The sequence below is a fragment of the Granulicatella sp. zg-ZJ genome (assembly GCF_010892355.1).
Classification (GTDB): domain Bacteria; phylum Bacillota; class Bacilli; order Lactobacillales; family Aerococcaceae; genus WM01.
The window spans coordinates 1-57,671 of sequence record NZ_WNJY01000006.1; the positions used below are offsets into that span (position 1 = coordinate 1).

The window sequence follows — 57,671 nt, forward strand, 5'->3', positions numbered from 1 at the left end:
GAGTATTAAGAACTTTCAAAGGGTATTTACCCTATATTAAAAACACCTTTATCTACCATCATTTGACTAACGGTGCACTTGAAGGTATCAATCATAAAATTAAAGTACTTAAGAGAAATGCCTATGGTTATCGTAACTTTTCACATTTTAGAAATCGTATTTTATTCATGTGTAAGTTATATGTACCATATACCGTACCATCTACTTCACTAGTTGCTTAATAGTTTAAGTCAAAAGTGATATACGAATAGCTCCTCCCCCGCACAACGTAGGGAAAGAGACATGTATCGTATACATTTCGGTGAGCCGTACATCACTTTGTGACTTAAAATGAAAAGATAGTGACTTAACATCTGTTAAATCACTACCTTTATAAGCTATCAACCCTATTTGACATAGAGCCACAAAAAAATTGGCATCCCGTACGGGATGCCAATTTTGATACGTCATTAAAATTATTTTAATGTTACAGTTGCGCCAACTTCTTCTAATTGAGCTTTTAACGCTTCTGCTTCTTCTTTAGATACGCCTTCTTTAACAACAGATGGAGCACCGTCAACTAATTCTTTAGCTTCTTTCAAGCCTAATCCAGTTGCTTCACGAACAACTTTGATTACTTTGATTTTGCCGTCGCCAGCGCTTGTTAATTCTACGTCAAATTCTGTTTTTTCTTCAGCTGCTGCTGCAGGTCCTGCTGCGATTGCTACTGGAGCTGCTGCTGTTACGCCAAATTCTTCTTCGATAGCTTTTACTAAGTCGTTTAATTCTAAAATTGTTGCTTCTTTAATATCTGCAATAATTTGTTCAATGTTTAATGCCATTATAATTTCCTCCGATTTATACATGTTTTTATTTTTGTTACACTAGGCAACTTTTTGTGTGGTTAATAAAATTAAGCCACTTCTTCTTTTTGTTCTGCAACAGCTTTGAAAGCCAATGCTGTATTGCGAACTGGTGCTTGTAATACTGATAAAAGCATTGAAAGCATTCCATCGCGGTTTGGTAAAGAAGCCAATGCTTCGATTTCTGCTTTTGAAGATACTTTACCTTCAACGATACCAGCTTTGATTTCTAACGCATCTGATTTTTTAGCAAACTCAGCAATAATTTTTGCTGGTGCTACTGCATCATCATTTGAGAATGCAACAGCTGTAGGTCCAACTAAAGCTTCGTCTAATCCTTCTAAGTTGTTTTGAGCAACTGCACGACGTACAATACCGTTTTTCAACACTTTAAATTCAACGTTTGCTTCACGTAATTGAACACGCAATCTTGTTACTTCATCAACAGTTAATCCTAAGTAGTCAACAATAACAACTGAAGATGCTTCTTCAATTTTTTTAGCAACTTCTTGAACTAACTCTGCTTTTTTAGCAATAGCTGCTTCGCTCATTCATTTCACCTCCATTAGATTTGGGGTAGCACTTTTTAAATAAAAAAGCCCTACATCACCCAAGACATAGAGAACCACAGAAATTTATATTAAATATCTATCTTCCTCGGTAGGATATTAAGGATTTCTCCACCCACTGTCTTTGGTAGCTTTTCACTTTCTTTATCTTACCCTTTTTACTTTTTTATGTCAACTATTTTATTAAAAAATCTTGATTTAGTAAATTATATAATTAAGTTAGCCAGTAGTACAAAAAAAGCATCTCATAGGATATACTTTTAGTAACAACAAAAAAAGGATACCAAGAGATGCAAGAATACTATAACACCAAAGGCAAACATATAACAGAAAAAGAACGTTACTTCATCGAAAAATGGAAAAAAGAAGGAAAAAGCAATAGAGAAATCGGTAGATTATTAGGAAAAAATCACCAAACCATCAATAATGAAATCAAACGTGGACTTATCGATTTATCTTTTCATGGCGGCACTAAAGAATACTTTGCTCAAAAGGCACAAAACGATTATCGTCGTTTACGTTTAGCCGTAGGTAGAACAGATACGTGGACGGTAGAAAAAGAAGCCCTCATCAGAGAAAAAATCATGGATAAATATTCCCCTGAAATGATTAGTCAACTACCTGATATGTCCTCTTGTACAACGATTTACACATGGGTATACAAAGGATGGATTACAGGTATTTCGCGTAAACATTTACTTTATCCTAGAAAACATAAACCGATAACATCAACTGAAAAACGACCACCAAGAAAGACTAATGCCCTCTCTATCGAACAGCGACCACAAAACATTAACAAGAGAAAAGAAATTGGGCATTTTGAAATAGATTTAGTGATTTTAAACAAGAAACGTGGTCAACAATTATTGACATTAACAGACAGAAAAACACGCTATGAAATCATTCGTCTGATTCCTGATAAAATGGCTCAAAGTGTGAATACCGCTTTGACGTCTATTCAACAAGACTATTTAATCCGCTTTTTAACAGCTGATAATGGTTCTGAATTTTTAAGATTAGACGAAGCCATCACTTGTCCTATTTATGATGCACATCCATTCTCTTCTTATGAACGAGGTAGTAACAAAAATACAAATCGATTGATTAGACGATGGTTCCCAAAAGGCACAACAACCGTTACTCCTAACGAAGTAACGGCTGTTGAACAATGGATAAATCATTATCCTCGTAAATTATTTCATTATTTGTGTCCTTATAATTTGCCTGAGATGGCTAACTTACTATTGTAATTTGTGAATCTTGATTTTCAAATATTAAAATTTTTTAAACGTTGTTTACTTTTGAAGTAATGTTTTATAGACTATATCATGAGTTTACTATCATAGGAGTTTATTATGAATATAACTAAAAAGAAAACAGCAATGGGAACAGCAAGTGGTAAAATTATTTTAATTGGTGAACACGCCGCTGTTTATGGACATCCTGCTATCGCCATTCCTTGTACAGCTGTCCAAACACATGTAAATATTTCTCCAGCAAAGAACGGCTTATATTTATATTGTGATTTATATGAAGGACTAATTGATGATATGCCAGAATTACTAACTGGTTTGAAAACAATTATTAACGCCACTTTATACTACTTAAACCAAGAACATACACCTCTACACATTCGTATAGAAAGCTCTATTCCATCAGAGCGAGGTATGGGGTCTAGCGCTGCTGTTTCTTGCGCAATTGTCCGTAGTTTATGTCAATATTTCAATAAATCGATTACAACAAAGGAACTAATACATCTTGTTCAAATTGCTGAAAAAATCGTTCATGGTAATCCAAGCGGCTTAGATGCCACCATTATTTCAACGGAAACACCTTTATTTTTTGAAAAAGGCAAACCCTTTAAAAAAATCAGCATAAATACGACTGGTTATCTCGTCATTGCAGATACAGGATTAACAGGACAAACAAAACAAGCCATTGAAAAAGTAGCAACCTTAAAAAAAGTAGCGCCAAAAACACATACATCTATCATGACCACATTATCAAATATGACACATCGTGTCACACATTATTTGGCAACCAATCAATTACATGCTTTAGGACAGACCATGACACATGCTCATCACGCTTTACAAAAATTAGGCGTATCGCATCCGTTATTGGATCAACTTGTATCCTTATCCTTAGAGCACGGTGCACTTGGCGCTAAACTTACTGGTGGTGGTTTAGGCGGCTGTATGATTGCTTTAGCAAAAACAAAACAAGATGCAGATGCTTTAAGATGTATATTACTATCAAAAGGGGCTAAACAAGCCTTTGTTCAACCTCTATAACCATAGTTTTGACTATGGTTTTTCTTTTATTTTTGATACACTGTATATAAAGGAGATTAACATGACGACGATAAAAATGAACACAGTACAAATAGAACAATTAAAAAATTTTTACCAAGATTACTTAAAACCAACATGCCCACCATACAGTTTATTTTCTGCTGTTAAAGACGGAACGACTATTACCGCTTATGAATCTGGCAAAGTACTTTTTCAAGGCTCTAATGCACAAGCAGAAGCACAACAGTGGGGGACTTTTGATATAAATGAAAAAAAGCAAGACAATAACTTACCTCCTAATTTCCAAACATGGTCTGTTATTGGTAGTGACGAAACAGGCACCGGTAGTTATTTTGGATCAGTTGTCGTATGTGCTACATATGTCAAAAAAGAACAATTAGCGTCTTTAAAGCAACTTGGTGTACAAGACTCAAAAAATTTATCCGATTCTCGCATTGCTGTTTTGGCAACACAATTAAAAGAAATAGTACCTTATAGCTTGCTTGTCGTTGAACCACCAAAATACAATGACATTCAACCAACCATGTCCCAAGGGAAAATGAAAGCTATTTTGCACAATTATGCACTCGAAAAATTATTAAAAAAAATATCCCCCGAGGTCCCTGACGGTTTGCTTATTGACCAATTCGAATTACCTCAAACCTATTTTTCACACATAAAAGATGAACCCGTTCAAATTAAAAAAGATGTGTACTTCGCCACAAAAGGAGAAAGTCATCATTTAGCTGTTGCATGTGCAAGCATTATCGCAAGATATGAATTTATTGAAAATTTAAAAAAACTCTCAAAACAAGCGGGTATAAACTTGCCATCTGGTGCAGGTCATTCTGTTGATGTTGTGGCAAGTCAATTACTCAAAAAAGATAAAAACGCACTATCTTATTATGCTAAATTACATTTTGCCAATACAGAAAAAGCTAAAAAATTAAAATAACCATATTAAAACCGGGATAATCATTTATCCCGGTTTAGTTATATGTCGATTTGGAATCCATTTTAGAAATATCTCTACTATTACATTGTTAATTGAATAATCATATTATATAACACACTACCAACGATACCACCAAGGATTGGACCTACAATAGGAATCCAAGCGTATCCCCAGTCTGAATCACCTTTATGTTTTAAAGGTAAAATGGCATGCATCAATCTTGGTCCTAAGTCACGTGCTGGGTTAATCGCATAACCAGTTGTAGACCCTAATGAAAATCCTATAGTTAAAATAATTAAACCAACAATCATTGGTGACATACCGTCACTTAATTTATTTTGTCCCATAGCTAAAATACCAACCATTAAAACAGCTGTTCCTAGCATTTCTCCAAAAACATTTGACCATGTGTGACGAATAGCTGGTGCTGTTGAAAAACAGCCTAAAACTGTGCCAGTGTCTTCTGTTTCTTGGAAGTGAGGATAAAAATGTAAATATAACAAAACAGATGCTGCCATGGCACCAATCATTTGTGCAATGATAAATGGTACCACTTGTGCCCAAGGAAAACTACCAATCACAGCAAGTGAAATTGTCACGGCAGGGTTTAAATGGGCAGGACATAAAAATCCAGATGCGTAAACAGCAATAGTTACTGCCACAGCCCAACCTAAAGTTACCATGAGCCAACCGGTATTCTGTGCTTTTGTTTTATTTAATGCAATACTGCATACAACACCGTTCCCTAATAATACTAAAATAAACGTTCCTAGCAATTCTCCAATGAATTGTGTCATTTCCGAACTCATACTATCTCTCCTTATTTCTCTATTTTTATGAATACCACATCGACAATATAACTTGGTTTATTCATTATTTTTCTATAAAAATCACTTTTTATATATCACTATTATACAGAATGCGTTTACAATTTTTAAGGGACAAAAACCATATTTTGTCACATTTTTTCTTTTTATCATGTATAATAGTTATAAAAGGAGAGATTGTCTATGAAAAAATCTATGGTCACTAAAAAGAAAATTGCAGATGCTTTTAAAGAACTGATGGTCAAAAATGATTTTGAAAAGCTAACCACAACAGATATTACAACATACGCCAACATACGACGACAAACTTTTTACAATCACTTTAAAGATAAGTACGACTTAATTATTTGGATTTTTGAAAATGAATTAGAACAACAAATAACACATCATTTGCATAACTACACTTGGAAAATCATACTCACACAACTACTCAAATATATTGACACACGTCAAGAGTTTTATAGTAAAGTTTTTCTCATTCTAGGACAAAATAATTTTGACGATTTTTTCACAGAACAATGCCATTATCTTCTTGAAATGGCTATTAAAGAAAAAAAGGTTGACATAACACCTTATTTAAAACAATCTTTTATTATGTACAATGCATCTGCATTAAGTAAATTTATTAAATCTTATTGTTTAATCAAAGAACCTTTAGCCTATCATGCAGATGAACTCATCATATTTATTAGTAGTCAATTAAATGACTTAAAACATACATATAACAAAAGCCATTAAACGCGTTTAATGGCTTCTATCATATCTTGTACATTTTGAATAGGAATAATTTTATCATAAATAGCATCATCACGGTGCTTTGTTTCATCAAAAGCAAAAATAATTTTATGCTTTTCTTTTGCTTTCTCGACAACATTATCTACTTCACCTAAATAATTGATATCTAAATAAATATCACATTCTTCTAATAGTCTATCTCTTGTTAAAGATAAAATATTAGGATATAAAAAGACGTTTCGATATTTACTTAAAGCAACTACTTTGGATGAAAAATAGGTTGGTGCTGCAATACAAAATTGACTATTGGGTAAAGCAATCACTAACTCTTCTATGTGAGCGATATTTTGTGTGTTTGTTAAAATAAATAGTTTTTTGTTCCCATAGTGTAGAAACATCTCTGTATTATAGTTGAAAATTTTCCATTTTCCAATGATGTCCGTCCAAGTTAACGCATAATAAAACCACCATGTTTCTCGCAAACGAATGGAACTGAATTGCCCCCAAGGCTTTTCTGCTGTGATGTAATGCACAATAATTGGTAGCGGATGGATAGTTTCAATGAAATCCTGTTTGTTTTCTATTTCCAACACCTTATCAAACCCAATCATTGTATTATAGCGTCTAGGTAAAGATAACCAATTATCTTTAAATGCCATATTTAAAATACTTTGATCGCCATTATTCACTGTATGAATAAATTCTTCTGTTAAACGTATCAGTTTTTCAGATATATTTTCTTCTTTCCAAAGAGCATTATTGATAAGCATGACACCCGCATTAAATTGATTGACATGATGCGGTTCATTTACAGCTCCAATATAATAATGTCCTAGGTCAATATCAAATAGGTGTGTAATATCTCCTGTCACAACAATATCTGTATCCAAATACAATACTTTTTCTTCTTCAACTAAATCACCAATTAAATATCTAAAATAGGTGGCTTGACTAATATGTGCATGTTGTGATTGATAATGACAATCTTTATCAACCATGTTCATATTGACAATCGAACAATTTACTTGTGTCAACACACTTTCTATATAAATAAACCATTCTTTAGGAATATCTTCATGAAGAAGATAAAATTTAATATATTGGTTATTGGCACAAATAGATTTAATCAATACATCTACTTTATCCAAATATTGATTATCCGCCGCTAATACAACTGCGTACATATGTATGACACTCCTATTCATTTAATATGACTACCCCATAAAAATTATAACACGCTCTATCTTTCCGTCAAGAAAATCATTCCCTACTTTTCATCATAAAAAAGTAGTGTCTTGTATAAAAATATTTATAATACATCTTTCAAAATACCAGTATTTTATATAATCTTAAGCACTGTTTCGTCACACCGTTTTCGTCAAAAACAAATACAAAACAAACAGAAATTGTACACTATGTTTTAATAAAAATGTTGTTGTTATGAGGAAAATATGGTATAACTAAATAGTATTTAATTAGTTAAGGAGAGAACAAATGATTAACGTAAGTGATTTAAAAGCCGGTATGACTTATGTGGCTGATGGAAAATTATGGAAAGTACTTGAAATCAGTCATCACAAACCAGGTAAAGGAAATACTGTCATGCGTATGAAAATCCGTGACGTAAGAAACGGTTCAACAGTCGACACAACAATGCGTCCAGATGAAAAAGTAGAAAAAGCACATATCGAGAAAAAAGAAGTGCAATACTTATACAACATGGACGGTACAGCCGTATTCATGGATTTAGAAACATACGAACAATATGAAATCCCTCAAGATAGCATTGAAGAAGAATTAAAATATATTTTAGAAAACATGAATGTAAAAATTGAATTCTTCGGTGATGAAGTGGTTGGCGTAACATTACCAACAACTGTTGTATTACAAGTTTCAGAAACACAACCATCTATCAAAGGTGCTACTGTTTCAGGTTCAGGTAAACCTGCTACAATGGAAACAGGTTTAGTTGTAAACGTACCTGACTTTATCGAAGCAGGTGAATACTTAGAAGTAAACACAGCAGAAGGTACATACGTAAGACGTGCTACAAAATAACACCTAAAAAGTAACTATAAGTTGAAACAACATTTTTAGACGTTGTTTCAACTTTTTGTTTATATGCTCTTTATTATAAAAAAGTAGTGAATGGCACAGCCATTCACTACCAAAAAACTTTCTCATTCTCTTTACCAACATAATTGATGAAGAGTCTTTATTCTTCTTCTGCTAAAAATGTGTTTAATACTTCTTCAACCATATCCCATTCTTCGTCTGTTTCGATTGGTAGCAAATCTCCTGCTCCACCTTCTTCATTTTCTTTAAATGCGTATGCTTGAATTTCTACTTCATCATCTTCGCTTGTCCCTGCAGGATATAATAATACATAAGATTTACCAAAATCGTCTGAGTCGAATGTAAATAAAATTTGATATAATTCTTCATTTCCATCTTCATCAACAATTGTGATAAATTCTTCATCGTGCTCGTGATTATGTTCAGTCATAAAACTTTCTCCTTACTTTTGTCTATCTAAATAATTTTGCAACAAAATAACTGCAGCTAATTTATCGATGACTTTTTTTCTTTTTTTTCTTGATACATTCCCCTCATCAATTAACATACGCTCCGCTTGAACTGTCGTTAAGCGTTCATCTTGGAAATCAACTGGTAAATGTGTTAACTCTGCTAATAAAGCAGCATAATGTCGAGAGGCTTCTGCTCTAAACCCTTCTGAGTTGTCCATATTTTTAGGTAAACCTATGACTATTTTTTCAACTTTGTATTCTTGAATAATTTTTTGAATATCATCTAATCCAAATTGTTGTTTTTCCTCATCAATTGATAAAATACCAATTCCTTGAGCTGTCCAACCAAAAGGATCGCTCACAGCCATACCAACTGTTTTTGAGCCAACGTCTAAACCTAAAATTCTCACTTGTCCTCTCTCCCATGCGATGCTAAGTAGGCTTTTAATAATTCTTCCAGAATTTCATCACGCTCGTAATGTCGAATGACATTACGTGCATTGTTATGTCTTGGAATATATGCCGGATCTCCTGACATTAAGTATCCAACAATTTGATTAACCGGTTGATACCCTTTTTCTTTTAAAGCATCATACACACATAAAATCGCACGTTCCAGTTCTTTTCCTTCAAAATCTTCTTTATTGAATAACATTGTTTCATCAACAAATTCCATACATAACACCTCTTTTCGCTTTGTTTCTATTCTACATCAAAACAATAAAAACAACAACTTATATTACTTTATGTTTAATCGGCTTTTCTTGCATCATTGTGACTGAAGTAAACAACATTTGGTAACACTTGTCCGTCTTGATATAATTCTGAGAATGTTACAAATTCAAAGCCGCGTTCTCTTAACCCCAAAATTAAACTCTCAACAGATTGTGCAGATTCTTCATGAATATCATGCACTAAAATAATAGAGCCTCCAATCGTTGTATCTAATACTTGATGTTGGATAGAATTTACATTACGTGATTTCCAGTCTTCACTATCAATATTCCATAAAGCAATCGGTAACTTAGCCAATTCTGCGACTTTTTGATTATACGCTCCATACGGAGGTCTTAATGATTTTGGTTTCACCCCTGTAATATCTTCAATCATTTTTTGTGTTTTACCAATTTCTTCTTTAACTTCATCGTCCGTTAAAGTTGGTAAACTTCTATGCGTAAATGTATGATTACCTAACTCATGACCTTCTTGTACTTCTCGTTTTAATAAGTTTTCATTTCCCGCAATATTTTGTCCTAAAATAAAGAATGTCGCTTTAACATCGTATTGTTTCAACACGTCTAAAATTCTTGGTGTTGTATCCGCTCTTGGACCATCATCAAATGTCAAAGCAACTTTGTTCGTTGCTCCATTATTTCTAATCGTCGCAATAATCTCATCAAGACGACTAGCAATTAGTTTTTCACGTTTTTCTTTAATTCCTGCGATACGTGATTGATAAATTGATTTATGTGCATCTGATAATAATAAATGCTCTTTAAAATAAGGTACGAGAGCATCTATATTCAAAGCTACCGGACTCAACATACCGTCTTCTTGTTTCACAAGAACACTAAATCCATCTGGATTATAGATATAACCTAATGTTTTTAATGTATCTACAGAAAGAGAAGCTTGTAATAGTTGTTTTTCTTTTTCATTTGTTACTTGATTGATTGTAGACATTAAAGCAGATAAAATATCATCTTTTTCTAAAGAAAATGATTCAAATAATCCTTCAAATGTTAAATTTCTACCACCGTAATAATATTGTGTTGCTAATAAAGAGGATGTGTCTTTTTTGTAGTTACCAAACCCATATTTATAGACATCTTTATATAAGTCATAACTCATATACCCATTTCCTCTATCCGTTTTTTTATAGTAAAAAGATACTACATCATGATCGGATTGCTTCACAATTTGATTATCCATAAATGTATTCACTAAATCAGATAATCCTTCCACTTGTTTTCCTGTATTATCTACTGGAAAATAACCAAGAGCGGTTGTGTCATTTAATGTTTTATCTGCATACTCAACATTCCCCGCTTCATTTTGTGCGATTTGCCCTGCTTCATTCAACACTCTTTGATACGCACCTGGTAAAGCTTGTTCATTATAAAATATATAGCCAGCAAGTACCAATAAAAGCAACAACACCACTGTCATCATATATAGTGTTAGTTTCATAGTTTTAGATTTCATTATTCATAACTCCCTTACATTCTTTACAATAGCCAAATACTTCTAGTCTTGGAGATACAGGGTCAAAACCATATGTTTTTTCTAATTTTTGACACATATCTTCAAGTGCTGAATACTCAAAATCAATCACATTCCCACATTGCAAACAAATGGCATGATAATGCACTTCATCATCTTCTTTATAATCATATCTCGTTGCTGCATCACCATACGTTAGTTCCATAGCATAACCTAATTTAATTAAAGCATTCAAATTATTATATACAGTAGACAAACTCAACGTATCAAACTTATCCTTAATTTGCTGGTAAATATCCTGTGCCGTTGGATGCGTCTTGGATTCATAGATATACTCCAAAACAGCCATACGTTGAGGGGTTAGCCTCATTCCATTCTTTCTTAATCTTTCTTTTAATAAATCCATTTTTCTTTTCCATTCTATGATATAAAAAATCTTTAGTGCTTTAATCGACTAAAGATTTTTCCATTTATCGCCTACGAGATAATTGACGATATCGTTCATACCACAAGTTAACGTATACAGGAGAAAAAGGACCTTTCTCATTGTTAATCCAATCAACAAGAATACGTACATTTTCTTTCAGAATATGATCTATCTCTTTTGGATAATGCATTTTTCTTCGATGCAATTCATATTCATCTACATCTAACAAGCGTTTTTCTCCATCGGGAAAGACTTTGACATCTAAGTCATAGTCAATATATTTTAATCCCTCTGAATCAATCACATACGGCGAGGCAATATTGCAATAATAAGAAATACCTTTTGGTCGTATCATTGTAACCACATTAAACCAATAATGTTTATGATAATACAATAACGCTGGTTCTCTTGTTACCCACCTTCTACCGTCTGATTCTGTGACAAGCGTGTGATCATTGCATCCAATGATTGATTGCTCACTTGTTTTTAATACCATTGTATCACGCCATGTTCGATGCAAACTGCCATCATGCTTGTAGCTCTTAATCGTAATAAACTCTCCTTCACGCGGATGTTGCATCTATGCGCCAACTTTCTATCTAAATTTTGATTATATAATCAACTACACTCTAAGTATATCACAACTCTAAAGAAAAAAACGTAAAAAAAGAAAAATCACTGTAAAAAATTTTTAAGACATTTTGCATGATAATAAAACGCTAAAAAAACAGAACAATTTAACTTCTTTGTTCGTCTTTGTACTGATTTCCAATCTAAAGACACTAATTTTAAAGATTTCATCTTTGATCACAATTCATCTAAAGTAAAAATGAGCGAGTCCACATGAACTCACTCATTTTCAAAAATATATTTAACGTTTACGAGCTGATTTTTTAGATAAGCCAATTGCACTTAAAATAGCACTTAACCCAAATAATATAGTAGACACGCCTGATACATCTCCTGTATGTGGTAGAGTTGATTGAGTTGGTTTTTCTTTTTCAGTCATTGTCATTGTCGTTGTACTTGTCGTTGTTTGTTTTGACGGAATAATAGGTTTTGGTTTTTGTGTGATAGTTGTCGTAGTGGTTGTTTCGTCTTTTATTGGTGTAAATACCCACTCTCCAACAAATACAAGATTCTCTTTGTTAAATGCCGCTTTCTCTTTATCCCAAGCAATAAATGTCCATGTGCCAGATTGATCTGTATAACTTGAGGTATCAATCGCTGATACATTCACCTCTTGTCCATCTACACCAAGCACATTTGTATTAGCCAAACGATCTTTCAATACTTGTGGTAAATCTTTTCCTGTTTTTTCTTTAAAGACATAGGTTGCCGTGCGTATTTCTAAAATCGGTTTATCTGGTGTTTCCGGGTCCCCCAATTCATATTTATGTAATTTGAAGTCCCATGTACCCTTAAATACAACATCTGCATTCGTCACTGTCGCTTTCTCTTTATCCCAAGATACAAATGTCCACACCCCTTTATTGTCTTTATCTTCATACTCACTTGTATCAATACCTTGTGTGTCTACTTCACTACCTATTAAGACATCTGTTTTATTTTTATCAGCTAATCTATCTTGAATCGCTTGTGGCAACTCTAGAGTAACACCTTGTTGTTTTTCAAAGTTATATGTCACATTAAAACCTTGAGACCATATCGCATAGACCGTTTTATTTTCTGTAATAACTGCTGTTTCAGGGTCAAAATCTGCTGTTTTAGAATCTTTATTCTCACTCCACCCAACAAATATATAACCATCTCGTGTTGGATTAGCAGGTACATTTTGGTCTGTCAATGTATCATTTGGAATCGTTTTGTTGTAATCCACATACACACTAGCAATTTTATCTTTTGTTACATCTGTTTCAATATTTTTCATAAAGGTCACTTCTGGATTAGCAAAAGTAACGGCCACTCCAGCTGGCGGCAAAATATTGTTTACATCTGCTGGGAGTATAAGCCGTCCCACTCCCCCCCATACTTTCCCACCAATTTCTCCAGTTACGAAAATATTGTATTTTCTTAATGTTTCAATTTCAGTTGGCGTTAATTTATTAGCAGCCATATTTAAATCTTTTTCTACAATACGTTTTTCTTCTGTTTTTTCGTCATCGGTCATCATACGACGATTCGCAGCAATCGCATTGGCATCTTGTGCACTTACTTTAAAATTATTAGTGCCCTCTGTATCAAAACCAAATGACATCGGTGTATCTTGTTGTGCTGCCGAAAAAGTCTTATTAGCAATAGGGACAACACGAATAATAAATTCCTTAACATGATGTGTTGGAATATCAAATTCTTTACGTGCGACATTCTCAACATATGTATCCTTAACATCTGCTAATTGATTGTATTGTGAATCAAATATATATACTGGTCGCCATGTTTCTGATGTGAAATACGCTTTTTGAATTAAACCATTTGCATCTGTATAAGATAAACGATCATCCAGCGTTACTTTTAAGTCAACATAAGATGTTGCTCCTCCCGGTTGAGCTTTAGCTAGTTCAGCAAGCGTTGCTGCATCCGATAAATCTGGTTTAAGTAAAGCTCCCCAAAGAGTCGCAATAATAAGACTTTGCGATTGTTTCATTTGAAATGTCGAATTAAATTTAAACAAGCTATCTTCAGTAGTTGGTGACGTTACAAGTACTTGTTTTGTTTTATTCTCTGTTTCAAAATTATGGTGTTCTAAAATTGGTGAACCACTAATTGTGTCACTAGCAGATTTCTCTTGATTGATATTAATCGTTGCAGGTATGTCCAAACTCCCAATGAGTGGTATACCAGTAATTTTTAAGTTACCATTAACCGCATATGCATTTTGTGTTTGTAATACGGTTCCTGCCATCACAAAAGTAGCCATCAATGCCACCATACTTTTTGTACAAACGCGTTTATAAAATCTATTTTCTTTCAAAATATTTCTCCTTTCACTTTTATAATACCTCACATACACTAAAAAGAATGTAACCCTAGCCTCCCACATCATATATTGAACAATCTACTTAGGAGTTTTCTGAAAAAGAATTTATTTTTTCAAGAAACAAAAAGCTTTTATCCCTTCTAGAAAAGGATCTCTTATAAAAAATCTTATTTTTTATAAGAATTATACCATAACATAAAGAAAAATATAATTAGATTTAATGTTTTTTAACAAAAAAAATTTAAAATATTCGTGTTTTTAGACAAAAAAACAGAAAATAAAAATAACGTGTAAAAAAAGTCATCTCTCATTACACGTTATTTATCTATTTTTAATACACACAAGGCGTATACGTCGTTTCTGATTCAAACGTATGCCCTAAACGTAAAATAGTATCTCCAAAAGACTTTTGATTGATAGCATCTGGCAATATTTGTGTTTCAATCGCAATACCTACATGCTCTACAGGTTTTTTACCTCCAAAGAATGTCTTATCATCATAACCATTTGCTGTATATACAACCATTGCAGGTGAGGTTGTTTCAATTATAAGTTGTCTGCCTGTTTGTTCACAAGAAATAATACCAGCTACCCTTTCTAATGGATTTAATACAAACGCATGATCTAATCCTCCAGCAGCTTGAATTTGAGGGTGTTCACTTTTAAAAATGACACTCAAGTTTTCCCCTTTTTGTAACGCTTTTAAAAAATCTGCATCTCTATCTATTTTACCAGTTGGAATTTGTACATCATTTAGTTCTGTATATCCCGTAGCATTCACAGTCAAGTGATGATTGCTAACACCAATATCTAATCGTCCATTTAAATTAAAATAACTATGATTCGTTGGATTCACTAAAGTATCTGTATCTGTTTTTACAACATAGCGGATACGCCACTGCCCATCTTCAAATATGCGATAGTGAATCCATGTACGTAATTCTCCAGGATACCCACCCGTATTGCGTTGACGGTGTAAATAAAAAACAACTTCATCATCGCACACTTGAACGGCTTTAAACATGGCACTATCAAAACCTGTACTTCCTCCATGTAAATGGTTACCATTGTTATTTTTAGGTAAATGATACACCATACCATTCAGTTTAAACTCTCCATTGGCAATACGCCCTGCCACTGGACCTATTGCTGCACCAAGTTTCATAGCATTATCAATATATTCCTCAAATGTATCATAGCGTACAACAACATTTTCAAACACACCATTTCTATCCGGCATAGTATACTCTAAAACAGTTGCACCATACGACATCACACTAAGTCGATGCCCTTTTTTTGTTTCCAATGTATAGACATCTACTGGTTCACCATTTATTTCTCCAATAACTGCTTTTCTAAAAGGTTTCATTTATGACCTCCTTATTTCTTCTATAAATCGATAAAATGCCTCCTGCCCGACTACTGTTTGCTTAAAGACACCAGCATCTTCTAAAACACGTTCAAATACTTGTCCAACACCTTGCTCAACCGATATTCCTTTATCTTTCAATAACATTGCCCATTCTGTATGAATTGGATTGACACATACATCTTTTCCATCCAAATAATCTTGTACCACTTTTAATTCTTCTTTTAATCTTGGTGGTAAAATGGCTAGACCCATTACTTCAATTAAGCCAATATTTTCTTTTTTTATGTGTTGTACATCGGGATGTGGATGGAAAATACCGTCTGGATATTCACTGCTTGTACGATTATTTCTAAGAACAATATCCAGCTCATACATGTTGTTTTTATACCGTGCGATTGGTGTGACGGTATTATGCGGTACACCATTTGTACTTGCTTTTATATCGACTGTTTCATCACTATATGCTTTCCAAACGGATAAAATATGCCCACCTGCATCAATCAATTTGTCAATTGATACATCTTTCAAACGAATAACAGATAAAGGCCAGTACAATAGTGAGGCTTTTACACCTTTTATCTCCTCGATAGGTATTTCTCTAGCATTATCCATTGGAAACTCATGTCTACCTGCTTGATAATGGTCATGCGATAAAATTGAACCTCCCACAATTGGTAAACCTGCATTTGAACCCACAAAATAATGCGGAAATATTTCTACAATATGCAATAAATTCGCCAAACACGTCTTATTCACATTCATCGGACGTACCTCTTGACTTAAAAAAATACTGTGCTCATTAAAATAAGCATACGGAGAATACTGGAATCCCCATTTATCCTCTCCTAAACATAAACGAATAATACGATGATTACTTCGTGCAGGATGATTTATTCGTCCATAATATCCCTCATTTGTCATCGTTAATTGCGACTCGGGATAAGACACTTGCGTCATCTGTCTAGCTTTTGCAATATCTTTAGGGTCTTTTTCTGGCTTAGATAAGTTAATCGTTATTTCCAATGTGCCGTATCGACTGTCATGAGAAAATGATATATTTTTTTGGATAGCCCTTGTTTTTATATAATCATTATCTTGACTTAACTGGAAAAAATAACGTGTTGCTAATTCTTTAGATTGCATATATTTATCCCAAAAAACATGATTGACAACAGACGGTAGCGGGGTTATGACTGACATAATCTCTGCTTCTAACTGTTCTTTTTGTGCTAATGATGTATCAATAACACCTCTTTTTATCGCATCTTCAACGAATTTATCCAAAAGCTCTTGATAAGACATGTCTAAAAGGACATCATGCATTGGCTCATAAGCATCTTTTTGCAATACATGTAATAAACGGTTCGTTTGAACCACTTCATCTAATCGGTCAATGTAATTGTCTTGAACAGCTTTTTTTATAAATTTATTGATATACACATCCATATTCATATCTCCTTTTACACAACTACAAGAACTCAAAAGACGACTATCTTTTGAGTTCGTACGATTATTGTTTTAGTGCAGCCCCATTACTAATTTCTGCAATGTAAAAGGAAGGTTTATATCCAATTTCTTTCACATATACGTCTTCAACAGCTTGTTGAAAAGCATCTACTTTATCTTTTTGAACAATGGCAATCGCACAACCTCCAAAACCTGCTCCAGTCATTCTTGCACCGATTACGCCTTCTTGTTCCCATGCTGTATGAACCAATGTATCCAACTCTTTACCCGTTACTTCATAATCTAATTCTGTGGATAAATGCGACTGTTTCATCAATTCTCCAAACCCAACTAAATCCCCTGCTCTTAATTTTTCAGTGGCTTCAATAGTTCGTTGATTTTCACTTACTGCGTGTCTTGCACGTTTTACTAATACTTCAGATGACAGAACATCTTTATTTGCTTCAAAAATATCTATCGTTAAATCTGCCAATGTTTGAATTGATACCCGTGTTTGCAATTCTTTTAACGCTTGTCTTGTTTCATTGAAACGTTCGTTGTATTTAGAATCTGCCAACTCACGACGTTTATTCGTATTCATGATGACAATGACATTATCTTTTAAGTCCACTGGTACTAATGTATACTCAAGTGTTTGGCAATCTAATCTTATTGCATGATTTTCTTTACCCATACCTACAGCAAATTGATCCATAATACCCGATTGAACACCGATAAAATCATTTTCTACTTTTTTGCCCAATTTCACTAAGTCAATCATCTCAATATCTAATTGATATAATCCTTTAAAAATAACACCAATCAACAATTCAAACGATGCTGATGACGATAACCCTGAACCATTTGGAATATTTCCATAAAAGACGATATTGGCACCTGTGCGAATAGTATATCCTGCTTCTTTTAAGTATAAAATCATACCTTTAACGTAGTTTGTCCATGTATATGTTGTCGAATGTGTTAAATCCGTCAAATCACATTCAACAACACCGTCTGCTGAAAAATTTTCGGAATACAACATTAACTTTGTGTCTTCTCTTTTACTCGCGACAGCGTATGTACCCAATGTAATCGCACAAGGAAAAACATATCCTCCATTATAATCGGTATGTTCACCAATCAGATTGATACGTCCCGGAGCAAAAAAATTATGATGCTCTTTTGTATGAAATAATGTTTCAAATTTACTTTCTAAAGTATTAAACATTCAGAAACCCCTCCTTAATATATTAAGTCACCTACATGTTAACGCTTCCTATAAAAATAATCAATAAAAAACTACGTATTTCTAAAGAAATACGTAGTTTTTTACAAAAATGTAATACTTTCATCTTCTAAAGAGGCAATACGGCATAAAGAATATACATCAAACCCTGCTTCTTCTAGTTTTTGACGACCATCTTGAAATGCTTTTTCAATCAAAATACCTACACCCACTGTTTCAGCACCCGCTTGCTTGACAATATCGTCTAATCCGAGAACAGCTCCACCATTTGCTAGAAAGTCATCAATAATTAACACCTTGTCGCCTTTACTTAAATACTCCTTCGATAAAATAACTTTACTCGTCATATTCTTTGTGTAACTATAAATTTCTGTACTATATAAAGTATCTTTCGTCAAAGTAGTTGGCAATGTTTTTTTAGCAAATACCATTGGGACACCAAATGATAGTGCAGTCATAATAGCAGGAGCAATACCACTTGCTTCAATCGTTAATACTTTTGTCACGCCTGTTTCTTTAAAATGTTCAAAAAAAGTATCGCCTGCTTGTTTCATCAATGGGGCATCAATTTGATGATTAACAAATGAATCTACTTTTAACACATTATTCGGATATACTTTTCCATACTTTAACACCATTTGCTTTAATAGTTCCATGTTGATATACTCCATTTTTATTGTTTTTTAAGGTTAATTCTATCATATTTTTTCAACGAATAACAAGGACAACTTGTTAGATGATCGTTAATCATTCCACTCGCTTGTAAAAAGGAATAAATGATTTTTGTCCCGATAAATTTAAATCCCCGTTTTTTCAACTCTTTACTAATTTTATCGGATAAAGATGAAAAGCAAGGAACTTGTTCAATAGTTGCCCATTTATTTTGGATAGGTTGATAATCGACAAATTTCCAAATATAGCGTGCGAATGAACCGTAATCTTTTTGTATTTGTAGAAAACATTGTGCATTTGTTCTAATTGCATAAATTTTTAGTTTATTTCGTATCAAACGTGTGTCTTGCAGAAGCATATCTAATTGTTCATCTGTATACATCGCCAATTTATGATAATCAAATTGCTCAAGTATTTGTCGCATATTTTCACGTCTTTTTAAAATTAAATGCCAACTCAACCCTGCCTGCATTCCCTCTAATATCAACAATTCAAACAATTCTTGATCATCTGTTTTCGGTATACCCCACTCTGTGTCATGATAGACATTTTCAAGTGTGCTGTGCAATGCCCAATCGCATATTGTCATGTTCATCTCTCCTTTTAACTATACTATAAAAAATACTGGAAAAAATCAAAAATTTCATATAGAATGGAACAAGTATAAGAAAAGAGAGGTCAGTACAATGGGTAAATTTATGGTATTGGATCATCCGTTAATTCAACACAAATTAACAATGATTCGTGAAAAAGATTGTGGAACAAAAGTGTTCAGAGAGGTTGTTAATGAAATTTCAATGTTAATGGCTTATGAAGTATCTCGTGAATTGCCATTAGAGGACATTGAAATTGAAACACCTTTAGTGAAAACTGTTCAAAAAACATTATCAGGTAAAAAAGTTGCTGTTGTGCCTATTTTACGTGCTGGGTTAGGTATGGTAGACGGTATTTTAGAACTTATCCCTGCTGCAAAAGTAGGACATGTTGGGATGTACCGTGACCATGATACTTTGGAGCCAGTTGAATACTTTGTAAAACTACCATCTGATATTGCGGAGCGTCAATTATTCGTTGTAGACCCAATGTTAGCAACAGGGGGCTCTGCCGTAGCTGCGATTGATGCATTATTAAAACGTGGTGCTCAACCATCCTCTATTAAATTCGTTTGTTTAGTAGCTGCACCAGAAGGTGTTGCTGTATTAAGAAGTGCACATCCAGGTATTGATATTTATACAGCTTGTTTAGATGAACGTTTAAACGAAAATGGTTATATTTTACCAGGTTTAGGCGATGCTGGCGACAGATTATTTGGTACAAAATAACACAAATGCACCAAAGCATACACAGTGCTTTGGTGCATTTTTATATTATTCTCTTGTTTTCACATATTTTAATTTCTCTTTGTTTTTCATCAAGAAATCTTGTAATTCATCTTCGGGTATTTGTCGTACATATAAATTGGCACGTAATGTATCATCTTCTTCTCGGCATGTTGATAAAACCATGTATTTATCACTTGCTTTAATTTGAATAGATTCATTTTTTACTTGTGCATCTTTTTTAATTTGTTCTAATTGTGTTAAAAAATCATCATCGTCTTTAAATGTTGTACGATAAAATGCTGTTGTTTCTGGTACAATGACCATTGCCACTGCTTGATAATATAACTTTTTCTCTGGCGTTTCCACCACAACAAATGGATGCGCATCAAAAAATTCTTGCTTATCATAATAGTTAACATCATTAAACATACGGTTGTCCGGCACTTTACTTCCTCTTGCGTGTGCAAATAACCATGTTAAACGATCACTAAAATCTTTCTGATTATTCGTATCCATAAAAACAGCTCCCAGAAACGGTACTTGTTCTCCTTCGAATGTTTTTTCCAAATATGTAAAATTATCAGAGGTTTGAACAACTGGCTCATCTAATTTTGTTCCAGGCAAATAAAGATACGCAATCACTTCTTTATTCACATTCGCTAACTCTTCAAACTTTTTCTTTAGAAATGCTTTTTCTTCTTCTGTTTGTTTATATACTTGCTTCGTTGTCGTGGTCGTGGTTGTTGTTTCAGGTGCAGGTGCATGTACCGTAGATTGTGAAACAACATAAATCGTCATTGTTAAAATCGTTAATAAAAATACAATAAGAGCTATAATTTTTTTAGACCATTTTGGTTTTGTTTGAGTTTGTTCATCTGTTTCCATACTTTTCATAAAAATCCTCCTTTTGCATTTACAATAATATAGCTACCTAGCTATGAAGTCAACTTTTTCTATTAAAAAGGATTACAAAACAAAAACACCCGTTAAAACGGGTGTTAAAAAAGGGGGAAATATGAATTGTAAAATGTTTTAGGGAGTAACATTATACGGTTTACCTTTACGGGAAATAAAGGTCTATGAGAAAATCATTTGGGTGTTTTTCAATCAAGATTCTCTTGATTTGTCTTTAGTATATACTCTCTATCTGAAAACAACCTTAAACTTACTACTTTTCTAATATCGCATCAAAAAACACCCGCTAAAACGGGTGTTAAAAAGGGGGAAATATTTATGTTCAAGGCATCAAATAGGGAGAGTTGATGTCCTGACATATTTTTCTTTTCGATATTTATGAGAGATATTCTGAAAAGAAAGTGTTTATTAGGGAATAACAATTTTCATTGTTTTTATTCAAGGTTACCCTTGATTTAAGATAAGTATAAACATGCTAGCTTAAAGTAACCTTAAATAAAGTCTAAAAAATTATCTATTTCTAATCGTAAAGTACAGAGTAGCAACATATTTTATTTTAATATATGCTGCGTTTTGTAAAAACCAGTAATCGAAATGCCTGAAAATGCACTGAAATAAGGCTGCTTTGAATAAAACGATAAAGCTTTTTTATTTTCAGCACCACTTTCTGTTAATAAAAAGACTTGCTTTTTGTCTTCTGCTCCCTCACATGCTCTTGTTAATAAATATTTCCCTATTCCGTTTCCTTGATATTCTGGAAGCACCAACAAATCTTGTATCACTTCTACATATACGCCGTCGCCTATCGTACGTATTAGACCAACCAATTTATTATCGTCCCATGCTGTAATAACTTGTATTGCTTTGTCCAACAAAATAGATAAATCATCAAATGTATTGGTGTAGGCACACCACCCGACAGATGTATATAGCTGTCTTAATTGCTCATCTGTTATTTCTTTTGTCATACTATATGTAATCATTTTCGTACCCCTTTCATCTCAAATTATGAATGACAGACATTAACATTTACTTTTTCTTATATACTCTTTCGACACCCCCTAATCTAGTTTTTTCATCACGAAACAATTTAGGTGAAAATAAAATATTTTTATCAAAAAAGACCTTGCATACACAAAGTATACAAGGCTTTTCTTGATTATTCAACTGGACGACTAAATTGGCTAATTTCATGTTGTACTTTTGCAATAAACTCATCAACACTCATGGTCACTGTATCTTTTGAACCATAGCGACGAACAGTGACGGAATGATTTTGCGCTTCTTGATCTCCCACTACTAATTGATATGGGATTTTTTGTGTTTGAGAAGCACGAATTTTATAACCCATTTTCTCATAGCGTAAATCTAGGTCAATACGCATACCAATACGTTGTAATTGTTCTGTTAATTGACGTGCATATTCAGCATGTAAATCAAAGTTAACTGGAATAACTGTTGCTTGAACAGGAGCTAACCATGTAGGGAATGCACCTTTATATTCTTCAATTAAGTAGGCAACAAAGCGTTCCATTGTCGATACAACCCCACGGTGAATAACGACTGGACGATGTGTATTTTCGCCATCTTCACCAACATATGTTAAATCAAAACGCTCAGGTAATAAGAAGTCCAACTGAATAGTAGACATTGTTTCTTCTAAGCCCATAGCTGTTTTGAACTGAACGTCTAATTTTGGTCCATAGAAGGCAGCTTCACCAGTTGCTTCAAAATATGTTAATCCTAATTCATCCATTGCTTCTTTCAACATACTTTCTGCTTTGTTCCACATAGCATCATCATCAAAGTATTTTTCTTTATCTTCTGGATCACGATAACTTAGACGGAAACGATAATCTTTAATGTTAAAATCTTCGTATACAGCACGAATTAACTCTAATGTACGTTTAAATTCATCTTTAATTTGGTCTGGACGTACGAACACATGTGCATCGTTTAATGTCATCTCACGTACACGTTGTAAACCAGATAAAGCACCACTTTTCTCGTAACGGTGCATCATACCCAATTCAGCAATACGAATTGGTAATTCACGGTAACTATGAATATCGTTTTTATAAACCATCATGTGATGCGGACAGTTCATCGGACGCAATACTAACATCTCTCCATCGCCCATGTCCATTGGAGGAAACATATCATCTTTATAATGTGCCCAGTGACCTGATGTTTTATATAACTCAACATCAGCCATAACTGGTGTATACACATGTTGGTATCCTAAGCTAATTTCTTTATCCACGATATAACGCTCAACAGCACGACGGATAGTCGCACCTTTTGGTAACCAGAACGGTAGACCTGAACCTACTTTTTGAGACACCATAAACAAGTCTAATTCTTTTCCTAATTTACGGTGATCACGCTCTTTAGCTTCCTCACGCATTTTCAAAAACTCGGCCAAATCTTTTTTGTCAAAAAAGGCTGTTCCATAAACACGTTGCATCATTTTGTTATCAGAATTACCTCTCCAATAAGCACCCGCAAGTGACAATAATTTAAAGACTTGAATGCGACCAGTTGATGGCACATGAATACCACGACATAAATCAATGAAGTTTTCTTGTTGATAGACAGTGATTGTTTCATTGTCTGGTAATGCGTGAATAAGCTCTACTTTATAAGGGTCTTTGGCAAAAATCGTTAAGGCTTCCTCTTTTGTCACAACACGACGCTCGATAGGGAAATTAGCTTTCACAATATTCATCATCTCAGCTTCAACTTTTGGCAATTCATCTTCAGATAATTGCACTTCCATATCTGTGTCATAGTAAAATCCTGTTTCAATGGCAGGACCTACACCAAAATGGATATTTGGGTATAGACGTGTTAAGGCATGTGCTAATAAATGTGCTGTTGAATGACGTAAAATTCCTAATGCATCTTCATGCTCAGGTGTTACCAATTCAATACGACCGTCACTTTCTAAAGGACGATTATAATCAATCAATTCTCCGTTATATTTAGCAGCCAACATTTTTTTAGCTAAACCAGAACTAATTTCTTTGGCAATATTATGAGGTGTTGTGCCTTGCTCGTACTCACGAACAGCACCGTCTGGAAATGTTACTTTAATCATCTTATTCTCCTTTTTCTATTGATAAACACAAAAAATCCCATTTCTAAGCCGAGGCTTAGAAATGGGACGCTATGATACGTGGTTCCACCCATTTTATTCGTCAACAGACGAACACTCATTTGTTGTAACGCAACTAGCGGTTATTTTTCAAAATAACTTTTCAAAAGTGGTAATTCATTAGTTACATAAATCGTTTCACCTAGCCGATTCTCTCTAAAATGCTCACTAATCAATCGTGTCTTTATCAATAAATGTTAATATTATGTTGTTATTAAACCATTTCTTTTCAGAAATTGCAAGTTGTTTCAATCATTTTTTTATATTTTTTGATACACAATGTCACCATTAAGAATGGTTTTATGAACTTGTACATTTAAAATATCTTGTGGATTTGATAGATGCAATATATTATCACTTAATATGGCTAAATCGGCTCGTTTACCGACGCAAATCGTACCTACATCATCTCGACTAATTGCCGCAGCTGCTCCACTTGTATGTGCTACTAATGCATCAGCAATACTTATTTTTTGATGACTCATTAAAGCCTCTCCCTCTGGTAAACCGTTTGTCGTTTTACGAGCAACAGCATAGTAAAGACTTTCCAATGGTGTCACATCAACAACCACCGGCACATCTGTTCCAAATCCTAATGTTGCCCCAACATCATGAAAGGTCTGAAATGGGAACATATCCTTTGCTCTGATTGGACCAACTTCTTCATCGAGCGTGTCATATCCTACAAGCAAATGGCTTGGTTGAACAGATAATACTAAGTTTGGCTGTGTCACCAATGGTAAATCGGCTAAGTCCATGACTTCTAGATGTTCAACCGTATTATTGCCTTTTGAAAGTGGATATTTTTCTTGTGCTTCTTTTAAATATGTTAATGTGAGCTGAATGGCTTTATCGCCAATGGCGTGAATACGGATTGGGAAACCCTTTTGATTTGCAAGATGAATTAGTCGACGCATCTTTTCAATAGGAATTAAGGGAATACCCACATCATGAGCATGGTAGGGATTGGCATAAGGTTCTTTTAATAATGCTGTATGTGAACTTGTCACACCGTCAAAAAATTGTTTCACACCTGACATTTGGAGCATAGGCGACGTATACTTAGAAGACAGTGTATCCAAATGCTGTGTTTCCTCACGCATTGCTGGAAAGAAATTGATGCGTACAGTTGCTTGTTGATGTGCATATAAATGTGGATATACTAAATCATCTGGGCTTTCACCGGTTAAAGCGACATCTCCCACAGCCGTTATTCCCATTTGATTTAATTGTTTCATATACATCAAACAATCCTCTGTTGCCGTTTCGTGAAATATTTCCAACACTTTTGCTAAGTAATAAATCGCAATCGCTTCTAAAAACACACCTGTTAACACATTGTTCTCATAAAAACGTTCCCCTGTAATTTCTTTCGGTAATGTTTCTGGTGTAATATTTAACGCGTTCATACCGGCTGAGTTTAGCCAAATCGTATGTGCATCTCCTGAAATCAATAAAGTCGGAACATCGTGTGTTGTTGCATCTAATTGCCATCTTGTTGGGTAAACTTGTTGTCCAAAATCACTCGCATACCACCCAATACCAATACGCCACCCATTTTGAATAGGTAATGTTTCTGCTTGTTTAGCAACTTCTTCGGGAGAACGACCAGATACAACTGTTAAGCGTTTGTTATAAACCAAACTTGCCAAGTAAAAATGAACATGTGCATCGATAAAAGACGGAATAATCATTTGGCTACCACAATCAATAATATCGCACCCTCTATTAGTTGGGATAGTTTGTTGATAAACAGCTGTAATATAACCATCTTTTATTTCAATGCCACCAGAAAATGTTTCTTTCTTTTCGGTATCAAATATCGCTTTGCTTTTTAAAATATAATGCATTATGATAACTCCATTTTAAAGTTTAAAAATTGTTCATTATAAAATTCTATCCAATGCTTACCTAAATGTTCATAATGTTCCAATTCATTTAATACATCATCTGACGGATAGAACATCGTATCGCTTGTCATTTCCTCAGGTAATAATTCTCTAGCCGCTTGACTTGGTGTTGTATACCCAACATACTCAGCATTTTTAGCTGCATGCTCAGGCTCTAACATAAAGTTAATAAACGCATAAGCACCTTCAATATTTTTTGCTGTATGCGGAATAGCAAAATTATCTGTCCAAACAGCACTACCATCTTTTGGAATAATGTACGTAATGGCTGGATTAGATGCAATAACAGCAGCTGCATCTCCTGAGTAACCAATTCCAATCGCCGCTTCACCCGCTACTAACAAAGGTTTTATCTCATCTGTTAAAACCGCTCGTATATTCGGACTTAATGCAATCAATCGTTGTGTTGCTTCTTTTATTTTCTCTTCATCTTGTGTATTCAATGAATATCCCATACTTTGTAAAGTCAATCCTAACATTTCATGGAAATTGTCCAACACTAAAATATTATTTTTATATTCTGAATCCCATAAATCTTTCCAGGTCGTAATTTTTTCAGCATCGACCATTTCTGTATTGACCATAATACCAATCGTTCCCCAAAAATATGGGATTGTGTATTGATTATCTCTATCAAAATTTTGATTCATCAAGGCGGGAGAAAGTGTTTCTAACCCGATAATTTTAGACTTATCAAGTGGTTTTAATAAGTTTTCTTCTAATAGTTTTGGGACACGTGACTCACTTGGAAAAATAAGATCATACGGTGTACCACCTTGTTTTAATTTTGCTTCCATTGCATCATTAGAATCGAACGTTTCATAAACAACGGAGTATCCTGTTTTTTCTTCAAATTCTTTTATTAACTCAGGGTCAATATAATCGCCCCAGTTAAAAATATACAGCGGTTTTTGTGCATCAACTTCTACACCAACAGAAGATGCACGCTCTTGCTCTAAAGCGAATTTCATAAAAAAAAGAATAGACACAGCAGCTAGAATACTACCAAAGAATAATCCTAATTTTTTCATACTAACCCTCTTTCCTATACTATTTTAACGTTCTAAGTATACCTATTTTTAAAAAAATATGCTATCAAAATATAAAGAAATTTTATTTCTTTATACAAAATAAAAAACCTAGTAGACGAAAAAGTAATAGCGACACTACTCATCTTACTAGGAATTGCTAGAGAAATAAGATTATTTCTTAAAATTATTCTACAATACAACATAAATATAAACAAGCAAAAAGAATAAAATGGTAGACAATTCTTTTAAACAAAAATTAGAAGTAGTAGTATTTTTACTAGATGTACTTTGCATCGAATAGTACGCACTTCAATACAACGTATCGGGAGAAAGAAATACTTTACCAAAAAATTGTGTTGGGGCAAAAACTCCAACACAATTTTTATATATTTATCTGTTTTTTACGTTCTCGTAGTTCTTTAAAAAACCGCTGTAGAAGAGCCTTACACTCTTCTTCTAGTACGCCACTTTCCACCTCGGCTTGATGATTAAACCGACTATCTTGAACTAAATTCATAAAAGTACCGCATGTTCCTGCTTTTGGATCAAAAGCACCAAAGGTTACTTTTTTTAGTCTTGATAAAATAATGGCACCACTGCACATTGGACACGGTTCTAAAGTAACAAATAACTCACACTCTTCTAAACGCCAATTCCCTAAGTGCGCATTTGCTTGACGGATCGCTTTTATTTCTGCATGAAGTGTCGCATCTTGTTCCTTTTCTCGTAAGTTGTATCCTCTACCAATGACCTCACCTTTATACACAACAACGGCACCGATAGGTACTTCATCTAAATCATACGCTTTTTGAGCTTCTTTCAAGGCTTCTCTCATAAAATATTCTTTTTCGGTCATTAGTGTTTCTCCCGATAAAAGTTACCATAAAATTGTTCGGTACTCATCACATTGATAATCGCTTTTGGATCTGAATTTAAAATACCTTTTGTAATTTCTTTTAATTCGTAAGAAGAAATAACGGTATATAAAATATAAATTTTCCGATGCGTATAACCACCAACACCCTCTATACACGACATGCCATGCTTATAGTTCTCAAAATAATAATCCATAATTTTCTCGGGCGTTTCTGTTGTGATTTGTAATGTCAACTGTTCATAACGATGGTGGAAATTTTCCAATGTTTTCGTCGCAACAAATTGGAATAAAATAGAAAAGCCTGCTTGTTCCCAACTACTTGTTAAGGCAAAAACAATTAATAAAATGACATTCCCAACAAACACGTACTCCCAAATAGATTTTCCTTTTTTATTCGACACGTATAATGCGATAAAGTCGGTTCCTCCTGTGGAGCCGTCTGCATATAGTGCTAATGCAATATAAATACCATTCAATGCTCCACCTAATAATACAGCTAACATCACATCGTGCAAGATAGGTTGAAAATGAAAGATACTTAAAAAGAAACTAGATAATACGACTTGAAAAAGAGATAAAAATGCAAATCGTTTACTTAAACCTTTATAACACAAAAATGCAACGACAACATTCAGCACAAGAGAAGAAATATTTAGTGGAATAGGTGTCGGTAAAAACATTTTAGATATATTTTGAATAAGCACAGAAATACCTAAAAAACCACTCGGTAATAAATTAGCGGGTGTTAAAATAGCCTGTAATGTAAACACTTGTAGTAGCGTTGCCGCAGTTAATAAAACGATAGACCTTACATCTTGATAATATTTAAACTTTTTCATTTGCATCTCTTTCTATCCACCTAAAATTTTGTTCAGATTGTTCACATAATGTTTGATATATTTTATCACATGATATTTGTCTATGCCACTTTTCATCATGATTTTTTTTGAATTGTGTAATAAAATCTACGTGCTTTAATTGCTTCATATATCGCGTTCCTACGTTGTTTATCGCCAATACTCTCACACTATCTTGTCGCTCTTGACTTTGTATATTTAGCACAATGTATAAACATAAACGCTGTACTCTGGCTCTTTTCCAACGCTTATTCATCACCAACTCTACAAAATGCTCATAACTTTCCGCATGATACACGCATTTTTTCAAACGATACTCTATCCCCTCCACCATTTGATATACGCAACGCAATTCCTCTAGTGACTTAGACATAATTAAGGTTTGCAGAATAACCCAATATTTATCGTACGCTGTTTTGAGTTGTACTGCATGATTTTGTAACGTGCGATACGATAATTCTGGCACAACACTTATATAGTCCTCATGAGAAAGCACCTTTTGACGAATTGCTGTGCCACTTGCAAAACAAGAATTGCTTTCCACTTGAGTATCATAGTGCTGGGCAGATGTGCGTATAATTGGTAATAACTGCATCGAATAGTCATGCTTTATAATTGCTTTTATATAAGATAGTGCCAACTGATTATTAGGCGTTGATATAAGTGTTGCCATTTCAGTAGGAAATAGTTGCGATAAATACATCAGCACTTGCGTATGATAAGACTGTGTAAAATCCTTTTCTGGTAGATTCATTAATGCTTCAGCAATTTCTTGAAACACTTGAGATGTTCCACTTTCTACTCCACATGATATAAACTGACACTGTAATTTATGAGCTATTCTCACAGCATTTTCAGCAAAAAAATCTGCAGATTGAACAGCCTCAACTGTTGGTAATTCAACAACCATATCAACCCCATGAGATAAGGCTAATTTTGCTCTATTCCATTTATTTAAAATCGCTAAATCGCCTCTTTGCGTAAAATTCCCACTCATAACAGCAATCATCACGTCAGCTTGACTATGCTCTCTTGCTTGTTGAATATGCCAAGCATGCCCATTATGAAAAGGATTATATTCTGCAATAATCGCACATGCTCTCACACAATTCCTCCTATTTATCAATACTGGCTGTGTGACAAAGGGACACACCCTTTGTCACACAGCCTCCTGATTTATTCATATTGTTTGTCAATCAAATCTTTAACTAAACCATACATATACTCATCGGGTGCAAATTCTCTTAAGTCCTCTACGCCTTCTCCAAGACCAACAAATTTAACAGGAATATCTAACTCATGACGAATGGCTAGTACAACGCCACCTTTGGCTGTTCCGTCTAATTTTGTCAATACTAAACCTGTGATATTCGTTGTTTCATTGAACTGTTTCGCTTGAATTAACGCATTTTGTCCTGTTGTCGCATCTAGGACGAGTAAAACTTCCTGTGCTCCACCTGGAATTTCACGAGAAATAATACGTTTGATTTTTTCCAACTCGTTCATTAAATTTACTTTATTTTGTAAACGTCCTGCCGTATCGACTAATAAATAATCAACATGCTCCTCTTTGGCTTTTTTGATTGCATCAAAAACGACAGACGCAGGATCTCCACCCATATCTCCTTCAACTACGGGAACACCAATACGCTCTCCCCACACACCGATTTGTTCAATCGCACCTGCACGGAACGTATCGCCAGCAGCTAATAGCACTCTATTCCCCTCTTTTTGTAATTTGGAAGCTAATTTACCAATTGTTGTTGTTTTCCCAACTCCATTAACACCCACAAATAAAATAACAGTTAAATCATCTGCACTTTTCGCCAATTTAGATGATACCTGTTCTCCTTTTTCATAAATGGCTACTAAATGTCTGACAATGGCTTTTTTGACAGCTTCTGGATTTTTCGCTTGCCATACAGCTTCGTCTTCACGTAATGCGTCCGTTAAAGCAATCGTCATATCAAAGCCTACATCAGCCGTTATAAACACTTCTTCCAATTCATCAAAGAAATCTTCATCAACACCTTTAAAGCTAGAAAACAAGTCATTGATACGCTCTGAAAAACTACGTCTTGTTTTCTCCATTCCTTTATCATATTGCTCAAAAATAATTTTCTTTTCTTCTTGTTGCGTATCTTGTTGAATGAGTGTTTCATCTTCTCCCGTAAACGCACGTTTTATTCGATCAAAAAATCCCATGATTATTCTCCTTTGTGCAACACATACAATTCAATGGCTTTTGCCACACCGTCTGCGTCATTTGTATCTGTTATATATTTGGCAGCATTTTTAACATCTTGTGTCGCGTTTCCCATTGCAACACCATATCCGGCATACGTCAACATTGCCAAATCATTTTCTTCATCACCACAAGCCAAAACTTCTTCAGCTTTTATATTTAAAAGCTCACATAAACATTTCAGCCCATATCCTTTATCAACGTCTTTAGGCAAAATTTCTAACAAAATTGGACGAGATTTCAATAATGTGTAGTCATTTTTAAAAGTTTCTGGCAATACAGCTATTTTACTATCTAATACATCTTGTGGACAGCAAGACACAACTTTATTAAACATATGGTCTGCATCAAAACTGTCTATATTTCTACGCTCAAACACCAGATTATTGATAATATCTGGATAAAGCGAACGATTATGTGACGGATAAATTGGTTCATACACTTTTTCTAAGTCAATAGCATTTATCGGTAATCCTACGGAAAAACACACATCATAAATATGCTCCACATCTGCTTTTGTGTGAGCTTTTTGTGCGAGTATTTCCTCCGTTTCCGTCACTTGCACTAAACCGCCGTTAAACGTAATGCAATGGTCATGCTCTGATACCAAATCTAGTTCCTCTAAAAATGTTCGAATACCCATAATTGGTCGCCCTGTGCACAACACAATTTTCATGCCCTGTTCTTTTGCTTGTTTTATCGCTTCTTTATTTCTTTGACTAATCGTTTTATCACTTGTTAATAAGGTGCCGTCTAAATCGATTGCTATTAGTTTTATCATTGTCTACCTCCATTTAGAAATCCCTTATATTATAGCAAAAAAAGAGCCTTTGTTCTACTTACTAATCATTTCTCTTATACAACACTGTAAAAACAAAAGCACCTCGATACCTAGATGCCAACAATAATATGCTAGCTACCGTTAGGGGCTTACTTTCTTATTTTATTTTTTGATAAATGATTTCGATGATAATCTAGACTTACTTTTTGCCCTCACAAATAAATCGGGTAGGGAATGCCTAAATCTCACAAAGGCTTATGCTACACGATATGGCATGTCAAAGGGACTATTCTTTCCTATTCAATATAAACGAACAATATTTTTATCTATGCTATCTATGTTTTATCTATGCAACGCCTCGTTGACAAAAAGAGAGGCACAAAATACAGCTATGCAACCATTTTGTATGTTACTATACATATAAACAAAAGGAGGGCATTATCATGACAATTCATGAACGCATTTATCGTTTAAGAAAAGAAAAAGGACTTTCACAAGAACAATTAGCCGAGGCATTACACATTTCTCGGCAGGCTGTCTCAAAATGGGAAAGCCAACAAAGTACGCCTGATATTGATAACATTATTTTATTAAGTGATTACTTTCATGTCACAACAGATTATTTATTAACTGGAAAAAATACCACCACACATGTATCCTTATTCAATGCAAAAACAAGCATAATACTGTCAACGACACTCAATACATTAGGTCTTTTCTTATCTATTATTATCTTTCATGCTACACACAGTATATTAAGCCTTATTGCTTTTATTATTTGTACGACTTTAAGTATTTTATTACATCAAATAAGTATCCAACTATTTCATATAACCAAACAGCAACAATATCATTTTTGGAAAATCAATATTTGGCTTGTTAGTTTCACTCCTTTTTCTATATACCTTAGCTCACTAACAGGCGTTGACTTATTTTTACCAATATTTTATGGATATGACTTTTCCCTCTTTGTTTTCTATATTCTATTATGGTTTATCTATGTATTATGTTGCTATTGGATATTACGAAAAATCAAAAGAAAAATGGTACAAAATACCCTATAAAAATCTCTTTAATATAAAAAATGGTGAATTGGCATTTTAAGTGTCAATCACCATTTTTATATTGATGTAAACATATTTAACAATCTATTGAAAAGCTTTTATTTTTTATCTTAAAACCTACCCCAACCACCAGCAATGCCGGTTGAACCATCATCAGTGTCTTGTATCTTTTGTAATAATGCCATTTGTTCTTCTGTCAAAATAATCCATTTATCGTATTTTTTCAACCGAATATCTTTCATCAATCGCTGGATAGCCAATCTATCTGCCCACCGCCACAATGCTTACCATTCAACTCGCAAATTGTGTTTTGAATAGCCAACAAAACACTTTGTAGCATTGGTGTTTTATCATTTTCTTTTAAGCTAAGAGATATATTGCAACATCTCTTTTTTCCAAATATCTTCTATATTTTTGAACATAGATTTTCTCCCCGTACTTATTGGTTTATTTTTTCTATGTCTCCAGAAAAAAGAAATTCCTAAAATTAAAAATATACATTCTAATACTTTATACACAACTATTAGAACAATTGATATTGAATAATATACATCAAACATGTTTACTACCTCCTTACCTTAATATTTAACTTAAATCATGCCTTACTCTACTAATAGTAGAGCATTATCTAAAAAAATGTAAACGATACCACTCCTTACTGGATAATCTTTTCTATACGTATCAAATAATCGTAACTATTTTCCTATTTATAAACATTTTTCAGAAATTTTTTTCTCTTGCATTTCTTTTCAATTCTTGTATAATATGTTGCATGTGATATGTTTTTTATAAGGGAGTAACTGGTACAATTTAAAATTGTGCGATAGTATCAACAACGACAAGCAGGTTTCTGCTGGTGCTATCTTAAACAGTGAGACTTATAGATACAGCTAGCTGTATCTATAAGTCTTTTTCTTTTATCTAAAACAATCTATATGATTTTAGGAGGAAAAATATGACAAAGAAAGATTATTTCTTATTATCACAAGAAGAAGTCTTACAAGATGTAGATAGTTCATTAGCTGGTTTATCTAGCAAAGAGGCAAGCGATCGTCTTGCTAAATATGGCGAGAATATGTTGCAAGAAGGAGAAAAACGTTCTTTACTTGCTAAATTTTTAGATCAATTCAAAGATTTCATGATTATTATTTTAATGGCAGCTGCTGTGTTGTCTGTTGTGGTATCTTATGCTGAAGGACATCCAGAGTATCATGATGCGATTATGATAATGATTGTGGTACTTATCAATGCGGTGTTAGGGATTGCTCAAGAAGCAAAAGCCGAAGAAGCTGTAAATGCCTTGAAAAAAATGGCATCTCCTCTTGCACGTGTGATGCGTGACGGGCATACATTATCACTAAAAAGTGAAGAAATTGTCGTTGGAGATATTGTTTTATTAGAAGCAGGTGATGTTGTCCCTGCCGATATGCGTTTATTAGAAGTCAACACATTAAAAATTGAAGAGTCTGCACTAACTGGAGAATCTGTTCCCGTTGAAAAATCATTAGCTATTCCAAATAGTGAGGAGTCTGGTATCGGTGACCGTACAAATATGGCATTTTCAAGTACAAACGTAACGTATGGACGTGGACTTGGTGTTGTTGTAGCAACAGGTATGGATACCGAAGTTGGTAAAATTGCCAATATGCTTGTTTCTGAAAAAGAAAGCAAAACACCACTACAAGAAAATCAAGATCAACTTGGAAAATGGTTGACTATTTTAATTTTAGTGATTGCTGCAATTATTTTTGGTATCGGGCTATCCCAAGGTAGACCTGCCACAGCTATGTTATTAACAGCTATCTCAATCGCTGTTGCTGCAATCCCTGAAGGGTTACCTGCTATTTCAACAATTATTTTAGCTTTAGGTACTCAATCTATGGCAAAACAAAATGCGTTAATTCGTAAATTACCTGCCGTTGAAACATTGGGTGGAACAGAAATTATTTGTTCCGATAAAACAGGAACATTGACACTGAACCAAATGACAGTTGAAAAAGTAGTTTATAACAATACCATTCATAATGCTAGCGAGCCGATTGACTTAGACTTATCTGTATTAAAAGTGATGACACTAGCAAACGACACAAAACTGTCAAAAGAAGGACAACTAATCGGCGATCCAACTGAAACAGCACTTGTACAATTCGCATTGGATAAACAATTAAACCTACAAGAATTTTTAAGTGCTTATCCACGTGTGGCAGAAGTACCATTTGAGTCTGACCGCAAAATGATGTCAACTATTCACCCAGTAAACAATGCATACCTTATCGCAACAAAAGGTGCTCCAGATATTTTATTAACGCGTTGCACACATATTTTAGATAACGGTGCCGTAAGACCAATTACTGACACTGACAAAGATACATTGGCAAGATTAAATCATGAAATGGCGACTCAAGCATTGCGTGTTTTAGCCATGTCATATAAAGAAGTGGACGCTGTACCAAGTGAATTGACAACTGAATATGTAGAGCAAAACATGGTATTTGCGGGACTAGTTGGTATGATTGACCCTGAACGTAAAGAAGCTGCTGATGCGATTGCTGTTGCCAAAAAAGCAGGTATTCGCACAATTATGATTACAGGTGACCATAAAGACACAGCTCAAGCTATTGCGAAACGTTTAGGTATTATTGAAGAAAATCAAGAACACGCCGTTTTAACAGGTGCTGAATTAGATGCAATGTCTGATGAAGCATTACGCCAACACGTTGAACAATATTCTGTTTATGCTCGTGTATCTCCAGAACATAAAGTAAGAATTGTGAAAGCATGGCAATCTCACAACAAAGTTGTTGCCATGACAGGTGATGGCGTTAACGATGCTCCATCTTTAAAAGCTGCCGACATTGGTGTAGGTATGGGTATTACTGGTACGGAAGTATCCAAAGGTGCTTCTGATATGGTTTTAGCCGATGATAATTTCAAAACAATCGTTGCTGCCGTGAAAGAAGGACGGAAAGTCTTTGCAAATATTCAAAAAGCTATTCAATACTTATTGTCTGCAAACTTAGGTGAAGTGATGACATTATTCGTTGCAACAATGCTTGGTTGGACTATTTTAGAACCTATTCATATTTTATGGATTAACTTAGTCACAGACGTATTCCCTGCTATTGCACTAGGATTGGAAGAAACTGAAAAAGGAGTTATGACGATGAAACCTCGTGGAAAAAGCTCTAACTTCCTATCTAACGGTGTTGGACATAGTATCATTTACCAAGGTATTTTAGAATCATTATTTACACTAGGAATTTTCTGGTATGCAAAAGACCACTTTGGTGTTCCAGTTGCCGAAACAATGGCATTCGCAACACTTGGTTTAATCCAATTGTTCCACGCATATAATGTAAAATCTGTTTACCAATCTCTATTTAGTATGAACCCATTCGCAAACAAATGGTTAAACTATGCAACCATCGGTTCTGCAGCAATGTTACTGATTGTAATGATTGTACCAGGTGTAAACACATTCTTTAGTTCTTCAAGCTTAACACTTGCTCAATGGGGTATGGTCGTTGGCGTAGCCTTTGCGATTGTCCCTGTCGTTGAAATTTGTAAAATTGTTTTACGTATTGCACATAAAAAATAATAGATACACCAAAACAGGAGGAACTACTAGCAGTTCCTCCTGTTCTTTTACTTATATTGACAAAAATGCTTAACATCAATGTTTCGATGTTAAGCATTTTACTATTTTAAGATAACTGGCTCTCTTACCTTTCACTTAGCAATAAACTTTATTATTTCCTATTTTTGATGCGTGATATGATATTGATTAATCACAAATGCAAGTTGTTCAAAAGTTTCAAGACCAATTCCTGTTGTGTATAGTGCTAAAAGATAAGGTGTTTTTTCATACACAATAGCAACATCATTATGTGCACCACCAAAATCTCCATATTTGTGTGCAATATCCGCATCCGTCACATATTTTTTCAGATATGCACCCGGCATTGCTTTTTTCATATAGGCAATAATATCTGTATACGTATTTTGGTTTTTATACAAATAATTTAGTACTTGTATAAAATAATCACTTGTCGTCAAACTATAATCACTGGAAGCAATGGTTTTAATATCTCCCTCAGCTTGACCATAAACAGCAATATCTTCATATACTTTCGTCACGCCACCTAGTGTATTAAATAAAACAAGTGATGCTACATTACTTGAATTTACAATACTTTCTTCTTGTAATAGTTTAACGTCTACGGATTGTCCATAATTATTGAGGAATCCTCTGTATTCGTCAATACTTTCATAGCATTCGCTACATACGGGCACTTTTTGGTCTAAAGATAAATTACCACTTTTCACTTTGTCGGACACTAACATATTTAATGGCAGTTTATATGTACTTGCTGATTTCATAGGTGCATTTTTGTTCATTGCAATCACATCATCTGAATCAACTGATTTATACGCAAACGACACAAGTTCTTCACTCACATTTTTATCGGCTAAAAATTCTCTGACAATGGTAACCAAATCTTTGTTGACATAATCATATTTAGAAACCAATCCCTCCAGTACTTCCGGTTTATCCGCCACCGTTAGCACTTGGCAACTTTCTTGTCCATACGCTGTCGCACACACACGTTCTTCGCCACTTGACAGTGATTGACTGTTCTTATTATACGTTACTTGAGAAGCATACTTTGGATTTACTTTAAAAATCGTTTGATAATTTTGTCCTTTATAAAATACTCGATTGGCTGCATCTAAGGCAACAATCGTTGATATATCAGGCTTATTGATATTAAATTTGACACGGTATGTTTTTCCTTCATAAACAACATTAACTGTCTGCAATCCCTCTTTTTCAAGCTGGCTCTTATCTATCTCCACTTGTGTGTCTGGTTTGGCATGATCCAAATAAAGTGATGCAGTTAAAGGTAGGTCATCTCCCCAAGTATACGCAAATACGTCTTGTTTGGTTGCTGGTAGCAAAAACAACAAATAAATAAGCACAATACTAGTTAACACGATGCTCAATGATAAAATTTGATATATTTTCTTCTTTTTAAGCATAAAGTCGCTCCCTTAGTTAAAAATACATTTTTATTATACATATTTTTCAACTAAATGCACAGCTTTTACTATATCGTCCGTTTGAACATTCGGAACAGCAAGACGGAATGTTTCCCTATCGCTCGCTGCAAATGATGCCATTTTTGGTACAGCTGTTTCCATAGTTTCTTCTATGCCTAATTGATGCCATGAATAAATAAAACCATTCTCTTTATAAAACAGAATTAATCGTTGTAATTCCTCTAATTCATTCATTGCTGCTAATTGAACGAGTAGCCCGTAAGACACTTTAACACCGTGCTGTATAGCATGTGTTTCTTTAAATAATGATAAAGCATTATGTACAGCATGTGCTCCAGACATACGGCCATATTCACAAGCAAAACAACCTACAGCAGCTGCCACATTAAAGACTGTATCCACAACACGTTTGAAAGCAGGTGTTACGTCATGATTCTCTAAATTTTTTAACGCTTCAGGTGTATCACGTAATAAAATTTCTTGTGTAACTTTTGCCGCAGCTAATCCTAACGCAACATTTGCCTCCAACGTATCCTCAACATGACGCACAATACTTTCTGCCTCATACCATTTCACAAGCGTGTCACAAACACCACCTTCAAAATACGCTTTTGGAGAATGTGCTAATAATGTTAAATCTACAATACAGCAATACGCTGTTCTTGAAAAATAATCCACCATTTTAAACGTTTTATCTGGGTGATATACCGCTGCTACCGGTGTTGTAGGAGCACATGTCCCCAAGACTGTTGGTACAGAAATAATGTCACAATTTAAACGTTCTGCAACAATTTTAGCCGTGTCACAAACCTTTCCACCACCGATTGCCACAATCACATCAGCATCTTTTGCCAATGTCGCTAGACGCTCACCGTCCTCATGACTAGATGTTTTATCATATTTTAAAACAGGAATACCTTCTAACTTATCCGGTGTAAATGTTAAAAACGCTTCATAAGATTTTTCTCCAGTAACGATATAAGGCTTATCAAATGCTTTTAATTTTTCTGATAAATAAACTAAAGCACCTGCTTCACTAATATATTGTCCTGGGGTACTTCTTGTCACTTGTTCAAATCGCATAATGTCCTCCTATAATTAAAAAAAGATGATAGAATATCGTTATTCTATCATCTTTTCCGATTTTTTTCTATTGCTTTTTACGATAATATAAAACAGAAATAAGCATTATACTTATACCACATATCATAAAGATTTCTATACCGATACCACCCGTTTTTGGAAATTCTCCCGGTTTGAAGTTTTTCACACGAATACCTACAATATTTGAATTACTCTCTTTTTCAATAAGAACAATATCTTTAAACGTATCTGATACTGTCACATCTCCATTTTGCCTAATCGTAATCATCACAGGCTCTGGTAATTTTTGATAATGTTCTGGTGCGGTTTCTTCAACTAAATAATACACACCCGGTACAAACCCTTTATCTCTATTTGTAAACGTAAATTCTCCCGTTGTCAATGTCGCTTGTTGCCCATTATATGCCGGTGCATTCGCATCTTTACTTTGTTTAATAATAAATCGTGCATTCGCCAATGTCTGATTTGTTTTCGCATCAACTTTTATCACTTTCAACATATAACATATTGGTGTATTTTTCATCATTAAAGACAGTATATTTTCTTGTTGCTGAACAGTCAATGTATCAGTAACATCTGTCAACACTTCTCTGTTTTGTTCAATCGTAGCAACTTTAACCGTCATGATGCCATTTTGAGCAATACTAATTTTGTATTTAGTAGTATCTCTTTGATAACCGACTGGCGCTTGTTTTTCTTGTAAATAATAACTCGTTCCAAGTGCCAACTCTTTAAATGACACCATACCTTGACTATCCGTTTCTTTCGTCGCCACTTCTGTCACGCCGTCTTGTTGATACAGTGTAAATTGAGCATGCTCTAAAAGAACAGATGTATCATCTTTGGATACTTTTGTTAATCGGATTTCTGGCTTATAGTTTTTTACTTTAATAGATACTAAATCATCATGCTCAGAACTATTTGCAAGTACAACAAGATGTGCTTTATTTTCTGGAACACTCAATACGCCGTCTGGAGATAGTGTAAACGGAATACTTTCTGATAAAGGCACATATCCATTTGGTGCGAGTAACTCTTTAATATAGTACGTTCCCGAAGACAATTTTCTAATTTGCCCCTCACCAAAGATAAACCCATCTCTTGATAAAGTAGCCACATAATCATTTACACGTTGTCCGTTTTCATCTACAATTTCAAATCTTGAGCCATCAAGACCCGTACCTTCTTCCGTAATCTTTTGCAATTTCACACGATACTCTTTTTTTCTATTTTTCGCTACAATATTTAACACCCGATTATCCATATTCTTCAACACGAATACATCATCGGCATTGTGACTTCCAGCTGTGCCGTCTTCATGTAAAATAACTTCATATTTTTTCGTATTCAATTCATACCCATCTGGAGATGTTATTTCTTGAATGTAATATGTCCCTGGGGATAAATTCTCAAATTGTAGATTACCACGTTCATCTGTTACTTTATCATAGCCAATTTGAGTGGTTTGATCAGATGAAAACAGTCTAAAAATTGCATCTTTTAATACATGCTGTTCATCTGCTACATCATGTTTCATCAGTCGAATATCGAAATGGTCTTTATGATTCTTCATTTTTAATTTTATCGTTTTATTTTCATTGACTAATTCTGATGTAAAGTAAGAATCATCTTGCGATATATTGCTAATATTTCCTTGACTATCAACATCAAATTCAAACGCTTGTGTATATGGTACATATCCATTTGGTGCACTTTCTTCGGTTAAACGATAATGCCCTTCTTGTAACGCATGAAATATGACTCTTGAGGCGTTGACATCATTTCGTGAAACAACATTATAACCCGTATTTGATTGTAGTCTAAAGATAGCTCCTGTAAGTGCATTTCCCGTTTGACTATCTAGTTTTTCTAACTCAACAGACGTAGATGTTGTATGTGCCTTCACGTTGATAATCTCTTTTAAGTGATTTGCATCATAGGGTTCTCCGTCAACACGAATACTACCGTCTTGAGCAACGACCAAGGTATGCATGGTGTCATCAAGCGTATATCCCTCTGGTGCTTCTATTTCTTTAAAATAGTATGTTTTATTTGCTTCTAGTCGATCAAACGTAACCGTCCCTGTATCGTCAGATTCTTCATTTGATAAAATAATTTTTTGATTTGTATGTTGTTCGATGCCATATAAAGCAAACCGTGCAGGTTCTCTAATTGGAACAGTAGTCCCATTTATATTCTCTACTTTTTTAAATTTATATTGATACACATGTATTGGTTCCGCACTCACACGAGTATCATAAAAAAATGGTCTACCTAATACATTATGCACCTTTCCTAAGCGTCCCCCTGAGCGTGCATGGGCTAAGTTTACTTGACGTCCGGATGCTTTTTTCTTTGTTTTGACACGAATAACCATTACTTTTCTACTGATTGTACGATGTTCAAAATGGAACTCTAGACGATATAAACTTCTAAATTTATCTGTTCCTCGATAATTATAGTCAACATCTGGGCCGTAATAATATTTGTCTTGGGGACTACCTGTAATCGTATATTCTGATTTAGGTACTCTCAAAATAGTATTTGCCATATAGTTTTGCCCATTGCCCGGGTCTGCCATAAATACGTCAATATCTTTATCAAAAGAGCTAGGATTATTCCCATGATATAGTTCAATCCCGTCCCCTAAATGATCTTCTAAATATCTATCTAGAGGATAGTTTCTATAATCTCCTCTAGCATTAAACAAAACTTCCCACGTAATATAATCTTCCCCTATATCAATAGTATTTTTTCGAATACTCGGTGCTGTTTCTGAAATTGGATTTGGTTCATAATGCGCTGTCACAATATTGGTTAAATTTTTACTACATGAATCAGTTGCCCCAAAGTGATTTTCAGCTGTGTAGTCAACCTCTTTTGAAATAATAGTTGATTGTGGATGGTCTGGGTCGTAGAAGAATCCTGCTCTAGGCTCTATCCCTGAGAAAACACGCATTCTTCGTTTTTCTTCCAAACTCATTCGTCTACCATTCACATAATAGACACTATTTAACTCGGCATCTGTTTTCTTTTCAGAACCAGATAATTCAAAAAATCCTGTGTAATCTTGTGAGGATACACCATTTTCCGTAACCACAAATTTCAACTTATCTTTTACCACATGATATACATCAACTGCACCGTGTTTACCTTCCGGATCCAATGTCTGCCATCGCTTATTCGAATTAGGCACGTGCTGGATAACGTAGTCGTCCGGTAAAGACACCGTGAAATAGTCTCCCGGTTTCGCATTAGCAGGTATTTTGAAATGGAATTGATAAATACCTCCCCAACCTGCTGAATCAGCCGTCGAAAATGAGTTTAATGTTAAATCTGTAATTCTTGTAACACCGTATTCACTACACTGAATATTCGCAACAGGATGTTGTTTTCTTTGTTTATTCACAAAATAATAATCTAACGCTTTATCATCTGAACCACTATATAACAAATAATATCCTGAAGGTGCAAGTTCTTCTACAGAATAATCAATACGCTTTCTTTCTCCATAATTATCTAATTTAAATTTTTGAATATTTTCGACCACTTTTTCTGTTTGATTCGCATTTAACACCTCTGTGCAAATAAGTGTATTGTCAGCACGTATTTCATAACGTGTATCAACTGGTGTAGCACCGTCTTCCCAAGATTTTCTAATTTTTAAATCGACTTTTAGTGCCTCTAAACTGGCTTGTGGAATAGTATGATTTACTTTTTCATTTGTAATATTGGTTAACACTTCTGTTTGAACAATATAACCAGTAGGTATATCGGAAACTGTAAATTGAGTGTCATGAACAGACTTTGTTTCTGTTCTTTCTAAAACATATCCATTATTTGACGGTTTATAATAAAAGACTTTAACACTCGTTACATTTTGTGACGCATCTGGTGTCATATCAAATGTTTTCGTTTTAGGTGTATTACCATTATTTACAACTGATGATGTCCAACGAATAGATGTATCGGTTATATAATCTCCAGCTGTTACCGTATCTTCAGTTCCACTCGTATTGATGACAGGACTACTGTCATCATGATGAAATGCTCCAGGTAATAATAGTCTTGCTGTTGACGGTACCTCTAAAACCGTATCTCTATCTAAAACGGTTGTAGTACCTCCATACGTTAAGTCTGCTCCTTTTTTTAATTCAGCAGTTAAAGTCGTATGAAAATCTAAAGCATAAAAATCTCGAACATCTGTAACTGGTGTTTCAATCGTATAAATATATTCACCATTTTCGATAGTACCCATCCGATGCTCTGTAGAATACATTAAATCTGCCTGAGTTGTTCCTACTTCATGCTCGTTTAATATCTCTGTATCATCTCTTTTAATAGAGGTAATTATCGGAGCACCTAAACCGGAATCTTTTGTTGTCGTAAAAAATGTTTTTAAATCTCTTGCCGTATGGTTAATATTACCTGAAATATGTGTTTTATATACCCAAACGATTTTGGAACGCCCTTGTGAATCTGTCACAATATCTTGTTTATATAATGTTGATTTTTGTTCAAAATCTCCCAATTTAATTGGAATACTAAATTTACCTAGATCAAATGTCAATCGCTTAATCGTTTCCCACCAACGTGTGACAGTTGTTGTCGTCGTAGAACCGTCAGGGTTATTAACAGTTGTTGAATCTGATACTGGTGTGTCGTCACTTAGTGGATTCTCTCGATTGGCTGAACGGAACATAACCGACCCTGCATTTTCTTCCGTTGTTTCTTCAATACGTTCCGTGACAGTTTGACTTAATGTTTGAATCTCTGTTTGACGGCTTGTTTCAGTTTCTTCTTTTTTTGGTTGAGATTGCTCATCATTCGCTTGCGAGGTACTCATATCTGACGTAGAAACCGATACATTTTCTTGCGCATAAACAAAACCTCCAAAAACATGAGATAAAATCAATAAACTAATGGCGATTATACGTCTAATTTTTTTCACGACTCAACCTTCCCTTCTTTCGCATTCTAATTATTATTCCACTCAATATAACGACTCCACTCAATGCGAGATAAAATAGCCATCTATATAACCACAATGTTTGATATTGATTGGTTTGTAATGTTTGTTCTTGTTCAACATATGGTACACGTTCTCCCATGACTAAAAGTCGATGACTATTTATCATATAAGGTGTACATGTCAATAGTGTTGCATAATCTTTTCCTGTTTGGATAGCAATAGCTCCTAAGTCTGTAGGTTCTACTACTTTGACTTGAAACACACGATAAGCCAATGTTTCTTTGATATTGCGAATATAAAACATATCGCCGATTTCCATTTTATCTAAATCAGTGAATAACTTTGCCGTAGGTAATCCTCTGTGCGCAGATAAAACGGTATGCGTACTTTCTCCACCAACGGGTAGCGACGTCAACTCTAAATGTCCCACGCCTTTTTGCAAAACATTTTCCGATGTGCCTGCATAAATTGGAATTTCTTCTAATAGCTTAGGAATACGTAGATATCCAATTTGTTCATTTATTTCTAACATACGAGCATACTCTTTGATACCGTCTTTTTGTAAATCCGTAAATGGATCTTGTATCCAAACTTTTTGAATCCTCGTTTCATTATATGCTTTTGCTAAAGCAATGCGTTTATCAACATCTTTTGTCGAAATATGCGATGCATTTTTTTCAAATTCTGTCACCACAACTTTTGAGGCAAAATAATACATGGTTTGACTAACAATGGGAAATAATGTTATTCCTAATCCAAGTAAAAAGATGATAATAAGTCCTCTCTTACGTCTTTTGGCGACTACCCTTTTTCGCATATCTGTTCTCTTTTCTATATTTTCGGCGTAATTTAACAAATAAAATAACTAAAACTACTAATACAAGAAACGTACCATAAAATAAGCGCTTGTATAAATCATTCTCTTTAAAATAACTAGCTTCTTTTTCTTCTATCGCTTCCACATAATCAATACGAAATCCTCTAACAAGTAAACGATGTGTGTTAACCATATAAGGTGTACAGGTCAACAACGTCACATAATCGTGTCCCTCTTGAATACGTAAATCCTCGATATTAGTAGGTTCTACCACTTTGATTTGATCCACTTGATACGCTAATGTTCCACCAATATTATGAACATAAAACTTATCGCCAATTTCCAATTTGTCTAAATCTGTAAACAATTGTGCAGTGGGTAATCCCCGATGTGCTGTTAAAACAGCATGCGTACTATTCCCTCCAACAGGCAGAGAAGTTGCCTCTAAATGACCAACACCTCGTTGTAAAACATTCTCCGAACTCCCTGCATAAATGGGTAAGTCTTGTACAATTTTTGGAATGGATACATGCCCAATCTGTTCATTTACTTCTAGCATACGGGCATATTCTGCCGTTCCTTCTTTTCTATCTTTTTCCGAATAAGGATCTTCAACATCTATATGTTTACTAGATATAAGCGCATCATTATAAGCATTTGCTAAAAAAATACGTCTTTTAATATCTGCTGTATCTAATTTTTTCACTTCTGCTTTAAAACTCGTCACTTGCACAATAGACGCACGATAATATAAATACTGACTAACTAAAGGGAATGCCAATATACCTAAACCAATTAAAAATACTAGATAAAAAAAGAAACGACTTTTTCTAGTTTTGGTTTTCTTCATTGTCATGTTTCACACTCTTTTTCTTTAAGAATATCCCTACAATGACGAAAACAATACCCCATACATACCCATTACTCAACAATTCACCTGTATGTGGTAACCAACGCTCAATAAGATCAGGTGGTAAAGGTCTATTCACAATAATTGTCAGCGTATCATCTGTATATGATATAGGTGTAATCTCGAATGCAATATCTACACCCAATACAGCATATTCAACATTATCGACAATCGGTGCTTTTACTTCTCTTAAATAATATTTTCCATAAGGCAAATCCTGTACTTCAAAATATCCATTTTCCCCAGAGGTAAGAGTATATGTATGTCCACCTCTTAATAGTGGTTTTTTGTCAGCGTCTAACACTTCAAAAACAGCACCTTGTAAAGCCTTAGCGGGTGTTTGTTCATTCACTTTTTTAAATCGTTTCCCTCCAAAATGTGTTGGGTGATTTTCTATCGCAATATTCGTCACATCATTCGCTTTAATCATAATCATTGGTGTATCTGTTAATAGTTGATACCCCGGCAACGCTTTTACTTCTTTGATAATATATTCCCCTTCAGCAAGACCGAAAATACGAATATTTCCCATTTCATCAGTGTTTAATACCGTTTCTCCATCTGTATCAAGTGTTGCTAAGCCGTTTTTCACATGTACAATCTCATTATTTTTTGTATACAAAGAAAAGGCAACATTCGCTAGTGGTATTCGCTCTTTTCCTTGTTGTTCATATTTAAACAAATGTAATTCTCCTGTTGGATGAAATTGCTTTACATGAATCGTTTTATTTTCAAAATCATTCCCTGTTAAATCAATAAAAAAAGGTACAATTTCTGTTATAGCAAGCTCTGTTTTTTCAGACACTGCCAGTACATAATACAAGCCTCTCTCCAACTGGACTTTATAGGACTGGTCATTTAATGACACAACAGATGCAGTATATTTATTTTTCAAAGTATGCAAATCTTGCGTTTTCACCCAATCTACTTCAGACTGGTCTGTTCCAATTTTAAACAGATGATATTGAATATCTTGATTATTGGCAAAAGCATTCGGACTAATAATTTCAATCGTTACCGTATCATTTGCATGCGCATGATTAGAAAATGGTAAACAGACAAACGCAATCAACACACATATTCTTTTGACTAATTTAGAAAATGTCATCCTATCTTCCTTTCCTTTTTAATATCTTTTCAATATCTTTCTAGTATCGAACATTCTTATCTTCTCAAACACGACTTAACGTATGTTATTCATACGCCGACAAACAAAGTATTGGGGATATGATGGGAACATACCTTTATTTATCGCTAAATCGTGTTTGAGAAAACAGGTGATAAACACCTGTTCTCTACTTACTGCTTATTTTTTTGATTTTTTCATACCAATAAAGGCAAAGCCCATTAAACCTAATCCTAAAGCAATAAAGATAACTGTACCAATACCACCTGTATCTGGAATGGTTGGACGTTTGTTATTATGCACTTTATCTGCAGTCGCATTTCCGTTCTCAGTTGCTGACATTACTGCTGTTGGATCTGTATAGTATGATGTTTGTGATACTGTAAACGAAATTTTTGACGTTAACAGTTGATACCCAGTTGGTGCTTTTGTTTCTTTTAAGTAATATTGTTTTGAACCGTCACCAATTGCTGTGGTTGATGTATCTGGAAGATATCCTAACCCTTTAATTTCAAATTCTCCATGTTCATCAGAAACTAATACAATGTCTTCACCCGCAACAGCTGGTTTAAATTTACCTGCATCAATCGCTGCTCTATTTGCTGCAATTAATCCGTCTGTCCATTTCATAGGTGTTTCATCTTGATCAGTATTATACAGTTTAAATTCCGCTCCAGATAATGTCACATTTTCATCTGTTGCATCATCTTTTGTAAATCTTTTACCTCCTGTATAAACGTATACCGGTGGAGAAGGTGGTGTTTCTGGTGGTGTTTCTGGTGTACCCGGTGGTGTGCTTGGTGGTGTATTTGGTTTTGGATCATTTGGATCATGATGATTACCGCCACTGTTTTTATAAACGATTTTCGTTTCGTTTTTAATCCCTTTACCCATAATTGCTTTGTCATTGATTTTCGCTTTTAACTCGACTTGAATAAATGGATTTGCATCTGTATTTTCTGTCACATTACCAATTTCCGTAGCACTTGGATGATTACGTTTATCTAGCGAAACGCTACGTGTGATTTTATCTAACCCCTCTGATGTTAAAGAAACAGTAACTGTTCTACTATCTGTTGTTGGAGGTGTTACTGTATAGTCTGTATCTTTAATCAATTCAGTTGTACCAAATTGAACTTTACCAACACCTACATAATCTAATGCTTCATCCAATGTATCTGTAAAGTCATATTTAGAATATGTATCAATATTTGTCGGAATCGTTCCTTTTAAATAGAATTGAATGTCTTGACCAGCATTATAGCTACCCTCATTTGAACCAAGTTGATTCACATCCTTGTCTACTGACGGTAATTTACCTGTTACGTTTTTTGGATACACATGAGCTTCTGATAAGTAGCCTGATCCATCACTTGCACTTAAAGGTAATGTCAAACGGAATGGCACAGCATATCCTGCTGATACTTCTGACGGTGCTGAATGTTCGATAATCCAATACGTACCATTTTGTTCTTTTGTACGAATAAATTGCACTTCTCCATTTTCAGCTGTTGGATCTAACAGTCCTGAGTTACCGTCACCAGTAATTAACGCATCTAACTGTGCTTCTGTTTTAGCCATCAGTTTTGCATTTGTCCATTCTGGATCATTTAGTTTATCCTCTGGAATTTTATACCATTTGAAGATAACGTTTGATAATGTTCTTACATTTGTCCCTAATGCTCCTATTTCTTCATTAGTCAATGCTTGACCATTTTCATTTACTTTAGGAACAGTACTGTTATACGCATCTGCTTGTAACTTCACAATAGTTACTGTTGTGCTATCAGGAACGCTAGCTGAAACACCGTTAATTGCAAAAACAGGTTGCGCATACGGAACAGCCGGAACAAAAGCACCACCAAGTAACATCATGGCTAAAGCAACACGATTAAACTGCTTTAACTTACTTGTTCTTGTCATAAGTTTTTCTCTCCTTTTTTGTTGTGATAGACGAACTATAACGCTTGAATATTTATTCGTCAACTCCCCCATAACAGCCCTCCCTCGTTAATTTTTATACATTTTAAAGCGTTTTTATTTAATACATAGGTTTTTATCTATCTACAAAAAAGGATTTTCTAAACCCCCTAAAAAAATACACAAAATATAGATTTTTTTGTTTTACGATCTATATTCTGTGTATTTCTCATTAAATTTTAATTTTAAAGCCATCCATTTTTTTCTGCAATGTTTACTGCTTCAATACGATTTGTTGCTTCTAATTTTAGTAAAATTGTTGACATATAGTTCCGAACTGTTCCATTAGATAAAAACATTTTTTGGGAAATTTCTTTATTAGACAATCCTAAAGATACTTGTTTTAATAATACTTGTTCTTGTTCTGTCAATGGATTTTCTTGCATAAACATCACTTCCATAAGTTCTGGGGAATACTCTTTTTGACCTTTCAAAACACTTTGAATGGTTATCATCAAGTCTGAAATGCTCCGTTCTTTTAATACGAAAGCATCTACACCTGCTCTAACTGCTCTTTGAAAATATCCCGGACGTTTAAATGTTGTCACAATAATCACTTTCGTGTTTAACTGTCGTTCACGTATCCATTCTAAAACATCTAGTCCTGTCATGTAGGGCATTTCAATATCTAGTATTGCTACATCAATCTGCTCTTTTTCTAAACAATCTATGGCTAATTTCCCATTAGATACTTGGTGAACATGACGAATTTCCTCTTGCATTGTAAGTAATTGACACATCGCATCTAATAACATTCCTTGATCTTCTGCAACTAATACATTCATATCAAGTCCTCCTCCAATGGTATCCACATTATCAAACGTGTTGGATCTTTTAGTGATGTCATTTCTAGCTGTCCTTTTATTGTTGTCAATCTATCTCGTATTGAATGCAACTCTTGTCCTGTCCATGTATCAAATCCAACACCATTATCTTCTACCGTTATTAGCATTTCTTTACTTTTTCGTTCAAATCCTATATGACAATGCGTTGCTTGACTATGCTTGATTAAATTATTACCACATTCTCTTAATATCATCGTAATCACTGCTTGTAACGGTTCTGATAAGACTTTTATCATATCACGATTTGTCACATTCAATGTGATTTGTGCCATAGCAAACATATTTTGTAAAATGTGCAATTCCTCTTCCACTGTATGTTTTTTCAAAGACTGAACAACCTGCCTAACCTCTTTCATGGAAATTGTCGTCACTTCTCTAAGTTCTTCAATTTCTTTTTTCGCTTTGTCATACTCTTTATTTTCCATGAACGCTATTGCTAATTCACTTTTTACACTTAACATGGCAAAGACATGTCCCAATGTATCATGTAAATCTTGTCCAATACGGTTTCTTTCATTTTCCGCTAGTAGTAAATTGATAGATTCATTTTTTTCTTGAAGTATTTTCTTTAAACGCTCCTCTTTTACGCTTTTTCTCATCACATACATCATACCAACCGCTACTAAATGAAAAATTACCAAAAAGATAATTGCTTCGATGTCTTTTACTTGGAATATACAATAAAGCAATACGGCATAGGTCATATAAAAAATAATGTAGCGTTTACTTGTTAAAGCATCATCTTGAAAATGCCATGTCAATATATTGGTAATATAGAAAATAAATAATGTTGACATGATACTCCCAAATACCGTTAACACAATGGTGTACACACATAGATAAAGAAATAATATCCATTCAATGCTCTCTTGTTTAACCAGTATAAGCGATAAGTATGAAACAACAAAAAGAATTGTTAATGGTAAAAACCATAGAGAATATTCTCCCGTAAAAATGTAGTAAAATGGAAAAATAAGATAAACAAGTGATACAAAATACATTGGGTGTATTTTTTTGAAAATCGACATTATTTTACCTCCTGTTTTTTTCTCAAAATAAACGCTATTCCTCCTACTATTATGGCATATACAACAACAATTAGTAAAGTTAAGATATTCACGGTATCATTCTTTAAATACCCCAAGACCAACTGATTTGCATAATAACTTGGCGTCATATGAGCTACTTGCTGCATCCATTGTGGTAATGTTTCATAAGGCATCCACGAACCTCCAAAAATAGCCAAAACAAAATACAAAATATTCGCAACGATATTCATGGTTTGTGTTGTTTTAAAAAGAGTTAATAATAACCCAATCGCTAAGTAGGTCAAACTGCCTACTAACAATAATAGAGCACTCACAATCCATTGCTCCATACTCATTGTTATATTTTTGATAAAAATACCTACAGCAAAATTGATGATAATCGAAATAACAAAAGATACAAACATGCGTATCACTTTTACCGCATAGTATTGTGCTAACGAAATCGGCGAATGCTGTATTTGTATCAACCAATTATTTTTCTTATCTGTATCAAGTAAAATTGGAAAACCGTATAATCCAAAACTACTCATACTAAAAGCGGTCATGGTAATTAAATAATTGCGTGTTAGTATCGCCACATCCCCATAGCTACTATCAAACATAGATGAAAAAAGCAGGAAAAACAAAACAGGCATACCAATCCCTAAAACAAATGAAAACAAATCACGTTTTGTTAAAATCAATTCCATTTTTAATAAAGCACCCATTATTTTTCCTCCTTTGTATTATCAAACAGTGTATTTAATAATGTTTTGTTTAACATTTCCATATCTTCAATCGAACACCCTAATTTTTGTAGATATTCAAAGACTTTTTGGGGCTCTTTTGTCATAAACGTTATCGTATCACGTGATGTTTTGACATCATAAATTATCTCAAGTTTTTGGATACTTTTTTGATATATAATCGGTATATTAAACTGCTTTTCTCGTTCCTCCGAACGCATTTTATGCGGTGTCGTATCACGTAAAAGTTGCCCATGATGCAACACTAAAATTCTATCTGCCGTATGTTCTACTTCTTCGATGTAGTGTGAGGAGTAAATAATCGTGACACCCTTTGTTTTTAATTGAGAAATAATTTCCCAAAACCGTTGTCTTGTCGACGTATCCATACTTGCTGTTGGTTCATCTAAAAATAAAATACTTGGTTGACCAATGAGCGTTAGTACAAAAGACATCAACCGTCTTTGCCCACCCGATAATTTTTCGGTAACTTGATTTTTTTGCTCTGCTGAAAAACCTAGTAAAGCATCAATTTCTTCTGTGGATAATGAATTTTTGTGAATTTTTTGGAAGAATGTTATCAATTCGAATACTTTCAAATTTTGAGGTGCTACATTTTCCTGTGGTAAAATGGCGACTTTTGTTTTTAAGGACGCATGTGTGACAGGCATTTTATCAATCGTTATTTCACCCTTTGAAACAAATTTATCGCCAATTAAGCAGGACATTAACGTCGTTTTTCCTGCTCCATTCGGACCAATCAAAGCGACACAATCTCCTTTGTTAATCGTAAAAGAAATATCTTTTAAAATATGTTGTCCACTTATCGTTTTATATATTTTATTTACTTCAATCATATAACACACTCCTCATGCTCCGTATTTAGTTTGATAGATATAGTATAATCTCTAGTTCCAACTCTTATTAGTAAAGGATGTCACATAAAAAAATGACATTTGTCACATCACATGATATAAAGCTTTAGGTGGAGAGCACAGAAAATAAATGCTATATCATTTTTATGTCGATATATAAATTTACATTAATCTAACAGAGGTCTATAATATACTTATGAAAAGAAACAGGTGATGCCAATGTACACATCGTTTTATACGGACAATTTATGTTTAAATAGATATTATGGAGATGTACGATTATGAAAATAAAATGGGAAAATGAAAATCAAGAGTTATTAACTGTAATATATCGTTTAGTATTGGATTATCTTATAAGTGATAAAGAAAGAGAACTTTTATTAGAAGCAAAGAATAAGATAGAAAATAATATGTATGAGAGAAAAGTTGTGGAAGATTTAAAAACACAATTAGGAATACTTGCTTTGAAACGAGAATTGTCACGAGATGTCAGCGTATTTTTTTCAGAAATTTCAAGAAAAACTCCAGGTCATAAATTGGGATATTCTTTCTATGATTCACTGATACGTTAAATGTCACACACAACTTTTGTAGTATCGTTCCATAAACAGAAATGAAAGGTAACAATACTTGACTATTCTAGTGTTTAAAGGCATTCAAGATAATTGTTTTAGTGGTGATAGATGGACACAAAATTTTTCTTATATATCATACTTCTTCTTACACTCATAGCAGCATATGGAGAGGACAAACAGAAAAAAATTGTCATATACAATTTAATCATCAAAAATGAAAAAATGGCTATGTTAAAACAAGCAATCTCACAACAACAGTTGGATAAAATAAAAGCCATTCGCTTTATCAATGGAAAATATAGACTAGGCGTTTATTTTTCAAAATAAATATATGATAAACTTGTATGAAATCAAAAAGGCATGCACGTCATTCGTACATGCCTTTCTTAATGGCTGCTATATTGATAAATAAAAATTATCTCTATCATTTACCTATAATATACACAGTTGTTCGTTTTGCTAATGTACTGCAAGAAAAAAGCAGATTTCAAAAATTTTTAGCTTTTTTGAAGTCTTTTCCTTTTATTAAAATTATGAAAGTATACATTGACACTTAAGACACTTAATAACACCATTACACCTAACTTAATCAATGCACTAGTAGTATATTTCTATATATTAGGTAATCTAATTATCTCAACTCGAAATATAGAGGATGCACCCAGCTGATTATCTAATATTTTCTTCTATAGGCTATACAATACTTAGTCACTTTTCAAAATATTCTATTACATTAAGCAAAATCCTCGATTTAAAATTCTATCTCGTTCACTTTTCTCATCCTTTAATTTTTGCGTTTCTTTTTCAATATTCATAACTTTCATGTGATGATACTTATAATCTTGTATCCATAGACACGTTAATAGATACCAAATAAAAACATCTTTATCATTTTCAGAACCGTTCTCCATTAAATCATCTATTTCCTTATTTAATTGTTGTTTATCAATTATGTCTAATAATTTTGAACGACTTACTATCTCTTGTATGCTATCATTTTGTAATTTTGATTGACTAAATGAAGCCGTTACTTTAGAAAGCATTGGATATACAGAACACATTTGTTTCAGGTGAATATTTACAAAAATTTTATGTTGCCAGTGAACTTTTAACATAGCTCTATTCAATGTTTTTCGATGCTGAGATATATCCCATACGTAAAACACAATAGTAACAAAAATACATAGTATTAAAAAACTAGCATTGTTCATTTATCTTCCTCCAATTCTTTTTTATGAAATAACTTACTTTGAAGTTTTATAATCATCTCATCTTTTTTGTCAACGACACGCTCTAAACGGATAATTGCTCTCTCCTCAATAAAAATAATCACATCAAAATTTTTTCTTGCATGCCTTTGATGTAAAGTAAATCCAATAAATTCAAAAATAACAATTATTGCACATATACCAAATGGTACATTGGCATCTAAACTAGATTTTAAATGCTCTAACCAAGAAAAATAGTCCATATCTCACTTCCTTATCTACAAATTTTATCAACATGACACATCATGTACTATACATACTATATGCAAAGATAAAGAAATTTTCTATGTAGATAGACAAAAAGATGAAAAGACCTAACAAAAAAGTTCTCTAACCTACCATTTTAGGTTAGAGAACTTTTTTTATTAGCTTGCTTTTTCATTTGACTTGAACGTAATTGACCACATGCAGCTTCTATATCGTGTCCAAATTCTTTACGTACGACACAGTTAATACGATTTTTCTTTAAAACATCGTAAAAGGCAACTACTCGCTCTTTACTACTACGTTCATATTGGTCGTGCTCTCTTACTTTGTTATATGGAATTAAATTGACGTATGATAGATGCTTTTTGTCTTTTAATAAATCAACTAACTGTTGAGCCTGTTCAACAGAGTCGTTAACATGATCTAACATGATGTATTCAAACGTCACACGTCGATTTGTTTTGCGAATGTATTCATCAATCGCACCCATGACAACTTCAATCGGATATTTACGATTAATACGCATAATTCTCGAACGTGTTTCATTATCTGGTGCGTGTAAAGATAAGGCGAGGTTCACTTGTAAACCATTATCTGCAAATTCTATAATTTTTGGAGCTAGTCCACTCGTAGAAACAGTAATATGTCTAGCACCTATCGCCAATCCTTTGTCAGAATTTACAACGGATAAAAATTTTATAACATTATCATAGTTATCAAAAGGTTCTCCTATTCCCATTACAACAATATGACTAACACGTTCGTCCTTACCTAAAGTATCCAATGTTTTTTGAACGTGCATCACTTGTGCAACAATTTCACCAGCAACTAAATCACGTTGTTTGGCAATGATACCACTGGCACAAAATGTACAGCCAATATTACAACCCACTTGTGTTGTGACACAAATAGATAAACCATATTCTTGAGGCATCAATACTGTTTCAATGAGTAAGCCATCTGCTAATTCAAATAGAAATTTACGTGTCCCATCAGTTGATTGTTGCTTAATTTTTTCATTCAAAACAGGAAAAGCAAATGTTTCTTCTAATAAATCAATTATATCTTTAGATAAATTTGTCATCTCTTGAAAAGAATTGACACGTTTTCGATATAACCAATCCCACACTTGATTGGCACGGAATTTTTTTTGTCCATTCTCAATAAACCACGCCTCTAAATCTGCTAATGGGTAACTATAAATCAGTGGTTTACTTTCTAATTCATATTTTGCTACTTTTTTATTAACCATATTTATCTCCTAATCAGTATCCTGTGCTTATTATAGCATACTCTCCTTTCGTTTATAAGATTTTCTCGTAGTAAATCAAGTAAAATCTCTGTAAAAATAAACACTTCATAATATCAATTTTCCCTCGTTATTTAGATTTTAGCTCTATCGAGAATAAAGCAACTGTATTTTGATAATGTTTATACTAAAAGAAAAAGGCAGTGAATGACAAAGGCATTCACTGCCAAGTGATGTGCTCTTTTCCAATACAATTGATAAAGAACTATCAATTCATATTCACTCTGTGCCACTCATTGATTACGTAAGCTAAAGCACCTAATTGATATGCACCTACACCACTTACTTCCGTACTGTGAATAGTGCTACCGCCTAATCCAGCAGTATAGATAGATACTAAATATGGCTTATTTTCTTCTACAATCGCACAAACATTCAAAGCTTCACGAACATATCCTGGTTTTTGATACACAGGTACTTTCACAAATGTCTTATAATACTCGTCTGGGAAAGAGTAGCCAAGATACATGATTAAATCACGATATTTCTCTCTATCATTCCACAAGTATTCTAATACTTGAATATAGTAATCTGTAGTTGTTTTATTATTCAAGTCGATTGTTTTAGTATCTGCTTTGGATTGCCCATAACGTCCAAACATGGCATACGCGGCTTCAATACCTCCTAATCTATCTGCCAATGCGTAGGCGGGGGTATTCTCAGAATATTGTAAGGAATATTTTTGCATTTGTGGAATAGTCATAGCTCCGCCAAAAACTGAGACGTATGTATCATGCTCCCCTTTGTATTCATAGGTTGTTCCCGTAATATCAAATGCCTCATCTAAAGATAACCGCCCTGCTTCTACTTCATCAACTACTAACATATTTAATGGTAATTTATATGTACTACCAGCTGTCATCGGCTGTGTATCATTCATAGAAAAAGTTTCATTTGTGTCAATATCTTTATAAGAAAAAGCAATACTCTTATAATCAATACCAAACTCGTCTAAATAGGCTTTTACAGTATCTACTAAAGATAAATTGGGGTAGTCATAATACAAACCATACGCATCCATTTCTGCCAAATCGGCTTTCATCACATCTTGTTTTTCTTCCATTGATTTTTGTCGTTTTTTGACTGCTTTTTCCTCTATTTTCTCTACGGATTCTGATGATATTTCACTTTCTGTTTCTCTGGTGGATTCTTGAGTTGTACTCTGCTGCGTATTTTCTACAAACATCACTTTTGGATTGGGCATACGATAGAGTACCAAACCAATAATAAATGTGACTAAAACACCTATAGCAATTCCTAATTTTGTTTTATCTTTCACGTCTATCCTCCATTATTGTCCACTTATTATAAGAGATTATTTGGAAAATAACAAGATACTTTACAAACAAAAATGACTAGTTTTTCACTAGTCATTTTATTCTTATGAAAGAGTCGTTTCAACACTAATTAAATCATGCTTTTGCAAGGCTTTAATAATATCCAATCGTAATGCCGATACCGTAATAAAACTTTCCTCAATATCTCGTGTCCAAATGAAAGCTTTCACCTCAACATACGTTGTACTCAACTCCGCCAGCGTCACTTTAGTATCTTCTTTATTCAGCACGAGATGATGACGAATAATTTGTTCTTTAATAATATCTATGACCTT

The 57,671-nt window shown here is 34.0% G+C and carries 55 protein-coding genes and 2 other annotated features (1 of these 57 running past the window's edge); of the genes, 11 read left to right on the forward strand and 44 right to left on the reverse strand.

The window, feature by feature from the left end:
• Positions 1-221, forward strand: a 221-nt coding sequence (locus GMA11_RS02845) for a transposase (RefSeq protein ID WP_163545706.1), incomplete at its 5' end; no start/stop codon positions are given.
• 234 nt (positions 222-455) lie between these two features.
• Here GMA11_RS02845 and rplL read toward each other — a convergent pair.
• Positions 456-821, reverse strand: coding sequence for a 50S ribosomal protein L7/L12 (gene rplL / locus GMA11_RS02850; RefSeq protein WP_163545707.1), 366 nt, complete (start codon positions 819-821; stop codon positions 456-458).
• A gap of 71 nt (positions 822-892) precedes the next feature.
• Positions 893-1,393, reverse strand: coding sequence for a 50S ribosomal protein L10 (rplJ, locus tag GMA11_RS02855; RefSeq protein ID WP_163545708.1), 501 nt, complete (start codon positions 1,391-1,393; stop codon positions 893-895).
• A 32-nt stretch (positions 1,394-1,425) separates the two neighbouring features.
• Positions 1,426-1,557, reverse strand: a sequence feature (ribosomal protein L10 leader region).
• A 144-nt stretch (positions 1,558-1,701) separates the two neighbouring features.
• Between rplJ and GMA11_RS02860 the strand changes: the two genes are divergently transcribed.
• The 3 genes from GMA11_RS02860 (at position 1,702) to rnhC (ending at position 4,660) form a co-directional block, all read left to right on the forward strand.
• On the forward strand, positions 1,702-2,661 hold the full coding sequence (locus tag GMA11_RS02860) for an IS30 family transposase (protein ID WP_163545709.1): 960 nt from the start codon (positions 1,702-1,704) through the stop codon (positions 2,659-2,661).
• 105 nt (positions 2,662-2,766) lie between these two features.
• Positions 2,767-3,705 (forward strand): mevalonate kinase, encoded by a 939-nt coding sequence (gene mvk / locus GMA11_RS02865; RefSeq protein WP_163545710.1) that lies wholly within the window; start codon positions 2,767-2,769, stop codon positions 3,703-3,705.
• A 55-nt stretch (positions 3,706-3,760) separates the two neighbouring features.
• Positions 3,761-4,660 carry a ribonuclease HIII gene (gene rnhC, locus GMA11_RS02870; RefSeq protein ID WP_163545770.1) on the forward strand — a complete coding sequence of 300 codons (900 nt, stop codon included), beginning with the start codon at positions 3,761-3,763 and terminating at the stop codon, positions 4,658-4,660.
• Positions 4,661-4,740: 80 nt separating this feature from the next.
• Here rnhC and GMA11_RS02875 read toward each other — a convergent pair whose 3' ends face one another.
• Positions 4,741-5,457 (reverse strand): MIP/aquaporin family protein, encoded by a 717-nt coding sequence (locus GMA11_RS02875; protein WP_163545771.1) that lies wholly within the window; start codon positions 5,455-5,457, stop codon positions 4,741-4,743.
• A gap of 213 nt (positions 5,458-5,670) precedes the next feature.
• Here GMA11_RS02875 and dhaS point away from each other — a divergent pair, with 213 nt between their 5' ends.
• Positions 5,671-6,225 (forward strand): dihydroxyacetone kinase transcriptional activator DhaS, encoded by a 555-nt coding sequence (dhaS, locus tag GMA11_RS02880; protein ID WP_163545711.1) that lies wholly within the window; start codon positions 5,671-5,673, stop codon positions 6,223-6,225.
• Here dhaS and GMA11_RS02885 read toward each other — a convergent pair.
• Positions 6,222-7,406, reverse strand: coding sequence for a glycosyltransferase (locus tag GMA11_RS02885; protein ID WP_163545712.1), 1,185 nt, complete (start codon positions 7,404-7,406; stop codon positions 6,222-6,224). The genes dhaS and GMA11_RS02885 overlap by 4 nt on opposite strands.
• A gap of 310 nt (positions 7,407-7,716) precedes the next feature.
• Here GMA11_RS02885 and efp point away from each other — a divergent pair, with 310 nt between their 5' ends.
• Positions 7,717-8,280 carry an elongation factor P gene (gene efp, locus GMA11_RS02890; RefSeq protein ID WP_163545713.1) on the forward strand — a complete coding sequence of 188 codons (564 nt, stop codon included), beginning with the start codon at positions 7,717-7,719 and terminating at the stop codon, positions 8,278-8,280.
• A 157-nt stretch (positions 8,281-8,437) separates the two neighbouring features.
• On the opposite strand, the gene GMA11_RS02895 is transcribed toward efp, so the two are convergent.
• The 12 genes from GMA11_RS02895 to GMA11_RS02950 form a co-directional block, all read right to left on the reverse strand.
• Positions 8,438-8,728 carry a DUF1292 domain-containing protein gene (locus tag GMA11_RS02895; protein ID WP_163545714.1) on the reverse strand — a complete coding sequence of 97 codons (291 nt, stop codon included), beginning with the start codon at positions 8,726-8,728 and terminating at the stop codon, positions 8,438-8,440.
• Positions 8,729-8,740: 12 nt separating this feature from the next.
• The gene (ruvX, locus tag GMA11_RS02900) at positions 8,741-9,160 is read right to left on the reverse strand and encodes a Holliday junction resolvase RuvX (RefSeq protein WP_163545715.1); all 420 of its coding nucleotides are present in this window, start codon (positions 9,158-9,160) and stop codon (positions 8,741-8,743) included.
• Positions 9,157-9,426 carry an IreB family regulatory phosphoprotein gene (locus tag GMA11_RS02905; protein ID WP_163545716.1) on the reverse strand — a complete coding sequence of 90 codons (270 nt, stop codon included), beginning with the start codon at positions 9,424-9,426 and terminating at the stop codon, positions 9,157-9,159. Before GMA11_RS02905 ends, ruvX begins: the two co-directional genes overlap by 4 nt.
• A 74-nt stretch (positions 9,427-9,500) precedes the next feature.
• Entirely contained in the window at positions 9,501-10,955 is a 1,455-nt protein-coding gene (locus GMA11_RS02910) for a polysaccharide deacetylase family protein (RefSeq protein ID WP_163545717.1), read from the reverse strand.
• On the reverse strand, positions 10,945-11,379 hold the full coding sequence (locus tag GMA11_RS02915) for a Fur family transcriptional regulator (RefSeq protein ID WP_163545718.1): 435 nt from the start codon (positions 11,377-11,379) through the stop codon (positions 10,945-10,947). The genes GMA11_RS02910 and GMA11_RS02915 overlap by 11 nt, the downstream gene beginning before the upstream one ends.
• A 64-nt stretch (positions 11,380-11,443) precedes the next feature.
• Positions 11,444-11,980, reverse strand: a complete 537-nt coding sequence (locus GMA11_RS02920) for a DUF402 domain-containing protein (RefSeq protein WP_163545719.1) — start codon at positions 11,978-11,980, stop codon at positions 11,444-11,446.
• A gap of 291 nt (positions 11,981-12,271) precedes the next feature.
• A complete protein-coding gene (locus GMA11_RS02925) occupies positions 12,272-14,335 on the reverse strand; it encodes an SHIRT domain-containing protein (RefSeq protein WP_163545720.1) in 2,064 nt (687 codons plus the stop codon).
• A 337-nt stretch (positions 14,336-14,672) separates the two neighbouring features.
• Positions 14,673-15,710 (reverse strand): aldose epimerase family protein, encoded by a 1,038-nt coding sequence (locus GMA11_RS02930; protein WP_163545721.1) that lies wholly within the window; start codon positions 15,708-15,710, stop codon positions 14,673-14,675.
• Positions 15,711-17,165 carry a UDP-glucose--hexose-1-phosphate uridylyltransferase gene (gene galT, locus GMA11_RS02935; RefSeq protein ID WP_370516571.1) on the reverse strand — a complete coding sequence of 485 codons (1,455 nt, stop codon included), beginning with the start codon at positions 17,163-17,165 and terminating at the stop codon, positions 15,711-15,713. It abuts the gene before it with no gap.
• 58 nt (positions 17,166-17,223) lie between these two features.
• Positions 17,224-18,387 carry a galactokinase gene (locus tag GMA11_RS02940; RefSeq protein WP_163545723.1) on the reverse strand — a complete coding sequence of 388 codons (1,164 nt, stop codon included), beginning with the start codon at positions 18,385-18,387 and terminating at the stop codon, positions 17,224-17,226.
• 101 nt (positions 18,388-18,488) lie between these two features.
• Positions 18,489-19,061, reverse strand: a complete 573-nt coding sequence (gene xpt, locus GMA11_RS02945) for a xanthine phosphoribosyltransferase (RefSeq protein WP_163545724.1) — start codon at positions 19,059-19,061, stop codon at positions 18,489-18,491.
• 17 nt (positions 19,062-19,078) lie between these two features.
• Complete coding sequence (locus GMA11_RS02950; protein ID WP_205422873.1) at positions 19,079-19,666, reverse strand: DNA-3-methyladenine glycosylase I; 588 nt, start codon at positions 19,664-19,666, stop codon at positions 19,079-19,081.
• A 97-nt stretch (positions 19,667-19,763) separates the two neighbouring features.
• Here GMA11_RS02950 and upp point away from each other — a divergent pair, with 97 nt between their 5' ends.
• Positions 19,764-20,399 (forward strand): uracil phosphoribosyltransferase, encoded by a 636-nt coding sequence (gene upp, locus GMA11_RS02955; protein WP_163545726.1) that lies wholly within the window; start codon positions 19,764-19,766, stop codon positions 20,397-20,399.
• Positions 20,400-20,444: 45 nt separating this feature from the next.
• Here the strand turns inward: upp and srtB are convergent, their stop codons facing one another.
• From srtB to GMA11_RS03005, 10 genes are all read right to left on the reverse strand, one after another.
• The gene (srtB, locus tag GMA11_RS02960) at positions 20,445-21,284 is read right to left on the reverse strand and encodes a class B sortase, LPKTxAVK-specific (RefSeq protein WP_163545772.1); all 840 of its coding nucleotides are present in this window, start codon (positions 21,282-21,284) and stop codon (positions 20,445-20,447) included.
• Between the two features lie 581 nt (positions 21,285-21,865).
• A complete protein-coding gene (locus tag GMA11_RS02965; RefSeq protein WP_163545727.1) occupies positions 21,866-22,282 on the reverse strand; it encodes a GNAT family N-acetyltransferase in 417 nt (138 codons plus the stop codon).
• 191 nt (positions 22,283-22,473) lie between these two features.
• Entirely contained in the window at positions 22,474-24,414 is a 1,941-nt protein-coding gene (gene thrS / locus GMA11_RS02970; protein WP_163545728.1) for a threonine--tRNA ligase, read from the reverse strand.
• A 59-nt stretch (positions 24,415-24,473) separates the two neighbouring features.
• Positions 24,474-24,671, reverse strand: a binding site (T-box leader).
• A 60-nt stretch (positions 24,672-24,731) separates the two neighbouring features.
• Positions 24,732-26,321 (reverse strand): amidohydrolase, encoded by a 1,590-nt coding sequence (locus GMA11_RS02975; protein WP_163545729.1) that lies wholly within the window; start codon positions 26,319-26,321, stop codon positions 24,732-24,734.
• Complete coding sequence (locus GMA11_RS02980) at positions 26,321-27,412, reverse strand: PotD/PotF family extracellular solute-binding protein (RefSeq protein WP_163545730.1); 1,092 nt, start codon at positions 27,410-27,412, stop codon at positions 26,321-26,323. The genes GMA11_RS02975 and GMA11_RS02980 overlap by 1 nt, the downstream gene beginning before the upstream one ends.
• 382 nt (positions 27,413-27,794) lie before the next feature.
• Positions 27,795-28,268: a tRNA adenosine(34) deaminase TadA gene (gene tadA / locus GMA11_RS02985; RefSeq protein WP_163545731.1), complete on the reverse strand. Its 474-nt coding sequence runs from the start codon at positions 28,266-28,268 to the stop codon at positions 27,795-27,797.
• Positions 28,268-29,128 carry a YitT family protein gene (locus tag GMA11_RS02990; RefSeq protein ID WP_205422874.1) on the reverse strand — a complete coding sequence of 287 codons (861 nt, stop codon included), beginning with the start codon at positions 29,126-29,128 and terminating at the stop codon, positions 28,268-28,270. The genes tadA and GMA11_RS02990 overlap by 1 nt, the downstream gene beginning before the upstream one ends.
• A complete protein-coding gene (locus tag GMA11_RS02995) occupies positions 29,115-30,251 on the reverse strand; it encodes a nucleotidyltransferase family protein (RefSeq protein WP_163545733.1) in 1,137 nt (378 codons plus the stop codon). Before GMA11_RS02995 ends, GMA11_RS02990 begins: the two co-directional genes overlap by 14 nt.
• Positions 30,252-30,322: 71 nt before the next feature.
• The gene (gene ftsY, locus GMA11_RS03000; RefSeq protein WP_163545734.1) at positions 30,323-31,351 is read right to left on the reverse strand and encodes a signal recognition particle-docking protein FtsY; all 1,029 of its coding nucleotides are present in this window, start codon (positions 31,349-31,351) and stop codon (positions 30,323-30,325) included.
• Between the two features lie 2 nt (positions 31,352-31,353).
• The gene (locus GMA11_RS03005; protein ID WP_163545735.1) at positions 31,354-32,172 is read right to left on the reverse strand and encodes a Cof-type HAD-IIB family hydrolase; all 819 of its coding nucleotides are present in this window, start codon (positions 32,170-32,172) and stop codon (positions 31,354-31,356) included.
• 443 nt (positions 32,173-32,615) lie between these two features.
• On the opposite strand from GMA11_RS03005, the gene GMA11_RS03010 reads away from it, so the two are divergent.
• The gene (locus tag GMA11_RS03010) at positions 32,616-33,236 is read left to right on the forward strand and encodes a helix-turn-helix domain-containing protein (RefSeq protein ID WP_163545736.1); all 621 of its coding nucleotides are present in this window, start codon (positions 32,616-32,618) and stop codon (positions 33,234-33,236) included.
• A gap of 110 nt (positions 33,237-33,346) precedes the next feature.
• On the opposite strand, the gene GMA11_RS03015 is transcribed toward GMA11_RS03010, so the two are convergent.
• A complete protein-coding gene (locus tag GMA11_RS03015; protein ID WP_163545737.1) occupies positions 33,347-33,517 on the reverse strand; it encodes a hypothetical protein in 171 nt (56 codons plus the stop codon).
• 84 nt (positions 33,518-33,601) lie between these two features.
• Positions 33,602-33,796: a hypothetical protein gene (locus GMA11_RS03020; protein ID WP_163545738.1), complete on the reverse strand. Its 195-nt coding sequence runs from the start codon at positions 33,794-33,796 to the stop codon at positions 33,602-33,604.
• A 395-nt stretch (positions 33,797-34,191) separates the two neighbouring features.
• Here GMA11_RS03020 and GMA11_RS03025 point away from each other — a divergent pair, with 395 nt between their 5' ends.
• The gene (locus GMA11_RS03025) at positions 34,192-36,834 is read left to right on the forward strand and encodes a cation-translocating P-type ATPase (protein WP_163545739.1); all 2,643 of its coding nucleotides are present in this window, start codon (positions 34,192-34,194) and stop codon (positions 36,832-36,834) included.
• A 158-nt stretch (positions 36,835-36,992) separates the two neighbouring features.
• On the opposite strand, the gene GMA11_RS03030 is transcribed toward GMA11_RS03025, so the two are convergent.
• The 11 genes from GMA11_RS03030 to GMA11_RS03080 all read right to left on the reverse strand — a co-directional run bounded on the left by GMA11_RS03030 (position 36,993) and on the right by GMA11_RS03080 (position 52,682).
• Complete coding sequence (locus GMA11_RS03030; protein ID WP_163545740.1) at positions 36,993-38,276, reverse strand: serine hydrolase; 1,284 nt, start codon at positions 38,274-38,276, stop codon at positions 36,993-36,995.
• A 33-nt stretch (positions 38,277-38,309) separates the two neighbouring features.
• Positions 38,310-39,380, reverse strand: a complete 1,071-nt coding sequence (locus GMA11_RS03035) for an iron-containing alcohol dehydrogenase family protein (RefSeq protein WP_163545741.1) — start codon at positions 39,378-39,380, stop codon at positions 38,310-38,312.
• Between the two features lie 67 nt (positions 39,381-39,447).
• A complete protein-coding gene (locus GMA11_RS03040; protein WP_163545742.1) occupies positions 39,448-44,352 on the reverse strand; it encodes a SpaA isopeptide-forming pilin-related protein in 4,905 nt (1,634 codons plus the stop codon).
• Positions 44,339-45,190, reverse strand: coding sequence for a class C sortase (locus GMA11_RS03045; protein WP_163545743.1), 852 nt, complete (start codon positions 45,188-45,190; stop codon positions 44,339-44,341). Before GMA11_RS03045 ends, GMA11_RS03040 begins: the two co-directional genes overlap by 14 nt.
• On the reverse strand, positions 45,159-46,040 hold the full coding sequence (locus GMA11_RS03050; protein ID WP_163545773.1) for a class C sortase: 882 nt from the start codon (positions 46,038-46,040) through the stop codon (positions 45,159-45,161). Before GMA11_RS03050 ends, GMA11_RS03045 begins: the two co-directional genes overlap by 32 nt.
• Positions 46,021-47,208 carry a collagen binding domain-containing protein gene (locus GMA11_RS09290; RefSeq protein WP_240332458.1) on the reverse strand — a complete coding sequence of 396 codons (1,188 nt, stop codon included), beginning with the start codon at positions 47,206-47,208 and terminating at the stop codon, positions 46,021-46,023. Before GMA11_RS09290 ends, GMA11_RS03050 begins: the two co-directional genes overlap by 20 nt.
• 198 nt (positions 47,209-47,406) lie before the next feature.
• Positions 47,407-49,149, reverse strand: a complete 1,743-nt coding sequence (locus tag GMA11_RS03060; protein WP_163545744.1) for a SpaH/EbpB family LPXTG-anchored major pilin — start codon at positions 49,147-49,149, stop codon at positions 47,407-47,409.
• A gap of 242 nt (positions 49,150-49,391) precedes the next feature.
• Positions 49,392-49,991, reverse strand: a complete 600-nt coding sequence (locus GMA11_RS03065) for a response regulator transcription factor (protein ID WP_163545745.1) — start codon at positions 49,989-49,991, stop codon at positions 49,392-49,394.
• Positions 49,988-51,079, reverse strand: a complete 1,092-nt coding sequence (locus tag GMA11_RS03070) for a sensor histidine kinase (protein ID WP_163545746.1) — start codon at positions 51,077-51,079, stop codon at positions 49,988-49,990. The genes GMA11_RS03065 and GMA11_RS03070 overlap by 4 nt, the downstream gene beginning before the upstream one ends.
• The gene (locus GMA11_RS03075) at positions 51,079-51,807 is read right to left on the reverse strand and encodes an ABC transporter permease (protein ID WP_163545747.1); all 729 of its coding nucleotides are present in this window, start codon (positions 51,805-51,807) and stop codon (positions 51,079-51,081) included. The genes GMA11_RS03070 and GMA11_RS03075 overlap by 1 nt, the downstream gene beginning before the upstream one ends.
• Entirely contained in the window at positions 51,807-52,682 is an 876-nt protein-coding gene (locus GMA11_RS03080; protein WP_163545748.1) for an ABC transporter ATP-binding protein, read from the reverse strand. Before GMA11_RS03080 ends, GMA11_RS03075 begins: the two co-directional genes overlap by 1 nt.
• 299 nt (positions 52,683-52,981) lie before the next feature.
• Here GMA11_RS03080 and GMA11_RS03085 point away from each other — a divergent pair, with 299 nt between their 5' ends.
• Both GMA11_RS03085 and GMA11_RS03090 read left to right on the forward strand, forming a co-directional pair.
• Complete coding sequence (locus GMA11_RS03085) at positions 52,982-53,272, forward strand: bacteriocin immunity protein (RefSeq protein ID WP_163545749.1); 291 nt, start codon at positions 52,982-52,984, stop codon at positions 53,270-53,272.
• Between the two features lie 111 nt (positions 53,273-53,383).
• A complete protein-coding gene (locus tag GMA11_RS03090; RefSeq protein ID WP_163545750.1) occupies positions 53,384-53,602 on the forward strand; it encodes a hypothetical protein in 219 nt (72 codons plus the stop codon).
• A 401-nt stretch (positions 53,603-54,003) separates the two neighbouring features.
• Here GMA11_RS03090 and GMA11_RS03095 read toward each other — a convergent pair whose 3' ends face one another.
• The 5 genes from GMA11_RS03095 to GMA11_RS03115 form a co-directional block, all read right to left on the reverse strand.
• Positions 54,004-54,486 carry a hypothetical protein gene (locus tag GMA11_RS03095; protein WP_163545751.1) on the reverse strand — a complete coding sequence of 161 codons (483 nt, stop codon included), beginning with the start codon at positions 54,484-54,486 and terminating at the stop codon, positions 54,004-54,006.
• Positions 54,483-54,746, reverse strand: coding sequence for a hypothetical protein (locus GMA11_RS03100; RefSeq protein ID WP_163545752.1), 264 nt, complete (start codon positions 54,744-54,746; stop codon positions 54,483-54,485). The genes GMA11_RS03095 and GMA11_RS03100 overlap by 4 nt, the downstream gene beginning before the upstream one ends.
• Before the next feature lie 140 nt (positions 54,747-54,886).
• A complete protein-coding gene (rlmN, locus tag GMA11_RS03105; protein WP_163545753.1) occupies positions 54,887-56,002 on the reverse strand; it encodes a 23S rRNA (adenine(2503)-C(2))-methyltransferase RlmN in 1,116 nt (371 codons plus the stop codon).
• Positions 56,003-56,267: 265 nt separating this feature from the next.
• On the reverse strand, positions 56,268-57,263 hold the full coding sequence (locus tag GMA11_RS03110; protein ID WP_163545775.1) for a serine hydrolase: 996 nt from the start codon (positions 57,261-57,263) through the stop codon (positions 56,268-56,270).
• Positions 57,264-57,440: 177 nt separating this feature from the next.
• On the reverse strand, positions 57,441-57,671 hold the final stretch of the coding sequence (locus tag GMA11_RS03115) for a mechanosensitive ion channel family protein (RefSeq protein WP_163545754.1). 534 nt of this gene lie beyond the right edge of the window; the window shows 231 of its 765 coding nt (coding positions 535-765); its start codon lies beyond the right edge, outside the window — the gene reads right to left on this strand; it ends in the stop codon at positions 57,441-57,443.

Coding starts and splice junctions, on each gene's coding strand:
- rplL (WP_163545707.1), bottom strand. CDS start 821: ATGGCATTAAACATTGAACAAATTATTGCAGATATTAAAGAAGCAACA.
- rplJ (WP_163545708.1), bottom strand. CDS start 1,393: ATGAGCGAAGCAGCTATTGCTAAAAAAGCAGAGTTAGTTCAAGAAGTT.
- GMA11_RS02860 (WP_163545709.1), top strand. CDS start 1,702: ATGCAAGAATACTATAACACCAAAGGCAAACATATAACAGAAAAAGAA.
- mvk (WP_163545710.1), top strand. CDS start 2,767: ATGAATATAACTAAAAAGAAAACAGCAATGGGAACAGCAAGTGGTAAA.
- GMA11_RS02875 (WP_163545771.1), bottom strand. CDS start 5,457: ATGACACAATTCATTGGAGAATTGCTAGGAACGTTTATTTTAGTATTA.
- dhaS (WP_163545711.1), top strand. CDS start 5,671: ATGAAAAAATCTATGGTCACTAAAAAGAAAATTGCAGATGCTTTTAAA.
- GMA11_RS02885 (WP_163545712.1), bottom strand. CDS start 7,406: ATGTACGCAGTTGTATTAGCGGCGGATAATCAATATTTGGATAAAGTA.
- efp (WP_163545713.1), top strand. CDS start 7,717: ATGATTAACGTAAGTGATTTAAAAGCCGGTATGACTTATGTGGCTGAT.
- GMA11_RS02895 (WP_163545714.1), bottom strand. CDS start 8,728: ATGACTGAACATAATCACGAGCACGATGAAGAATTTATCACAATTGTT.
- GMA11_RS02905 (WP_163545716.1), bottom strand. CDS start 9,426: ATGGAATTTGTTGATGAAACAATGTTATTCAATAAAGAAGATTTTGAA.
- GMA11_RS02910 (WP_163545717.1), bottom strand. CDS start 10,955: ATGAAATCTAAAACTATGAAACTAACACTATATATGATGACAGTGGTG.
- GMA11_RS02915 (WP_163545718.1), bottom strand. CDS start 11,379: ATGGATTTATTAAAAGAAAGATTAAGAAAGAATGGAATGAGGCTAACC.
- GMA11_RS02920 (WP_163545719.1), bottom strand. CDS start 11,980: ATGCAACATCCGCGTGAAGGAGAGTTTATTACGATTAAGAGCTACAAG.
- GMA11_RS02930 (WP_163545721.1), bottom strand. CDS start 15,710: ATGAAACCTTTTAGAAAAGCAGTTATTGGAGAAATAAATGGTGAACCA.
- galT (WP_370516571.1), bottom strand. CDS start 17,165: ATGAATATGGATGTGTATATCAATAAATTTATAAAAAAAGCTGTTCAA.
- GMA11_RS02940 (WP_163545723.1), bottom strand. CDS start 18,387: ATGTTTAATACTTTAGAAAGTAAATTTGAAACATTATTTCATACAAAA.
- xpt (WP_163545724.1), bottom strand. CDS start 19,061: ATGGAACTATTAAAGCAAATGGTGTTAAAGTATGGAAAAGTATATCCG.
- GMA11_RS02950 (WP_205422873.1), bottom strand. CDS start 19,666: ATGACAATATGCGATTGGGCATTGCACAGCACACTTGAAAATGTCTAT.
- upp (WP_163545726.1), top strand. CDS start 19,764: ATGGGTAAATTTATGGTATTGGATCATCCGTTAATTCAACACAAATTA.
- srtB (WP_163545772.1), bottom strand. CDS start 21,284: ATGGAAACAGATGAACAAACTCAAACAAAACCAAAATGGTCTAAAAAA.
- GMA11_RS02965 (WP_163545727.1), bottom strand. CDS start 22,282: ATGACAAAAGAAATAACAGATGAGCAATTAAGACAGCTATATACATCT.
- thrS (WP_163545728.1), bottom strand. CDS start 24,414: ATGATTAAAGTAACATTTCCAGACGGTGCTGTTCGTGAGTACGAGCAA.
- GMA11_RS02975 (WP_163545729.1), bottom strand. CDS start 26,321: ATGCATTATATTTTAAAAAGCAAAGCGATATTTGATACCGAAAAGAAA.
- GMA11_RS02980 (WP_163545730.1), bottom strand. CDS start 27,412: ATGAAAAAATTAGGATTATTCTTTGGTAGTATTCTAGCTGCTGTGTCT.
- tadA (WP_163545731.1), bottom strand. CDS start 28,268: ATGACCGAAAAAGAATATTTTATGAGAGAAGCCTTGAAAGAAGCTCAA.
- GMA11_RS02990 (WP_205422874.1), bottom strand. CDS start 29,128: ATGAAAAAGTTTAAATATTATCAAGATGTAAGGTCTATCGTTTTATTA.
- ftsY (WP_163545734.1), bottom strand. CDS start 31,351: ATGGGATTTTTTGATCGAATAAAACGTGCGTTTACGGGAGAAGATGAA.
- GMA11_RS03005 (WP_163545735.1), bottom strand. CDS start 32,172: ATGATAAAACTAATAGCAATCGATTTAGACGGCACCTTATTAACAAGT.
- GMA11_RS03010 (WP_163545736.1), top strand. CDS start 32,616: ATGACAATTCATGAACGCATTTATCGTTTAAGAAAAGAAAAAGGACTT.
- GMA11_RS03020 (WP_163545738.1), bottom strand. CDS start 33,796: ATGTTTGATGTATATTATTCAATATCAATTGTTCTAATAGTTGTGTAT.
- GMA11_RS03025 (WP_163545739.1), top strand. CDS start 34,192: ATGACAAAGAAAGATTATTTCTTATTATCACAAGAAGAAGTCTTACAA.
- GMA11_RS03030 (WP_163545740.1), bottom strand. CDS start 38,276: ATGCTTAAAAAGAAGAAAATATATCAAATTTTATCATTGAGCATCGTG.
- GMA11_RS03035 (WP_163545741.1), bottom strand. CDS start 39,380: ATGCGATTTGAACAAGTGACAAGAAGTACCCCAGGACAATATATTAGT.
- GMA11_RS03045 (WP_163545743.1), bottom strand. CDS start 45,190: ATGCGAAAAAGGGTAGTCGCCAAAAGACGTAAGAGAGGACTTATTATC.
- GMA11_RS03050 (WP_163545773.1), bottom strand. CDS start 46,040: ATGAAGAAAACCAAAACTAGAAAAAGTCGTTTCTTTTTTTATCTAGTA.
- GMA11_RS09290 (WP_240332458.1), bottom strand. CDS start 47,208: ATGACATTTTCTAAATTAGTCAAAAGAATATGTGTGTTGATTGCGTTT.
- GMA11_RS03060 (WP_163545744.1), bottom strand. CDS start 49,149: ATGACAAGAACAAGTAAGTTAAAGCAGTTTAATCGTGTTGCTTTAGCC.
- GMA11_RS03065 (WP_163545745.1), bottom strand. CDS start 49,991: ATGAATGTATTAGTTGCAGAAGATCAAGGAATGTTATTAGATGCGATG.
- GMA11_RS03070 (WP_163545746.1), bottom strand. CDS start 51,079: ATGTCGATTTTCAAAAAAATACACCCAATGTATTTTGTATCACTTGTT.
- GMA11_RS03075 (WP_163545747.1), bottom strand. CDS start 51,807: ATGGGTGCTTTATTAAAAATGGAATTGATTTTAACAAAACGTGATTTG.
- GMA11_RS03080 (WP_163545748.1), bottom strand. CDS start 52,682: ATGATTGAAGTAAATAAAATATATAAAACGATAAGTGGACAACATATT.
- GMA11_RS03085 (WP_163545749.1), top strand. CDS start 52,982: ATGAAAATAAAATGGGAAAATGAAAATCAAGAGTTATTAACTGTAATA.
- GMA11_RS03090 (WP_163545750.1), top strand. CDS start 53,384: ATGGACACAAAATTTTTCTTATATATCATACTTCTTCTTACACTCATA.
- GMA11_RS03095 (WP_163545751.1), bottom strand. CDS start 54,486: ATGAACAATGCTAGTTTTTTAATACTATGTATTTTTGTTACTATTGTG.
- GMA11_RS03100 (WP_163545752.1), bottom strand. CDS start 54,746: ATGGACTATTTTTCTTGGTTAGAGCATTTAAAATCTAGTTTAGATGCC.
- rlmN (WP_163545753.1), bottom strand. CDS start 56,002: ATGGTTAATAAAAAAGTAGCAAAATATGAATTAGAAAGTAAACCACTG.
- GMA11_RS03110 (WP_163545775.1), bottom strand. CDS start 57,263: ATGCCCAATCCAAAAGTGATGTTTGTAGAAAATACGCAGCAGAGTACA.